General features: G+C 57.6%; 52 protein-coding genes and 1 pseudogene (2 of these 53 running past the window's edge). 28 read left to right on the top strand and 25 right to left on the bottom strand.

The genetic code is table 11. The annotated features are described in order from the left end of the window. On the bottom strand, nt 1–384 hold the 5' portion of the coding sequence (locus ACR2TX_RS12965) for a flagellar brake protein (protein ID WP_077731205.1). Its footprint begins 360 nt before the window's first position; only the first 384 of its 744 coding nucleotides appear in the window; its start codon is at nt 382–384; the stop codon falls past the left edge of the window. Between the two features lie 86 nt (nt 385–470). Next, nucleotides 471–1,952 (bottom strand): molybdenum cofactor guanylyltransferase MobA, encoded by a 1,482-nt coding sequence (gene mobA / locus ACR2TX_RS12960; protein WP_086135298.1) that lies wholly within the window; start codon nt 1,950–1,952, stop codon nt 471–473. A 45-nt stretch (nt 1,953–1,997) separates the two neighbouring features. Here mobA and ACR2TX_RS12955 point away from each other — a divergent pair, with 45 nt between their 5' ends. Next, a complete protein-coding gene (locus ACR2TX_RS12955; RefSeq protein ID WP_077731203.1) occupies nt 1,998–2,456 on the top strand; it encodes a DUF302 domain-containing protein in 459 nt (152 codons plus the stop codon). Nucleotides 2,457–2,534: 78 nt separating this feature from the next. Next, nucleotides 2,535–2,957 (top strand): hypothetical protein, encoded by a 423-nt coding sequence (locus tag ACR2TX_RS12950; protein WP_077731202.1) that lies wholly within the window; start codon nt 2,535–2,537, stop codon nt 2,955–2,957. A 116-nt stretch (nt 2,958–3,073) separates the two neighbouring features. On the opposite strand, the gene gloB is transcribed toward ACR2TX_RS12950, so the two are convergent. Together gloB and ACR2TX_RS12940 are read right to left on the bottom strand one after the other, a co-directional pair. Further along, on the bottom strand, nt 3,074–3,838 hold the full coding sequence (gene gloB / locus ACR2TX_RS12945) for a hydroxyacylglutathione hydrolase (protein ID WP_077731201.1): 765 nt from the start codon (nt 3,836–3,838) through the stop codon (nt 3,074–3,076). Between the two features lie 9 nt (nt 3,839–3,847). Continuing rightward, complete coding sequence (locus ACR2TX_RS12940) at nt 3,848–5,446, bottom strand: MutS-related protein (protein WP_077731200.1); 1,599 nt, start codon at nt 5,444–5,446, stop codon at nt 3,848–3,850. A 247-nt stretch (nt 5,447–5,693) separates the two neighbouring features. Between ACR2TX_RS12940 and ACR2TX_RS12935 the strand changes: the two genes are divergently transcribed. Further along, entirely contained in the window at nt 5,694–9,407 is a 3,714-nt protein-coding gene (locus tag ACR2TX_RS12935) for an FAD-dependent oxidoreductase (protein ID WP_434132343.1), read from the top strand. A 234-nt stretch (nt 9,408–9,641) separates the two neighbouring features. Continuing rightward, nucleotides 9,642–10,004 carry a hypothetical protein gene (locus tag ACR2TX_RS12930; protein WP_077731198.1) on the top strand — a complete coding sequence of 121 codons (363 nt, stop codon included), beginning with the start codon at nt 9,642–9,644 and terminating at the stop codon, nt 10,002–10,004. 84 nt (nt 10,005–10,088) lie between these two features. Here ACR2TX_RS12930 and icd read toward each other — a convergent pair whose 3' ends face one another. The 3 genes from icd to ACR2TX_RS12915 all read right to left on the bottom strand — a co-directional run bounded on the left by icd (nt 10,089) and on the right by ACR2TX_RS12915 (nt 13,804). Next, the gene (icd, locus tag ACR2TX_RS12925) at nt 10,089–11,333 is read right to left on the bottom strand and encodes an isocitrate dehydrogenase (NADP(+)) (RefSeq protein ID WP_077731197.1); all 1,245 of its coding nucleotides are present in this window, start codon (nt 11,331–11,333) and stop codon (nt 10,089–10,091) included. Between the two features lie 399 nt (nt 11,334–11,732). After that, a complete protein-coding gene (gene gshA / locus ACR2TX_RS12920) occupies nt 11,733–13,310 on the bottom strand; it encodes a glutamate--cysteine ligase (RefSeq protein ID WP_077731196.1) in 1,578 nt (525 codons plus the stop codon). A gap of 164 nt (nt 13,311–13,474) precedes the next feature. Then, on the bottom strand, nt 13,475–13,804 hold the full coding sequence (locus tag ACR2TX_RS12915) for a DUF2782 domain-containing protein (protein ID WP_077731195.1): 330 nt from the start codon (nt 13,802–13,804) through the stop codon (nt 13,475–13,477). 295 nt (nt 13,805–14,099) lie between these two features. Here ACR2TX_RS12915 and ACR2TX_RS12910 point away from each other — a divergent pair, with 295 nt between their 5' ends. From ACR2TX_RS12910 to pqqE, 7 genes are all read left to right on the top strand, one after another. Further along, a complete protein-coding gene (locus ACR2TX_RS12910) occupies nt 14,100–14,705 on the top strand; it encodes a TetR/AcrR family transcriptional regulator (protein ID WP_077731194.1) in 606 nt (201 codons plus the stop codon). Between the two features lie 135 nt (nt 14,706–14,840). After that, nucleotides 14,841–15,590: a HesA/MoeB/ThiF family protein gene (locus ACR2TX_RS12905; protein ID WP_077731193.1), complete on the top strand. Its 750-nt coding sequence runs from the start codon at nt 14,841–14,843 to the stop codon at nt 15,588–15,590. A gap of 148 nt (nt 15,591–15,738) precedes the next feature. Next, nucleotides 15,739–15,813 carry a pyrroloquinoline quinone precursor peptide PqqA gene (gene pqqA / locus ACR2TX_RS12900; protein WP_077731218.1) on the top strand — a complete coding sequence of 25 codons (75 nt, stop codon included), beginning with the start codon at nt 15,739–15,741 and terminating at the stop codon, nt 15,811–15,813. Nucleotides 15,814–15,914: 101 nt separating this feature from the next. After that, entirely contained in the window at nt 15,915–16,829 is a 915-nt protein-coding gene (gene pqqB / locus ACR2TX_RS12895; protein ID WP_077731192.1) for a pyrroloquinoline quinone biosynthesis protein PqqB, read from the top strand. 8 nt (nt 16,830–16,837) lie between these two features. Continuing rightward, on the top strand, nt 16,838–17,563 hold the full coding sequence (gene pqqC, locus ACR2TX_RS12890) for a pyrroloquinoline-quinone synthase PqqC (protein WP_077731191.1): 726 nt from the start codon (nt 16,838–16,840) through the stop codon (nt 17,561–17,563). A 4-nt stretch (nt 17,564–17,567) separates the two neighbouring features. Beyond that, nucleotides 17,568–17,849: a pyrroloquinoline quinone biosynthesis peptide chaperone PqqD gene (gene pqqD, locus ACR2TX_RS12885; protein ID WP_077731190.1), complete on the top strand. Its 282-nt coding sequence runs from the start codon at nt 17,568–17,570 to the stop codon at nt 17,847–17,849. Next, nucleotides 17,818–18,948, top strand: a complete 1,131-nt coding sequence (gene pqqE, locus ACR2TX_RS12880; protein WP_077731189.1) for a pyrroloquinoline quinone biosynthesis protein PqqE — start codon at nt 17,818–17,820, stop codon at nt 18,946–18,948. Before pqqD ends, pqqE begins: the two co-directional genes overlap by 32 nt. 70 nt (nt 18,949–19,018) lie before the next feature. Here the strand turns inward: pqqE and ACR2TX_RS12875 are convergent, their stop codons facing one another. The 5 genes from ACR2TX_RS12875 to ACR2TX_RS12855 all read right to left on the bottom strand — a co-directional run bounded on the left by ACR2TX_RS12875 (nt 19,019) and on the right by ACR2TX_RS12855 (nt 23,021). Beyond that, a complete protein-coding gene (locus ACR2TX_RS12875; RefSeq protein ID WP_077731188.1) occupies nt 19,019–19,378 on the bottom strand; it encodes a hypothetical protein in 360 nt (119 codons plus the stop codon). Nucleotides 19,379–19,519: 141 nt separating this feature from the next. After that, nucleotides 19,520–20,218 (bottom strand): hypothetical protein, encoded by a 699-nt coding sequence (locus ACR2TX_RS12870; protein ID WP_077731187.1) that lies wholly within the window; start codon nt 20,216–20,218, stop codon nt 19,520–19,522. Between the two features lie 129 nt (nt 20,219–20,347). After that, nucleotides 20,348–20,932 carry a UbiX family flavin prenyltransferase gene (locus tag ACR2TX_RS12865; protein ID WP_133716617.1) on the bottom strand — a complete coding sequence of 195 codons (585 nt, stop codon included), beginning with the start codon at nt 20,930–20,932 and terminating at the stop codon, nt 20,348–20,350. Next, the gene (gene pip, locus ACR2TX_RS12860; RefSeq protein ID WP_434132337.1) at nt 20,929–21,879 is read right to left on the bottom strand and encodes a prolyl aminopeptidase; all 951 of its coding nucleotides are present in this window, start codon (nt 21,877–21,879) and stop codon (nt 20,929–20,931) included. Before pip ends, ACR2TX_RS12865 begins: the two co-directional genes overlap by 4 nt. A 254-nt stretch (nt 21,880–22,133) precedes the next feature. Further along, a complete protein-coding gene (locus ACR2TX_RS12855) occupies nt 22,134–23,021 on the bottom strand; it encodes a hypothetical protein (protein ID WP_434132335.1) in 888 nt (295 codons plus the stop codon). A gap of 429 nt (nt 23,022–23,450) precedes the next feature. On the opposite strand from ACR2TX_RS12855, the gene ACR2TX_RS12850 reads away from it, so the two are divergent. From ACR2TX_RS12850 to dtd, 5 genes are all read left to right on the top strand, one after another. Continuing rightward, nucleotides 23,451–24,416 carry an HpcH/HpaI aldolase/citrate lyase family protein gene (locus tag ACR2TX_RS12850; RefSeq protein WP_434132332.1) on the top strand — a complete coding sequence of 322 codons (966 nt, stop codon included), beginning with the start codon at nt 23,451–23,453 and terminating at the stop codon, nt 24,414–24,416. Between the two features lie 105 nt (nt 24,417–24,521). After that, nucleotides 24,522–25,691, top strand: a complete 1,170-nt coding sequence (gene sucC / locus ACR2TX_RS12845; protein WP_077731182.1) for an ADP-forming succinate--CoA ligase subunit beta — start codon at nt 24,522–24,524, stop codon at nt 25,689–25,691. 6 nt (nt 25,692–25,697) lie between these two features. Continuing rightward, nucleotides 25,698–26,588, top strand: coding sequence for a succinate--CoA ligase subunit alpha (gene sucD / locus ACR2TX_RS12840; protein ID WP_077731181.1), 891 nt, complete (start codon nt 25,698–25,700; stop codon nt 26,586–26,588). Between the two features lie 138 nt (nt 26,589–26,726). After that, nucleotides 26,727–27,047 (top strand): rhodanese-like domain-containing protein, encoded by a 321-nt coding sequence (locus tag ACR2TX_RS12835; RefSeq protein WP_086135492.1) that lies wholly within the window; start codon nt 26,727–26,729, stop codon nt 27,045–27,047. 2 nt (nt 27,048–27,049) lie between these two features. Beyond that, on the top strand, nt 27,050–27,505 hold the full coding sequence (gene dtd / locus ACR2TX_RS12830) for a D-aminoacyl-tRNA deacylase (RefSeq protein ID WP_434111918.1): 456 nt from the start codon (nt 27,050–27,052) through the stop codon (nt 27,503–27,505). A gap of 194 nt (nt 27,506–27,699) precedes the next feature. Here dtd and ACR2TX_RS12825 read toward each other — a convergent pair whose 3' ends face one another. Genes ACR2TX_RS12825 through cysM form a run of 3 tightly spaced genes read right to left on the bottom strand, consistent with a single transcriptional unit; the run spans nt 27,700 to nt 30,438 of the window. Continuing rightward, nucleotides 27,700–28,203, bottom strand: a complete 504-nt coding sequence (locus tag ACR2TX_RS12825; RefSeq protein WP_434132330.1) for a L,D-transpeptidase family protein — start codon at nt 28,201–28,203, stop codon at nt 27,700–27,702. A gap of 7 nt (nt 28,204–28,210) precedes the next feature. Beyond that, nucleotides 28,211–29,545 (bottom strand): 23S rRNA (uracil(1939)-C(5))-methyltransferase RlmD, encoded by a 1,335-nt coding sequence (gene rlmD / locus ACR2TX_RS12820; RefSeq protein WP_156879566.1) that lies wholly within the window; start codon nt 29,543–29,545, stop codon nt 28,211–28,213. A gap of 2 nt (nt 29,546–29,547) precedes the next feature. Then, on the bottom strand, nt 29,548–30,438 hold the full coding sequence (gene cysM, locus ACR2TX_RS12815; protein ID WP_434132326.1) for a cysteine synthase CysM: 891 nt from the start codon (nt 30,436–30,438) through the stop codon (nt 29,548–29,550). A gap of 92 nt (nt 30,439–30,530) precedes the next feature. On the opposite strand from cysM, the gene yegQ reads away from it, so the two are divergent. From yegQ to ACR2TX_RS12790, 5 genes are all read left to right on the top strand, one after another. Then, nucleotides 30,531–31,877 (top strand): tRNA 5-hydroxyuridine modification protein YegQ, encoded by a 1,347-nt coding sequence (yegQ, locus tag ACR2TX_RS12810; RefSeq protein ID WP_086135282.1) that lies wholly within the window; start codon nt 30,531–30,533, stop codon nt 31,875–31,877. A 103-nt stretch (nt 31,878–31,980) separates the two neighbouring features. Further along, a complete protein-coding gene (gene rraA / locus ACR2TX_RS12805) occupies nt 31,981–32,466 on the top strand; it encodes a ribonuclease E activity regulator RraA (protein ID WP_077731177.1) in 486 nt (161 codons plus the stop codon). A gap of 2 nt (nt 32,467–32,468) precedes the next feature. Next, nucleotides 32,469–33,035 (top strand): cob(I)yrinic acid a,c-diamide adenosyltransferase, encoded by a 567-nt coding sequence (locus ACR2TX_RS12800; protein ID WP_077731176.1) that lies wholly within the window; start codon nt 32,469–32,471, stop codon nt 33,033–33,035. A gap of 61 nt (nt 33,036–33,096) precedes the next feature. Then, complete coding sequence (gene ispH / locus ACR2TX_RS12795; protein WP_077731175.1) at nt 33,097–34,035, top strand: 4-hydroxy-3-methylbut-2-enyl diphosphate reductase; 939 nt, start codon at nt 33,097–33,099, stop codon at nt 34,033–34,035. Nucleotides 34,036–34,370: 335 nt separating this feature from the next. Beyond that, the gene (locus ACR2TX_RS12790) at nt 34,371–36,272 is read left to right on the top strand and encodes a diguanylate cyclase (RefSeq protein WP_139841148.1); all 1,902 of its coding nucleotides are present in this window, start codon (nt 34,371–34,373) and stop codon (nt 36,270–36,272) included. A gap of 225 nt (nt 36,273–36,497) precedes the next feature. Here ACR2TX_RS12790 and ACR2TX_RS12785 read toward each other — a convergent pair whose 3' ends face one another. The 7 genes and pseudogenes from ACR2TX_RS12785 to ACR2TX_RS12755 all read right to left on the bottom strand — a co-directional run bounded on the left by ACR2TX_RS12785 (nt 36,498) and on the right by ACR2TX_RS12755 (nt 46,289). After that, nucleotides 36,498–37,772: a sensor histidine kinase gene (locus ACR2TX_RS12785; protein WP_077731173.1), complete on the bottom strand. Its 1,275-nt coding sequence runs from the start codon at nt 37,770–37,772 to the stop codon at nt 36,498–36,500. 8 nt (nt 37,773–37,780) lie between these two features. Next, nucleotides 37,781–38,209, bottom strand: coding sequence for a response regulator (locus ACR2TX_RS12780; protein WP_077731172.1), 429 nt, complete (start codon nt 38,207–38,209; stop codon nt 37,781–37,783). After that, a complete protein-coding gene (locus tag ACR2TX_RS12775; RefSeq protein WP_434132463.1) occupies nt 38,206–39,324 on the bottom strand; it encodes a sensor histidine kinase in 1,119 nt (372 codons plus the stop codon). The genes ACR2TX_RS12780 and ACR2TX_RS12775 overlap by 4 nt, the downstream gene beginning before the upstream one ends. A gap of 15 nt (nt 39,325–39,339) precedes the next feature. Continuing rightward, nucleotides 39,340–39,720 (bottom strand): annotated as a pseudogene (locus ACR2TX_RS12770) (PAS domain S-box protein); the annotation flags it as partial. 619 nt (nt 39,721–40,339) lie between these two features. After that, entirely contained in the window at nt 40,340–42,040 is a 1,701-nt protein-coding gene (gene cysI, locus ACR2TX_RS12765) for an assimilatory sulfite reductase (NADPH) hemoprotein subunit (protein ID WP_434132324.1), read from the bottom strand. A 7-nt stretch (nt 42,041–42,047) separates the two neighbouring features. Further along, nucleotides 42,048–43,889 (bottom strand): assimilatory sulfite reductase (NADPH) flavoprotein subunit, encoded by a 1,842-nt coding sequence (locus ACR2TX_RS12760; RefSeq protein ID WP_434132322.1) that lies wholly within the window; start codon nt 43,887–43,889, stop codon nt 42,048–42,050. A 318-nt stretch (nt 43,890–44,207) separates the two neighbouring features. Then, complete coding sequence (locus ACR2TX_RS12755) at nt 44,208–46,289, bottom strand: carbon starvation CstA family protein (RefSeq protein WP_077731168.1); 2,082 nt, start codon at nt 46,287–46,289, stop codon at nt 44,208–44,210. Nucleotides 46,290–46,589: 300 nt separating this feature from the next. On the opposite strand from ACR2TX_RS12755, the gene ACR2TX_RS12750 reads away from it, so the two are divergent. Beyond that, a complete protein-coding gene (locus ACR2TX_RS12750) occupies nt 46,590–48,206 on the top strand; it encodes a methyl-accepting chemotaxis protein (RefSeq protein WP_168175462.1) in 1,617 nt (538 codons plus the stop codon). A gap of 127 nt (nt 48,207–48,333) precedes the next feature. Continuing rightward, the gene (locus ACR2TX_RS12745) at nt 48,334–50,154 is read left to right on the top strand and encodes an EAL domain-containing protein (protein WP_077731166.1); all 1,821 of its coding nucleotides are present in this window, start codon (nt 48,334–48,336) and stop codon (nt 50,152–50,154) included. Nucleotides 50,155–50,176: 22 nt separating this feature from the next. On the opposite strand, the gene ACR2TX_RS12740 is transcribed toward ACR2TX_RS12745, so the two are convergent. Then, nucleotides 50,177–51,355 carry a pyridoxal phosphate-dependent aminotransferase gene (locus ACR2TX_RS12740; RefSeq protein ID WP_205780813.1) on the bottom strand — a complete coding sequence of 393 codons (1,179 nt, stop codon included), beginning with the start codon at nt 51,353–51,355 and terminating at the stop codon, nt 50,177–50,179. 125 nt (nt 51,356–51,480) lie between these two features. On the opposite strand from ACR2TX_RS12740, the gene ACR2TX_RS12735 reads away from it, so the two are divergent. Genes ACR2TX_RS12735 through sufT form a run of 5 tightly spaced genes read left to right on the top strand, consistent with a single transcriptional unit; the run spans nt 51,481 to nt 55,474 of the window. After that, nucleotides 51,481–52,806, top strand: a complete 1,326-nt coding sequence (locus ACR2TX_RS12735; protein ID WP_434132319.1) for a TRZ/ATZ family hydrolase — start codon at nt 51,481–51,483, stop codon at nt 52,804–52,806. Then, entirely contained in the window at nt 52,803–53,513 is a 711-nt protein-coding gene (gene ubiG, locus ACR2TX_RS12730) for a bifunctional 2-polyprenyl-6-hydroxyphenol methylase/3-demethylubiquinol 3-O-methyltransferase UbiG (protein WP_434132317.1), read from the top strand. Before ACR2TX_RS12735 ends, ubiG begins: the two co-directional genes overlap by 4 nt. Nucleotides 53,514–53,517: 4 nt before the next feature. Then, entirely contained in the window at nt 53,518–54,195 is a 678-nt protein-coding gene (locus tag ACR2TX_RS12725; RefSeq protein WP_077731163.1) for an HAD family hydrolase, read from the top strand. Next, nucleotides 54,192–54,914, top strand: a complete 723-nt coding sequence (locus ACR2TX_RS12720) for an SDR family NAD(P)-dependent oxidoreductase (RefSeq protein WP_077731162.1) — start codon at nt 54,192–54,194, stop codon at nt 54,912–54,914. Before ACR2TX_RS12725 ends, ACR2TX_RS12720 begins: the two co-directional genes overlap by 4 nt. A gap of 5 nt (nt 54,915–54,919) precedes the next feature. After that, nucleotides 54,920–55,474, top strand: coding sequence for a putative Fe-S cluster assembly protein SufT (gene sufT, locus ACR2TX_RS12715; protein WP_077731161.1), 555 nt, complete (start codon nt 54,920–54,922; stop codon nt 55,472–55,474). Nucleotides 55,475–55,732: 258 nt separating this feature from the next. Here sufT and ACR2TX_RS12710 read toward each other — a convergent pair whose 3' ends face one another. Together ACR2TX_RS12710 and ACR2TX_RS12705 are read right to left on the bottom strand one after the other, a co-directional pair. Beyond that, the gene (locus tag ACR2TX_RS12710; RefSeq protein ID WP_434132314.1) at nt 55,733–56,272 is read right to left on the bottom strand and encodes a DUF2058 domain-containing protein; all 540 of its coding nucleotides are present in this window, start codon (nt 56,270–56,272) and stop codon (nt 55,733–55,735) included. A 69-nt stretch (nt 56,273–56,341) separates the two neighbouring features. Next, nucleotides 56,342–57,410: the 3' portion of an MFS transporter gene (locus tag ACR2TX_RS12705; RefSeq protein WP_347257280.1), read on the bottom strand. The gene runs 92 nt beyond the window's last position; only the last 1,069 of its 1,161 coding nucleotides appear in the window; its start codon lies off the right edge, out of view; it ends in the stop codon at nt 56,342–56,344.

Raw genomic sequence — 57,410 nt, 5'->3', positions numbered from 1 at the left:
CGCCACCCGGTAGAACGTCCGCTGCTGCCGCCAGTACAAGGAATCCGGAATCGGGGCCGCAAGCACGGTTTGCCCGTTCAAGGTCGCCTCGGTAAGTTTGGTCAGGGCGAAGCGGCACTGGATGCCGTCGATTTGTCCGCGAAATGCGACTTGCTGCGCCGCCAGCAACTGCCGATTGACGCTGGCGTTCTCGCTCAAATCCATGACCACCAATCCTTTTTCCGCCATCACCTGCACGACCGTGGTCACGAAACTCAGGCCACTACCGTCCGGCAGAGTGCTTAAAAGACACTTCTTCGTCTGCATGAGCTTGAGCTTTTCGATGATTTCGCCCCGGCTTTTCAGAACGTATCCGCCTTGGCTTTCACTGGTATCGGCTGGCATAGGTCGCAATAGAACTAAGGATCACTTGACATTAAAGCTTAGCAGGGCAACGCACCGAAAAACGTGATCGGAATTGCCTGCGGTTGTTAATCATCCGTCGTTTCGGGCGAAGGCCGCTTCGGCAAAGGCACGTCGAAAACGATATTTTCGCCGCCATTGAGAACCAGGAAGTGCCGTCCCTTCGCGCGGGCGAGCATGGTCACGCCCGCCTGCCGCGCCAGCTCGAATCCCATGTGGGTGGCCCCCGAACGCGACAGCAGCACCGGGATCCCCATTTGCGTGACTTTGATCACCATTTCCGAGGTGAGGCGTCCGGTGGTATAGAAAATCTTGTCCCCGCCTTCCATGCCGGTGAGCCACATGTAGCCGGCGATCGCATCCACGGCATTATGGCGTCCGACATCTTCGACGAAGATCTCGATCTTGCCGTCTTTGCACAGCGCGCAGCCATGCACCGCCCCGGCCCGCTTGTATACCTCGTTGTAATCCCTGAGCGCATTGAAAACGCCGTAGATCTCCGATTGGCGGACGGTCACCTTGGGTACGCGAATTTCGCGGAGCTGGTCCATCAACCGGCCGAACACCGTGCCCTGACCGCACCCCGTGGTGACGGTACGGCTGCCCAGCCTTTCGAGAAAGGCGTGTTCGGTGAGCCGGGTAGTCACCGCGACCGCCTCGGTCTCCCAATCGACCTGCACCGATCGAATGTCGGCGATGTTCTCGATGAATCCCTGGTTGCGGAGATAACCGAGCGTCAGGAGTTCCGGATGGGTTCCGATCGTCATCAAGGTGACGATTTCGTACTTGTCCACATAGACGGTCAGAGCGCGTTCGCCCACCAGTTCCAATTCGCGGCGTTCACCGTACTCGTCGAGCGCGGTGGCGGCATAGCAGGAGGCGCGTCCCGCATTCGTCATTCGGATATCGTAAGGATTGGCCTGAAGATCGATCGGAGCCGCTGCCGTTGCATCCGCCGTTTCCATGCCCTCCAGCGCCGCCAACTCCCCCGGCGTGTTGACGTTGGCGAACAGCTCGGGATGATCGCTGAAATCGACCAAGGCCAGCCTGTGCTGCTCGAGCCAGAGGTCGATCTTCCGCTGACCGCCGGCCAGATAACGTTCCAGGCTGTCCGCCAGGCGGCGTTCAGCCAGCAGGAAAACCGGGTGCAAACGCTCGCCGTCGTGGGCGGCGCAAAGCTCGGCTCCGGTCTCCTGCATCACCCGGCACAGTCTTTCCAGAAGACGCCCCGTCACCAGCGGCGAATCGCATGGCACGGTTAGGACATAGGGCGTTTCCGCGGCACGCATGGCGCTGAGCAGCCCGGCCAGAGGCCCGTCGAAAGTGTCGGTCTGATCGGATATCACGGGATAACCGAAACGCGCGTATGCGTCCCGATTCCGGTTGGCGTTGATCAGAATGTGCGCGGCGACCGAATCCAGGGCTTCCAGAGCGTAGCTCGCCAGTGGTCTGCCTTTGAAGCGAATCAGCCCTTTGTCTTCGCCGCCCATCCGTCGTGCGCGTCCGCCGGCCAGAATCACGCCGGTTATTTTTGCCCTCTCTAAAATCATGGTGATAAGCTAAAAATCGAGTTTCGATATGTTTCTATTTAGTGTATGCGCTTATTTCTTGGTTCGATTGTCGCACTGCTGCTGATCATCCTGCCAGGGTGCTCCGCTCCGAAGAATCCCGAGCCGCTCTACTATCAAGCCGAGACTACCAAACCTTATCAGGACGTTCTGTCCGAGTTGGAGCTCGCGATCACCGAGCGGAATTTCCGCATCACCGGCCACAACAAGATCGGCAGCGTCATCCGGGAGCGCGAGAACATCAGCTTCCCCGATTACGACACCATTCAGTTCTGCAATCTCACGCTGGCCCGCGAGATGCTGGAAATTTCGCCGGAATCCGTCATCTACATGCCCTGCAATGTGGCCGTCCGTTCCGAGAACGGCAAAGTTATCGTGACCACGCATTTGCTGCCGACCCGTTCGCCTAACCCGAAAATGAACGAATTCGCTCGGCAAATGAACGAAAAGCTCAAACAAATCGTGGACTTTGCGGTCGAAAACTGAATTTCACAAATTGCGCCTTCCGCTTTCGCTGCACTATCATGTAGCGATTTTGAGACAGGCTTACGAGAACGATTGAGCATGAAAATACCCGCTTTTCCCTTGAATATCCGGTGGCCCGCAACGGCCGCCGTTCTGATCCTGGCAGCCGGCTGCACGTCCGCTCCGCCCTCCCCCGAAACAGAAGCAAAGGAAACCAACGATTTTCCCACGCTGGCCAGGGTCGAATATGTCCTGCAATGCATGCAGGAGCATGGCGGCCAGAATTACAACAATCTCTATCACTGCACGTGCAGCGTCGACAAGATCGCGAGCCGGATGAGCCACGATGAATTCGTCCAGGCGCAGACTTTCACCTACGGATTCAGCATGGCCGGCGAGCGCGGCGCGGAATTCCGCGATCCGCCGGAATCCGCGAAACTGCGCGAGAAGTACAAGGAAGCGAAGAAATACGCTCAGGAAGCTTGCTTTCCGGCGGGTGCGGATAAGGACGTGAAGAAATAAGGGGGACAACAAACTCCGTTTCGGTGGGTTACGCCCTTCGGCTTCGCTAACGCTACGCTCAGGGCTAACCCACCCTACCAAGTCGTAGGTCGGCAATCCTTTGCCGACAAGGACTCTTAAAACATATCCTTCCGCCGGCGCGTTTCCGCAAACACCTCCAAGGGGTCGGCGTTCATCATTCCCAAGTTGCTCCGGATTTCCTCGCTTTCGGGGCGGAGGAACGGATTGGTCGCCAATTCCTCTTTCAACGTCGAAGGAACCGTAGGCTTGTTCTGCCGCCGCAGATCATCGACTTGCGCCATCCGTTGCTGAAGCGCCACATTACCGGGCTCTACCGTCAAGGCGAATCGGCCGTTCGCCTGGGTGTATTCGTGGGCGCAGTAAACCCTGGTCTCGGGAGGCAAGGCGCGCAGCTTCGAGAGCGAGCGCCACATTTCTTCCAGCGTGCCTTCGAACAACCGTCCGCATCCCAGGGCGAACAGCGTATCACCGCAAAATAGCGCATCGGCCCCGGCGAACCAGAACGCGATGTGCGCACGCGTGTGTCCCGGAACATCGAGCACGCGAGCCTCGGAGCTTCCAACTTTCAAAACCGTCGTCTCGCCCACGGCTATATCGATACCTGGAATGCGCTTGAGGTCCCGCTCCGAACCCACTATCCGACAGCCCGTCCGGCGCTTCAGCGCCAGGTTGCCGCCCACGTGATCGCCGTGATGATGGGTGTTCAGGACATGAGTCAGCGTCCATCCGTAAGCGGCGAGCGCCTCCAAAACCGGATCGGCCTCGGCGGGATCGACCGCCGCCGTCTCGCCGGTTTGGCTGTCGTGGATCAGGTAAACGTAGTTGTCCTTGAGTACGGGGATTTGAAGGATTTCCAGCATAATGCGTCCTTATCTGCCACCGGATAAATACCGGGCGATATCCTCTTTCGAAAAACCGATCTTGCGAGCCACCCGATCCGCGTGGCTGACCCTCGAAATGCCTTCGACCACCCGGTAAGTCGGCTGCTCGTTCTTGAACTCGACCTGCCTCGCCAATCCGATTTCTTTCTGCTGATAAGCATCGACCAGTTCGTGGTTGTGGGTGATCAAAATGGTGTTGCTGCCTTTCTGATAGAACCCGTCCAGGATATTCATGGAAATCTCGATCTTTTCCTCGTGGGTCGTGCCTTCCGAGAGTTCGTCCATGATCACCAGGCTTTTCGGCGTCGTTGCGAGGAAAATGTCCTTGGTCCGCTTGAGTTCGGTGCCGAAGCGCCCTTCACCGTCGGCGAGGTGGCTGATTTCGGGGACCTGGTAAAAGATGCGGTCCGCGACGGTCAGTTCCGCTTCCTGAGCCGGCACATAGCATCCGATTTGCGCGAGCAACTGGCTCTGCGCCAGGGTTTTACAGAACGCCGTCTTGCCGCCGCTGTTCGGTCCGGTGATGAAGGTCAGCCGCGTGTTTTTCAGGCTGATGTCGTTGGGCACGTAGTCGGGATTGTCCTTGCTCAGCACCGGATTCCGCACGCCTTTGAGCACCAGCGAATGGCGCTCGGCCTCGACGATCTTGGGCAAGACCACGGAGTGGTGGAAGGATTCCTTGAGGCGGACGAAGCTCAAGAGCTCGTCCAGCTTGCCCAGCGAATCCAGCGTGTTTTGCACGTCCTCGGACCGTTTGAAGATGTCGCGGAGCGGATAGATGCAGCCATCGCGATCGAAACCGCCGACGATGGGGATGTAAACGAAGCTGATGGGAAGCAGGAACAGCCAAAATACCGGCGCGATCGAAACCGCCAGATCGAGCAGCAACGGCACGAATTCCAAAGTCAGCACCAGGAGGATGGCCGCGACCGCGAGCCCCACCGGCTTGAACAGTGACGGCCGAAAGCGGATCGCCGGGGTATACCAGGGTTTCTCCGCCTTGGAGCGGACATCTTTCTCGGTCCGGTACACCGGCCCCTTCATCAGGGCATAGGCGCGCGAATGGGCAAAGCGCCGCAAGTCGTCGATCAATAGGCCCAGGTACTCGCTGTTCGGCTTCGGAAACCGGTTTGCCGCCTCCACCAGATTGAGCATGAACCGAGTGCCTTTTTTATAGGTCTCATAACCGTAGCCCTCGATTTCCAGCTTGTGCGCGGGCGAACTCATGAGCCCCATGAACGTGCCGAATAATAAACCGTAAAAGTCATCTTCCAGCGACTTCGCCTGTTTGATCAGGGTTTCCAACGAGTCTCGAAGCGCCTTGTCGGATTCGATTTCCCGAACCGCGTCCTGCTTGGCCCGAATGAGGTCCGCCGACGCCAGCGGCTGGACCAGCGAGCGATAAAGGGTTGCCTGACCGGTGATCGTGGCGGCGTGATTGATGCTGTCGAACAGCTTATCGACTTCGATGGCCTGAAACGTCGAAACATCGATGACACCCTCTCCGGTTGCGCCCGGCGCGGCGGAACGAACGACCGGCGGTTCCTTGGAATCGGATTGCAGAAGAGTCTGGTATAGGGAATTCATGGAGCGAGGACCTGGCAATGATAGTTCGGCGCCTAACCTACACCTTAGCGGCGCCCGCTTCAACCTGGAAGGAAACGGGGGCGATACCTATGTTTCTTAATGACCCTGTAATGTCTCGAACAGTGCCCATGATCGACTCGACCATCGATTCAGCATAAAATTTCACACATTTTTCACGAAAATCCGTCCGTCTTCTGGCAACGCTGACGAAAAAGAAGTTTCATCAACCCACGCGATCTCGACAATCATGACCGATCACTCCGTTCGCTCCGATACGGGCCTAAGCGCCGCATCCGTTTTGACCCTAGGCATATCCGGCTTTAACTATGCTGATTTGTACGAACCGGAACGGCTCAAGGACTTGTCAGACGTCTTCGACGCAACGGTCCGCAACCACGATCCGGCCCTATTCGCCGAATTCGAGCGTTATCGCGCATGCCAAGGCGAAGGCATGCCGCCCGAAAAGATTTCGGATGTCCTGGTCAAAATGGCGCCCTATGTCGGTACTTTCGTGGCGCGGCTGTTCGGCGTATCGTCCGAACGGGACACGCAAATACAGGCGATCCGCGACGAGTTCGACAGCATCTTCCTGTACCGCAACGAGATCGTCGGGAAGGTCGCGGGACTGTTCAAGAATCAGGCGCTGGAAAGCTGGAATATCGCCGGTATCCAGGCGGACTTCGAGTCCTTGCTCCGAATCGCCGAACCCGTGTTGATCGAATCGGACCGGGAAAAAGCGGTTGCCGTCTTAGGCGCACGCTTGCACCGCTGGCATCAAGATGCGTCGGTGAGCGGAAGGGAAATCGCCGAATTGCGCCGTACTCTTGCCACCGATCCGGATACCGAGGCGCGCTTTGCCGGTCTGCTGGGCAAGAGCGACGAAGACCTGGTGAAGGCGCTGCTGGATCTGGTCCAACGCTGGACCTATGCAGCTACGCAAATTCCCGAGCTCAAAGCCCAAGTCCAAGGGTGGGCCAGCTTCAAGTTCCCGGCCAAGACCGATTTCAATCATCTGGTTCATCACGAGACGCGCTCGGCGGACGGCTACAGCGTATGGGCGGCCCCCGAGGAACACCACAGGAGGCGCGAAGGATTCGGCCTTACCGATCCACGTTTTCCCGAACGGCGCGTGTTGTACGAAGTCGACCACTGCATTTATTGCCACGACCGGGATACCGACTCGTGCTCCAAGGGCATGCGCAACAAGAAGGACGGCACGTACAAGACCAATCCGCTCGGCGTGACCATTACCGGCTGCCCGCTGGAGGAAAAAATTTCCGAGATGCACGTCGTCAAGCGGCAAGGCGACAACATCGGCGCGCTGGCCTTGATCACCGTCGACAACCCGCTCTGCCCCGGCACCGGCCACCGCATCTGCAACGACTGCATGAAGGGCTGCATCTATCAGAAAACCGAGCCTGTCAATATTCCGCAGATCGAGACCAACGTCCTCACCGACGTTTTGTTCATGCCGTGGGGCTTCGAGATTTACAGCCTCCTGACCCGCTGGAATCCGCTCAACGTCAAGCGGCCGTACGCCCTTCCCTACAACGGCAAGAACGTGCTGGTGGCCGGCATGGGGCCCGCCGGCTACACGCTGGCTCATTATTTGACCAACGAAGGCTTCGGCGTGGTCGGTATCGACGGCCTCAAGATCGAACCGCTGCCCAAAGACATCGTCGGAGACGAGACCCATCCGCCCCGCCCCATCCATGATTTCCGAGAGTTGTACGAGGATTTGGACAAACGCATCATGCTGGGCTTCGGCGGCGTGGCCGAATACGGCATCACGGTGCGCTGGGACAAGAACTTCCTGAAAGTCATTTATCTGACCCTGTTGCGGCGTCACAGCTTCCGCTGCTACGGCGGCGTGCGCTTCGGCGGCACTCTCACGATCAACGAAGCCTGGGATCTCGGTTTCGACCACATTGCCATCGCTTCGGGCGCCGGCAAACCCACGCTCATCGACATCAAGAACAATTTGATTCGCGGCATCCGCAAGGCGTCGGACTTCTTGATGGCGCTGCAATTGACCGGGGCCGCCAAGGAGTCGTCGCTGGCCAATCTGCAAGTGCGCCTCCCGGCCGGCGTGATCGGCGGCGGCTTGACCGCCATCGACACCGCCACCGAGCTTTTGGCCTACTATCCGGTGCAGGTCGAAAAGATCATGCAACGCTACGAAAAGCTGTGCGCCGCCTTCGGCGAGGAAACCGTACGCGCCCGCTACGACGAGGAAGAATTGCTGATCCTCGACGAGTTTTTGGGTCATGCCAAGGCCGTGCAGGCAGAACGCCAAAGGGCACAAGCCGCCGGGGAAAAGCCCGATTTCCTCCCCTTGCTGAATGCCTGGGGAGGCGTCACGCTGTTCTACCGCAAGGGCATGAAGGATTCACCCGCTTACCGGCAGAATCACGAGGAAATCAAGGAAGCCATGGACGAAGGCATTCTGCTGGCCGAGGGCATGAACCCGCTCGAGGCCCTGGAGGACAAATACGGACATCTCCGCGCCGTGCGCTTCGAAAAACTGGAGGAACAGGATGGCCGCTGGCAAAAAGCCGGCAACCTCGAAGTCCCGTTGCGCAGCCTGTTCGTCGCCGCGGGAACCTCGCCCAATACCATCTACGAATCCGAGCATCCGGATTCCTTCGAGATGGACCAGAAGTTCTATCAGCGCTACGAACCCAATTGGCTGAGCGAAATTCCGGAGCTGGAACCGGTCAAAGACACCGCCGTTCCCAAGATCGGCAAGCCTGCGCCGTTCACCTCGTACCGCCGCCACGGCAAGTTCATCACGTTCTACGGCGACAACCACCCGGTCTATGCCGGCAACGTGGTGAAAGCCATGGCCAGCGCCAAGGACGGATATCCTTACATCGTCAAACTGTACGAAAAGGAGCTCGCCGCGCTCGATCGAGCCCAGCAGCCCCAGCGCCTTGCGAATCTGCGAGAGTTCCAGCACAGGCTCGACGACATGCTGCTGGCGCGTATCGTAGAAATCAATCGGGTCACCCCGAACATCGTCGAAGTCATCGTAAGGGCTCCGCTGGCCGCGAAGCACTTCTGCCCGGGCCAGTTCTACCGCGTTCAAAACTTCGAAGCGCTCGCACCCGTCGTGGACGATACGGTGCTGGTCGCCGAAGGCCTGGCATTGACCGGCGCCTGGGTCGACAAGGAACAAGGCCTCATATCCCTGATCGCTCTGGAAATGGGTTCGTCGTCCAAGCTCTGCGCGATGTGGAAGCCCGGCGACCCCATCGTGGTGATGGGGGTCACCGGCGCCCCCACTGAAATTCACGCCGGGCAAACGGTCCTCCTCGCCGGCGGCGGCCTGGGCAATGCGGTGCTGTTCTCCATCGGCAAAGCGCTGCGCGCGGCGGGCAGCCATGTCATCTATTTCGCCGGCTATCGGAAGCGCGAAGACGTGTTCAAGATTCGGGAAATCGAAGCGGCCTCGGATGTGGTGGTCTGGTCGGTCGATAATCTCCCAGGAGCAGAGCCCATACCGCCGCTGCGCCCCCAGGACAAAACCTTCGTCGGCAACATCGTCGAAGCGATGCTGGCTTACGCGAAGGGCGAACTGGGTCCGACTCCGATCCACATGGACGACGTCGACCACATGATCGTCATCGGCTCCGACCGCATGATGGCGGCGGTCAAAGCAGCCCGTTACGGCGTCCTCCAGCCGTATCTCAAGGCTCATCACTCCGCCATTGGCTCGATCAACTCGCCGATGCAGTGCATGATGAAGGGCGTCTGCGCGCAGTGTCTGTGCAAGCATGTGGAACCGGACAGCGGCAAGGAGTATTTCGTGTACTCCTGCTACAACCAGGATCAAGACCTGGACCGGGTCGATTTTCCCAACTTGTACGCACGCCTGCGCCAGAACTCGGTACAGGAGAAACTGTCGACGATGTGGCTGGACTATCTACTTTCGAAAAACGGCGATCGACGGGTAGGCTGAAAAATTTCCAAAGACGAAAGCATGACAATATCCGGAAAGTCTTTTACCATTGACGCCCGTTGACTGCATGGACGGCTTTACGCCTTTCCTCGATCGACGCCATCGCAGGAGCTCGCGACCTGGAAGCTTCCGCGAAACGCGGTATGGCAATGGCGGCGTATGCATCAGCACTCAATAAGCAATCGTGACATTTGTTTGGTTATTCCAGGAATAGCCAGAGGAGAACGCAAGAGAATGAAAATGAACAAAACCTTAGTTCTGGGCGCTTTGTTGTTGACCGGCACGATGGGTAGCGCCATTGCCGCCGAAAACGCCGCTGGCGTAAAGGAATTCATGGTCAAGACCGTCCAGACCACCAAGGAAGCCCAGGCCGCTGCAACCGCTGGCGACAAGGACGGCTGCCTGTCTGCCATCAAGCAGACCAAGCAGAACTATAAGGAAATCACCGGCGACGCGGCTGGCAAGCCCTTGCAGGACGCCATGAAGAAGGTTCGGCAAGCCCAAGACCTTTGCGCAGCCGGAAACACGTCCGAAGCCGCACCGCTCTTGAGCGAAGCCGCCGCCGCCATGGAAAAGGTCAACGCCGGCATCAAATAAGATGCCTGCAACCTGTCTGTCTTGAGACAGGCTGGAAGTATAAAAGCAGGGCGGCAACCGCCCTGCTTTTTTTGTGCCCGGCACTCAACCCATCGCCGCTACTAAGGCTTCGGCGAACTCGCTGGTTTTCACCTCGCGTGCGCCTTCCATCTGCCGTGCAAAGTCGTAAGTGACGATCTTCTGGCCGACAACGGCACTATAAGCGTTTTCTACCGTTTTCGCGGCTTCGTGCCATCCCAGGTATTCAAGCAACATTACCCCGCTGAAGAGCAGTGAGCCGGGATTAGCTTTGTCCTGGCCGGCGTATTTGGGCGCGGAACCATGGGTTGCTTCGAATACGGCGATGAAATCGCCGATGTTGCCTCCCGGCGCAATACCAACACCTCCTACTTCCGCCGCGACCGCATCCGAAAGATAATCGCCGTTCAAGTTGAGCGTAGCGATGACGTCAAACTCTTCGGGACGAAGCAGCATCTGCTGGAACATGATATCGGCGATGCGGTCCTTGATGACGATCTTGCCATCCGGCTGTTTGCCGCCATGGAATCTGTTCAATTCCTCTTCGGTGATGGTCTGACCGGCGAACTCCGTACGAGCGAGTTCGTAACCCCAGTTCCGGAACGCGCCCTCGGTGAATTTCATGATATTGCCTTTGTGCATCAAGGCAACGCTCTTCCGCCCGTGATCGAGCGCATAGCGGATGGCTTTGCGGATCAGCCGCTTGCTTCCGAATTCGCTCACCGGTTTCACCCCGAGAGCACTGCCCTCATGGAAATCTGCCTTGAGCTCTTGTTTCAGAAAACGCTCGAGTTTAAAGGCTTCGGGCGATCCCGCCGGATATTCGACGCCTGCGTAAACATCCTCGGTGTTTTCCCGAAAGATGACCACATCCACCGCTTCGGGATGACGCAGGGGCGACGGCACTCCCGGAAAATGGCGTACCGGGCGAACGCATGCGTAAAGATCAAGGGTTTGTCGAAGGGACACGTTGATGGACCGCATTCCCCCACCCACAGGGGTCGTCAAAGGACCTTTGATGGATACGACCAAGTCCTTTAGCGCGTGCACCGCTTCGTCGGGAAAAGCGTTGCCGTAGAGTGCAGCGGCTTTTTCTCCGAGAAAGAGCTCGCACCAATGGATTTTGCGCGCCCCGCCGTATGCTTTGGCGACCGCTGCGTTCCAAACGCGGAGGGATGCGCGCGTAATATCCGGGCCGATGCCGTCGCCTTCGACGTAGCCGACGACGGGCTCGTCAGGAACACGAAGCTTGCCGTCCCGAACGCTGATTTTTTCGCCGCCGGCAGGAAGCCGAATGTGCTGGTAATCCATGGCGACCTCCATGAAATAGCGTAGAGAACTGAGATGCTGACCGACGCAGAAATCCGCGACGATCTAGCCCTTAGAAGCAGTCTTCAAACGTCACGAGCGACGTCAAGGAAAGGCGCGAAAGGGCGACCCGAAGCCGCCAGCAGGCCCGTGGAGGGAACAGCCGTTAGCCTGGCCCGCAGGGCGAACCGCAAGGATCGGGCGAGTCAAAACCGGAGTGTACCGAGGAGTACATGACCATTTCTCCGGGAGAGAAATGGGACGCACGATAGCGCGCCCGGTAGGGTGAAAAACAGAGATGTTTTTCATCAGCATCTTGAACCCTTGAACAACGCCGGCATGACGGCGCGCAGCAGTTTGAAGACAGCTTCTCAGGCGGAATAGGCTCCGATCTCGGGCCTATTATGCTTGGGCAAAATAGTGGTGTAAAAATTCGTCGAAAGAGAGTTTGTCGCCAGCTTCCATTTGCTGCTGTTCCTCGAGCGATTCGTCGGTCAGCCGGCGAAAGAATTCGGCTCGCTCGGCGGATAGGAAGCCATCACGGAACACCCTCGCATGCTCCTTCGATATCCGCAGCGCATATTCCTCGAACGATTCTCCACTCGCCCTCATTTCGGCCAGCATGCGGGCGGAAGGCGTCAGTTCGGGATCGAAAAACTTGGCGGCCTGTTCCTCCAGGCTTCGCGTGTAGGGTTTAGACACGTCTTCCGCATCGAGAATTTCTGCGATGCCGCGCATGGCCTCAAGTATTTCCGCCGCCCAGTCCTTCAACAAAACCTCTCGGCCTTTGCGCCGAAGCTTGAACCCGGGCGTACGGCCGCAACACGCGACCGCCATGCCGTTCTGGCTGACTTCTCTCTTCTCCGCGGAATCGAGTGGGGGACTTTGTTCCAAAAGGCAAAAAAGCAGAAAGATTTCCAGAAAGCGCAGCTGATCCAGGTTTGCCCCGGCAGGACTGAAGCACTCCAAGTCCAGCGATCTAAGCTCCAAATAACGCACTCCGCGCCGCTTTAGGGCAAGCGTAGGCTTTTCACCGGACTCGGCGATTTGTTTGGGACGGATGACGCTGTAATACTCGTTTTCGATCTGGAGAATGTTGCCGTTCAGCTGACGGTAATCTCCATTCACCTTCACGCCGATCTTCTCGTAAAGCGGATAAGGCGTCGCTATGGCCTTGCCGAGAGTCGCCACGTAGTCGTCGAGATTATTAAAAGAGATATCGAGCCCGGCCTGGCTGTCGTTCTTGTACCCGATATCGCTCATGCGCAGCGAAGTCGCATAGGGGCGAAAAAGCGTTCGGGCGTCGAACTCCGAAAATCTGGACGCAAGATGCTCTCGTCCGTTGAAAAACGACTTGGCGAATGCCGGAGAGGCGCCGAACAAATAGATTGTTAACCACCCGTAGCGATGAACGTTGCGCACCATGCCGAAATAGTTGCCTGCGATAAAGCTGGACAAGGAGTCCGCCCCGCCTTCCAACTCGCACAGGACCGGCCATAACGCTTCGTTGACCGAATAATTGAAATGAACGCCGGCAATGGCCTGCATCATCCGCCCGTAGCGATAGGCGAGTCCGCGCCGGTAAATGTGTTTCATCCGACCGATATTGGAGGTTCCGTATTCGGCAATGGGAATGCTTTCGTCACCGCTCACGCCGCAGGGCATGGAAGTCGCGAGTAAGATCTCGTCTCCCAGATTGCGGTATATGAAGGTATGCAGGTCTTTAAGAAACCGCAGCGCTTCCGCCGGGTCGGCATAGGGCGGCGTAATCAGCTCGATCAGCGCCTCGGAATAATCCGTGGTGACATAAGGATGAGTCAGCGCCGATCCTACTCCCATCGGATGCGGCGTATGCGCGATGACGCCGTCGGCCGCAAGCCGAAGGCTTTCCTTCTCCAGCCCTTTGAGGCCGTTCCTCAGCAGATGTTGTTGGCCGGTATGAATAAGCTGGTTAAGCCGGGAGTCTATGCTTTGGCTCAAGCGCGAATAATCCTTGGTGTTGTTCTTAAAGGCGGGATGACTCGTGAAATCGCGGAATGGAAATCCGGATTCGACGGACTACAAAACACCCGAATCCATTTTCATTCTATCAGAGAAGCGCGATCGGCCTGTACAGTAAACCGCTATCTCGGTTTAAAGGAGCCTCACCAACTGAACAGCACCCATTGCGGAATCCGCATGTCATCCTCCAAATCGCTGCGCCGTACGTCCATATTACCGTCGCCGTCGGTGTCGAGCAGATAATAGGCCGGACCGATCGCTGGCTTGATCTTTACCATGTAAAGCCGATTATTGATCCGGTATTCTTCGATAGTGTCCTTGCCCCGCCGGATAATCGTGACATCCGGCTCCAAGGGCTCACCGCTCTCGACCTGCGGCGGAATATCCGGCGGCTCGGGCACCGGAGCGAGTTCACCCTGCGCTTGGGCGGAGGCTGCGACAACCAAAAGACAAAGCGAAATAATCCGTAGCATGATGAATCCTGCTGAAAGGACTGGGTTTTGAGATTTGCCAATGATAGTACATATCGGATCGAGAAATCCGATTACATGGCCAGACGTCCTGCCGATAATCGAACGATCGAGAGCTCGGTTAATCCCATGGCTCAAGAAACTACCTGGCACATCACATGTTCGCGATGATAATCGTCAACTCTGCATACCGTTCCATCCGCACCGAGTTAGGCTGGGATGGAGTCAATCAGCTGTCCTCATCTAAGGGACCGACGCGGTTTGGCTAAATTCCCGGAATCGAGCAAGGATATTCGCCATGGCCAGACGAAGCGATCATAGCCGCGACGAAATTCGCGAAATGGCTTTAAAAGCAACGGAAGCCATCGTCGAGCGGGAAGGCGCGGCAGGTCTCAGCACACGCAAGATCGCGAACGAAATCGGCTATACCGCAGGCAGCCTCTATTTGATTTTCGAGAACCTGGACGACTTGATTTTCCGGGTGAACGCCCGGACCTTGGCCGAATTAGCTCTCGAACTCGACCAAGCTACGGCTGAGAAAAACGATACCGAAGCTGTACTGGTGGAACTGGGCCGCATTTATCTCCGCTTCGCCGCGTCACACAGGGGACGCTGGGACCTGATTTTCGGACGCGGATCGCCCACGGCAACCGCTTCGCCCGGCTGGTACCGCAACCATGTTCTCGCCCTGTTCGATCGGGTCGAAAAATGTCTCGCCCGACTCGGTCCGGCCCGAAATCCGACGGAAGTCGCACTGGCCGCTCGAGCGCTTTGGGGAGGCGTGCACGGCGTCTGCACCTTGGCGCTTACCGATAAGCTGGACATCGCCGGTCTTCCCGATGCCGAGAAACTGACGACTTCGCTGATCCGAAACTTTTTATCCGGCTGGATGCGGCAAAATTAGTTCACGGACTCTAGAACGCTGATCGGCAAGCCCCCCCCGATCGCAAGACTAATTCGTTTTATCCTCGCCCCATGCGGCGAAGGATTTTTGCCGGTAAACTGGTTTACTTTTCCGAATAGTCTCTACCGCCGAACGATGAACGACAATCAACTTTTGCGTTATAGCCGACAGATACTGCTGCCTCAGATCGATGTCGAGGGCCAGGAAAAGCTGCTGGATTCCAGGGCATTGATTATCGGTCTCGGCGGTCTCGGCTCGCCCGCCGCCATGTATTTGGCCGCCGCCGGGGTCGGCAGCCTGGCGCTGAACGACTACGATGTCGTGGAAATATCCAACCTTCAGCGCCAGATCGCGCACGGCACGGAGAACATCGGAGAACCTAAGGCGGTTTCGGCGCGTAAAGCCCTCGAACGGCTAAACCCCGATGTGAGAGTCACCGAACTCACGTCCCGTTTGGAGGGGGCACAATTGGAGCAGGAAATCGCTCGGGCCGACGTGGTGCTGGATTGCTCGGATAACTTCACCACCCGTTTCGCCGTCAACGCCGCTTGCGTAAGAACACGAACGCCGCTGGTTTCCGGAGCGGTGATCCGCTTCGAGGGACAACTGGCCGTATTCACTCCGGGCGTCGGAAACAACCCCTGTTACAACTGCTTGTACGCCGATCACGGCGAACTTGCGGAAAGCTGCGTGCAAACCGGCGTGCTTGCCCCTCTGCCCGGAATCATCGGCAGCCTCCAGGCCCTGGAGGCCATCAAGCTCCTCACGGGCGTCGGCGAACCCTTGGTGGGACGACTTTTATTGCTCGATGCGCTGAGCATGGAGTGGAATCAAATGATCTTGAAAAGAAATCCCAGATGCCCGACTTGCGCTGGATCGGCTTGAGCAATCCAGCGGGCTTCTACTGATTTCCCTTCGAGAAATAGGAATAACTCCCGTTGCTTTCCAAAAATCGGATACGTATACTTTGCCGCGAGCTTTATAAGCCATTCCAAACTAAAGCAATAAATCACTTTTTTGGAGGTAATCCGAAATGAGATGGGAAAAACCGAGCTACAAAGACCTGCGCTTTGGCTTCGAAGTCACGATGTACATCTACAACCGCTAATTCGCCGGTTGAATCCCTGAACGGGGCTCCGCAGCAATGTAGAGCCCCGTTTTTTCATTTAAAGGGCTCATCGGAAGCTCTTTTGCTTAGCAAAGATCGAAATGAAAGTCCGAGTGTTGGGCGCCGGCGCGGGCGGCGGTTTCCCGCAGTGGAACTGTAACTGTCACAACTGCTCCAGGCTTCGCCAAGGCCAAGTCAAGGCCAAATCGCGCACTCAGTCGTCGATTGCCGTCAGCAGCGACAACGAGAATTGGGTGCTTTTCAATGCGTCGCCCGACATCCGCACTCAACTGGAAGCCTTTCAGGCCGTCCATCCAAGGCACGGCATCCGTGACAGCGGTATCAAGGCCATCGTCCTGATCGACAGCCAAATCGATCACACCACGGGACTGTTGATGCTGCGCGAGTCCACTCGACCTTTGGACATTTATTGCAGCGAGATGGTGAAACAGGACCTGTCGACGGGATTCCCTGTATTTAAGATGCTGGAGCACTACTGTGGAGTCAACCACCATAGCACGCCTCTGGACGGCAGCGGCTTCGCGATTCCCGGGATTCACGACCTGAAGTTCTACACCCATTCGCTGAAAAGCAAGGCACCGCCCTATTCGCCTCATCGGCACGATCCGCACGAAGGCGACAATATCGGGGTCATCATCGAGCAGATATCTTCGGGCAAGAAACTTTATTACGCGCCGGGACTCGGAGAAATAGAACCTCACGTGTTCGCGGCCATGCAGCAGGCTGACTGCATGTTGGTCGACGGCACGTTCTGGCAGGAGGATGAGATGGGCCGTGCCGGAATTTGCGATAAGCTTGCCCGCGACATGGGACATCTACCCCAATCAGGTTCGGACGGCATGATCGAAGTGCTGAAAAATGCACCCAAAGCACGGAAGATTTTGATTCACATCAATAATACCAACCCGATCTTGGACGAAGATTCGCCGGAGCGAAAAACCCTTACCGGAGCGGGCATCGAAGTTGCCTGCGACAGCATGGAAATCGACCTGTGAGAAACACCATGAGCGAACCGACACCTTGGACCCGAGAAGAATTCGAAGCCAAATTGCGCGAGAAAGAGGCGTATTATCATATTAACCATCCCTACCATGTGCTCATGGCTGACGGCAAGCTCAGCAAAGAGCAAATTCAAGGGTGGGTTGCGAATCGCTTCTATTACCAAATCAAGATCCCGGTCAAAGACTCCGCCATTCTGGCGAATTGCCCCGATCGCGAAACCCGACGCCAGTGGATTCAGCGGATACACGATCACGACGGCTGGGGCGACGATGCCGGCGGCATCGAAGCCTGGACGCGACTCGGTATTGCTGTAGGCATCCCCCGAGACGAACTCTGGTCGCTAAAGCACGTATTGCCCGGCGTCCGCTTTGCCGTGGACGCTTATGTCAATTTCGCCCGCCAGGCATCCTGGCAGGAAGCGGCCTGTTCGTCGCTGACCGAGCTGTTCGCGCCGACCATTCACAAGCAGCGCTTGTCCGGCTGGCCCGACCTGTATCCGTGGATCGACCAGGATGGACTCGCCTATTTCCGGAAACGGGTGAGTCAGGCCAGCCGCGATGTGGAACACGGCCTCGCCATCACACTGGACTATTTCAAGACTCGCGAGCAACAGGAGCGCGCCCTGGAAATCCTCCAGCTCAAGCTGGACATTCTGTGGAGCATGCTTGACGCGATGTACTTGGCCTATATCGAAAACAAGCCGCCCTACTTCAATATCAAGCCTTGAAACCATGGCCTTAGACGCCCAAAGCCTCTTTGCCTTCTCGCCCCTGCATCGACTGCAATGGGAAGAAGCCCAACAGCGTTACGTGATCCTTTATCCCGAGGGCCTGGTCGAGTTAAACCTGCCCGCCGCCGAAATCCTCAAGCTGTGCGACGGCACACGCGATTTGGACGGAATCGTTTCCGAACTTGAGACGAAATTCGAAACCACCGGTCTAAGGGACGACATTTCCGAACTCCTGCAATCTGCCTTGGATAATGGTTGGATCAGACAAATTCCCCGTCAGTAGTCCGCGCTGGCTATTAGCCGAACTGACCTACACCTGCCCGCTACAGTGCCCGTATTGTTCCAATCCCGTCGACTTCGCGAGACATAAGGACGAACTCGACACCGAAGACTGGCTGAGAGTATTTTCCGAAGCCCGCGAAATGGGCGCGGTGCAACTCGGCTTGTCGGGTGGCGAACCGCTGGTGCGCCAGGACTTGCCTATCCTGGTCAGACACGCCCGAGAGCTGGGCTATTACGTCAACCTGATTACCTCCGGCTATAAGCTCAACGAGGACAGGATCGCCGAGCTGAAGAATGCCGGACTGGATCACATTCAGGTCAGCATTCAGGCACCCGAAAAGACGCTGAACAACTATCTGGCCGGCACCGAATCGTTCGAGCAAAAGAAAGAGGTGGCCCGACTGGTCAAGAAGCACGGCTACCCCATGGTTCTGTGCGTCGTGATCCACCGCCAGAACATCCACCTGATGCGCGAAATTCTCGAAATGGCCGTCGAACTGGAAGCCGATTATCTTGAACTGGCCAATACCCAGTATTACGGCTGGGCGCATCTCAATCGCGATCAGCTGCTGCCGACCCGCGAGCAGTTCCAGGAAGCCGAGGCCATTGCCCAGGACTATAAGGAAAAGCTCAAGGGAAAGATGAAGATTTACTACGTGGTGCCGGACTACTACGAAGATCGGCCGAAGGCCTGCATGAACGGCTGGGGGACGACGTTTCTGACCATCGCTCCGGACGGTCTTGCCCTCCCCTGCCACGAAGCCCGGTCGCTGCCGGGACTCGACTGCCCCAACGTACGCGATATGAGCGTACACGATATTTGGCTACACTCCGATGCCTTCAACAAATTTCGCGGATACGATTGGATGAAGGAGCCTTGCCGGTCTTGCCCGGAAAAGACCAAGGACTTCGGCGGCTGTCGCTGCCAGGCCTATCTTTTCACCGGCGATATGACCGCCGCCGACCCGGTGTGCGGCAAATCTCCCCATAGGCATGCCGTATTCGAAGCGATCGCCAGTGCGCGCTCGGCAGCTGAAACCGGCGAAACGAAACCGATGGTGTTCCGCAACACCAAGAACTCTAAGTCTTTTAGCGGCTAAGTCTGATTACTCTCAAACGGGCGGACCGCCACGCTCGTTCGAATCCGAGCACATAAACCGTCCGGAAGCATTATCGGCTTTCCGCCGCCAACTGGCGATGATATTCGGCCAAACGACGGCTTTCTTGGGCTGCCATTTCCAGATCCCGGATCATGGCTTCGGCACGCGCTTTCAAATCCAGAATCTGCTTGCCGTACTTGTGTGGATTAGCCTGATACTGGATCAGCATCTCGCGCTCTTCATCCGCATCGGCCTGCATCGTCTGCGCGATTTCATCATAGTGATTCGCGAGCCGTTCGTGCGCTTCCCGTGTGTCCGCCGTCTGCACGGCATACGCCCAATTGGGCGGACGTGGCCCTTCCTGCGTCGCGCATCCCCCTAGCACGACCAGCAGCGCGGGAACAATGACCTGGACAATCCTTATCCTCATAACACCTCCTTCCGGTCAAGATCGTTAATCCATCAAGACTCCGATAGCAGACCAGTACCGGCAATACCTATCCGTGCAGAATCGCCTTGCGGATACGTTGAAACCACTTTTCACGGCCGTCTCGACGTTTTTGCCGATTCGTCAGGATACCTCGTAGAGGCGATTCATTTCCGGGATTTTCAGCACCCCGCCCGATCCGAAATCCCGGTGATCGAACCTGGCCGAATCCTCCGCCGACCGTCGCGCCGCCAGAAGGGCTTCCAGAGTACCGAACCATATGAGGTAATAGCCGAACAATTCCAGGCTTTCCTCGATGATTTGCTTATATCCGGTCTTAAAATCGCTTCCCATGACCAGTTTCAGCAGCTCGGCGTGACCTACCAACTGGGCCAGCACCGCCACGGCCAGAAATCCTGACCAAAGAAAACCGAAAGGCGCCGAGTGAATCAAAGTACAAATCTGTTCCGGTAAGACTTTTCGGTTATGCCAGCCAATCATTAGCAACACGAAAAGCGAAATGCCTGCCGGCAATTGCCTATCCCACCAATAGTCCCACTCACGTATCGAAGCGATCACGACGAACATTCCGAGCATCAGAAACAAAGGCCGACGGTGCTTCAAGCGCCAAGCACCGAAAAAATAGAGAGACATGGTCGCCATGATCAGGCCATATTGCAGCCACTCGACAAAATACCCTTCGCTGAAAACGTTTTCCGCATTGGCTCGGCTCGACCTCGCCAGGTAATCGTAAGTAACGAAAATTGCGAGGAAATAAAAAATCAACCTTATCGAGCCGAATACGATAGCAGTTCTATTTTTATGATCGATTTTTTCCGCCATTGGTTGCATACCCCTTCAAATGCCTCATCCATCAACCCGCGGCAATGGAGGAACCGATTGGAATCTCGTTTAGTCGTTCATTTTTATTTCCTTCCCTGAACATGCTAGCCGTAGGCGTGCGGTCACACACTATGATTTGCCCAGACCTTCCCACGGCTCATACAGAGCATCGGTTTCGATCTCGAACAACCCGAGAATCCGTCCCACTGTCTCGTCGATAAGCGCCGCCAACGTTTTCGCCCTGCCGTAAAACGCCGGCAACGGGGGGAAGATGATGCCCCCCATTTCCGTAACGGCGGCCATGTTGCGGATGTGCGCCAAATTCAACGGCGTTTCGCGCGGCACCACGACCAATCGACGACGCTCCTTAAGTGTTACATCGGCCGCGCGCGAGATCAGGTTGTCGGAAAATCCGTGCGCCACTGCCGCCAATGTTTTCATCGAGCACGGCGCGATAATCATGCCGTGGGTCTTGAACGCACCACTCGCGATGCTGGCTCCGACATCGTTGACATCGTGAACGACATCGGCAAACGCGCACACCTCGGCGCGCTTCATGCCCAATTCATGATGGATATTGAGCACACCCGCCGAGGAAACGATCAGGTGCGTTTCCCATCCCCCGATGTCGCGCAGCACCTGAAGCAGGCGCAAGCCGTATACGGCACCGGTCGCGCCGGTCATTGCAATGATCAGGCGTTTATTTCCGTTCATGACCCGAACCGCTCGGCCATTTCATCCGCGGCCGTAACCAAGGCATCGATCATTTCATCGCCGGCAGCGATATGGCCGGCATTCGGCAAAACGCGCAGCTCGGAGTTCGGCAGGCGCTTGTAAAGACTGAACGACGATTCGACGGGGCAAACCAAATCCCGACGGCCATGGATCAAAATTACCGGCAAATGACGAATCCTGTCACATTGCTCCAAAATCGCATTCTCTGGGATGAAATATCTGTTCACGGCATAATGGAGTTCGATCCGAGCTTGGTTGACCGCCTCGGACGATACATGCTCGTTCAACTCCGATGAGTCGAACTCGTTGCCGACAATGACCTGGCCGCTCCACAGCGCCCATGCGCGGGCGGCACGCCGCTGGGCCAATTCATCATCGCCGGTCAGGCATGAATACAAGTAAGACAAAGAATGAGGCCGCTCAGGCTCCGGGATATTTTCCATAAATCGTTCCCACGCCTCCGGATAAACTCGGTCCGCGCCCGAACCGACGAACCATTCGATATCGCGCTGGCGGGCCAGAAACGCCGCCCTAAGCACCAGTCCGGCGATCCTGGACGAATGGCGCTGCGCATAAACGAGCGCCAGGGTCGCGCCCCAGGAGCCCCCGAAAACCGACCAGCGATCGATTCGAAGCGCATGGCGGATATACTCCAAATCACGGATCAAGTCGGACGTAGTGTTGCCGTGGAGCTCTCCATGGGGAAGCGAACGCCCAGCGCCTCGCTGATCTATAAGAATAATCCGGTACTTGTTGGGATTGAAAAAAGAGCGGTGATAAGCCCTGCAGCCGGAACCCGGTCCACCGTGCAAGAACACGACGGGCATTCCGGAGGGATTCCCGCATTCTTCCACATAGATCTGATGCTTATTCCGTTTGAATTGATGGGCTGCGTAGGGTTCGATTTCGGGGTAGAGAATTCTCATGACAGGCTCAGGTCGGGCAGGAATTTGGACCTGGCGTAACGGAATAATGAACCAGCGGAGAACCTAACTGCCAATCCGGAACGCGGACAAAACCGCCATCGATTGATGGCAGCATTTCAGAGCAATATTCATATCGTGTTTCGATGCGGACGATGTCGAAAAATTCTACACCTGCATCGGACAATCGGACGTATTTTCTCGGCAAGAAAAAAGGGGGATTCTCATCCCCCTTTTCTTTTCGGCTTGAAAGGCTCTTAGAAGCCGAAACCGAGATAAGCGCCGGCGGTAAGGCCGTCGGTGTCTACGCCCTTGAGCACACCACTGTCGCTTTTGATGTCCAAGTCATCGCCAGTGAAGTGATAACGGAAATCAAGACCCGCCCACAGGTCGCCCCAGATCTTGTATTCGGCACCGGCGCCCAGCATCAGGCCGGGATTGAGCACGGTTACGCCGCTGGACGGCGGACTGATGACGTGGATGCCCAGACCGAACGGAATGATCCACGGCCTGAAGTTGCCCATATTGTTGAACTTGATTTTCGGCGCGGCCGTCAGAGTGAACTGGGTGATCTTGTTTTCGATACGGCCTAAATTACCGAGATCGGTCTGTGCTATGGCAACTAGAGTGTTCGTACCGGTGCCGAAGTTCTTGTATTCGAACATGACCTCGCCGTCTAGCGAGGCGATATCGGTCAGACCCCAGAAATCGTCGGTCAACTGATGGTCGAAACCGGCGCCGACGTACCAGCCATCATTATCGTTCGGCTCCGTATTAACTAGCAGCGTTTCCGGAGAGCTGGTCTTATAGCCACGACCATGCTCCATTTTGGCATAACCGCCGCGGAAGAAGAGCAGGTCATGATGCTCTTTCTCATGCTCCTCGGCTTCGGCAAGTTGCTGTTCGACCTTCTGCTGCTGCGCGTCCATCCGTTCCGCATTGACCTTGGCATCGGAACGCGCCTTCGCCAATTCCGAACGCAACGCGCGCATCTCGTCTTCCATCATCTGCAAACGTCTTTCGATATCGGCCTGAGCAGACGTACCTTTGTAGTGGCTCTCCGCCATAGCCTGCTGCGGCGCCAAGCCGGCCACCGCGACAGCGGCAGTAACCATTGCTGCCATACCAGTCGATTTCTTGATCATTCTTATTCCCCCTCGTGCGAGTTGAACCTAAATCCGTTGCATGCCAGCAACAAAAAGTTGCATGTCGGCACGATCCTAACAAAAAAATCTCCATACAACAATTAGTCTATTTCATTATTTTTGCTAATTGTGGCTATTTGGACCGTTGCTTTTCTTGGGCTAGCCGAAACATACAGCCTTGCGGTTATAATGGCGAGTTAGGCTGCAACAGACAGTTTGTGGGGCCACGGCTCAGGCTATCGCCGCGTGATATCGCTGAGCACGAGGACGACCGCCTGGATATCAAGCGAATGCCTGGCCCTCCCTTGCTCCTTGCCCGCGGCGAATCAATCCATAAGAATTTAAGACATTGCCTGTATTAATCGGGATATGACGGATATTCGCCCGGATGCAACATTCACTGGTCCAAAATAAATACAGAGACACGACATGGCCGTAAAAAATCGATTACACCGTAGCGAGTTGGCTGTTCCGGGCAGCAACAAGCGTATGTTGGAAAAAGCGCCCGAATCCGGCGCCGACGTAGTCTTTCTCGACATGGAAGATGCAGTCGCTCCGGACGATAAAGAGCAGGCGCGGGCCAACATCATCGAGGCCTTGAACACCTATGACTGGTCGAAATGCGCCGTTTCCATCCGAATCAACGGACTCGACACCCATTACGCCTACCGCGATCTCGTAGAAGTGGCCGAAGCCTGCGGCGACAAACTCGACACCATTCTGATCCCCAAAGTGGGCAGCGCCGCCGACGTGTATTTCGTCGCCACCATGCTGTCCCAAATCGAGGCTTATAAAGGCTTCAAGCCCATCAACATCCACGTATTGATCGAAACCGCAATGGGCATGGCGAACGTGGAAGAGATTGCGAAAAGCTGCCCCGAGCGCATGGAAGCCATGGTGTTCGGCGTGGCCGACTACGCCGCCTCCGTGCGCGCCCGCACCACGCAGATCGGCGGAGCCAATCCCGAGTATGGCATGCTCACCGATCCCGACGAAAACGGCCAGCGTTATTTCCATTGGGGCGATCAGTGGCATTTCGGCATTTCCCGCATGGTCGCTGCCTGCCGCGCCTACGGGCTGCGGCCCATCGACGGTCCGTTCGGCGATTTCGGCGACCCTGAAGGCTACAAGGTCGCCGCGCGCCGTGCCGCCGCTCTCGGTTGCGAAGGCAAGTGGGCCATTCACCCGTCCCAGATCGCCCTGGCGAACGAAGTCTTTACCCCTACCGAAAAGGAAGTGAATCGCGCCCGCCGCATCTTGGTCGAAATGGAAAAGGCGGCGAAGGAAGGCAAGGGCGCCGTGTCCCTGGACGGCCGCCTGATCGATGCTGCTTCGATCCGCATGGCCGAAAATGTGGTCAGACAGATCGAACAAATAGAGGCCCGCCAGTCGTAGGGGATTTCCGTCGGTCGGGTTACCGAATCGTAACCCGACATTCCTATCGTCGGGTTACGGTCTGCCGGCCCAGCCTGACCTACATTGAAGAGAGGAAAGCAATCAGTGAACATCCATGAATATCAAGCGAAGGAACTGCTGAAATCATACGGTGTGCCGGTTCCGGTGGGCGGCGTCGCCTACTCCGACCAGCAGGCGGCTCAGGTGGCCGAGGAAATCGGCGGCAATAAGTGGGTCGTCAAAGCACAGATTCATGCCGGCGGCCGCGGCAAGGCGGGCGGGGTGAAGGTCGTCGACTCCATCGCCGAGGTGCAAAAAACCGCCGATGCCATGATCGGCACCCACCTGGTCACCCATCAGACCGGCCCCGAAGGCTCCATCGTCCAGCGTGTCTGGATCGAGCAAGCCAGCGACATCAAAAAGGAATTCTACCTAGGCTTCGTGATCGACCGCGGCTCTCAGCGCATCACCATCATCGCATCCAGCGAAGGCGGCATGGAAATCGAAGAGGTCGCCAAAGCGACCCCCGAAAAGATCGTCAAGGAAGTCATCGACCCCGCAATCGGCCTTCTGGACTTTCAGTGCCGTAAAGTCGCCACCGCCATCGGCCTCAAGGGCAAGCTGATGCCGCAAGCCGTCAAGCTGATGAAATCCATCTACCGCTGCATGCGCGACAAGGACGCCCTGCAGGCCGAAATCAATCCCCTAGCCATCGTCGGGAACGGTGACGACAAACTGATGGTGCTCGACGCCAAGTTCAGCTTCGACGACAACGCCCTCTATCGCCAGAAAGCCGTCACGGAAATGCGCGACCTGGCCGAGGAAGACCCGAAAGAGGTCGAAGCCTCCGGTCACGGCCTCAACTACATCGCGCTCGACGGCAACATCGGCTGCATCGTTAATGGTGCCGGTCTCGCCATGGCTTCTTTGGACGCCATCACCCTGCACGGCGGACGTCCGGCCAATTTCCTCGATGTCGGCGGCGGCGCCTCTCCCGAAAAAGTCACCAACGCTTGCCGTATCGTGCTGGAAGATCCTAACGTCAAGTGTATCCTGGTGAACATTTTCGCCGGCATCAACCGCTGCGACTGGATCGCCAAAGGTTTGATCCAAGCCTGCAACAGCCTCCAGATCAAGGTTCCGCTGATCGTGCGCCTGGCCGGCACCAATGTGGAAGAAGGCCGCAAGATCCTGGCGGAATCCGGCCTCTCCTTCATTACCGCCGAAAATCTGGACGACGCAGCGGCCAAAGCGGTCAAAACGGTGAGAGGGTAAGCATCAATGAGCGTATTCGTTAACAAAAACTCCAAGGTCATCTTCCAAGGCTTCACCGGCGAACACGCCACCTTCCATGCCGAAGACGCAATGAAAATCGGCACCAATGTCGTCGGCGGCGTTACGCCCGGCAAGGGCGGCACCACTCATTTGGGTCTACCGGTATTCGACACCGTGGCGGAAGCCGTGGCCGCCACCGGCGCCGATGTTTCCGCCGTATTCGTGCCCCCGCCGTTCAGCGCCGACGCCTTGATGGAAGCCGTCGATGCAGGAATCAAAGTAGCGGTGACCATCGCCGACGGCGTTCCGGTGCACGACATGATCCGACTCCAGCGCTACCGCACCGGCAAGAATACGATCATCGTCGGCCCCAACACTCCCGGCATCATCACGCCGAGCGAATGCAAGGTGGGCATCATGCCCTCGCACATCTACAAAAAGGGCAACATCGGCATCGTCTCCCGCTCGGGAACGCTCAACTACGAAGCCACCGAGCAAATGGCAGCCCTGGGACTCGGCATCACCACGTCGGTGGGCATCGGCGGCGACCCCATCAACGGCACTGACTTCATGACCGTGCTGCGCGCCTTCGAAGCCGATCCCGAAACCGAAATTGTGGTCATGATCGGCGAGATTGGCGGCCCCCAGGAAGTGGCGGCAGCTCGTTGGGCGAAGGAAAATATGAAAAAGCCCGTCGTCGGCTTCGTAGCCGGCATCGCCGCCCCCACCGGCCGGCGCATGGGGCATGCCGGCGCCATCATTTCCAACGAAGACGACACGGCCAGCGCCAAAATGGACGCCATGGAAGCCTTAGGGCTGTATGTCTCGCGAAACCCGGCCCACATCGGCCAAACCGTGCTGAGGGCGATGAAGGAAAATGGCATCGCCGTTAAATAATCGGATCGTGACCTAGTGCAGGTCGGGAATCCTTTCCCGACATAGCGGGTCGGCAAGGGATTGCCGACCTACGAGACATAGGGTGCGGCGAGGTAAGAACCGCACCGATTCGCTTTTTTCATACGTATGGAAATCATGATGCGCGATATCTCGCCCTTGGAACTTAGAAGCTATCTCGAGACCGCCAACCCCAAACCTCTCCTGCTCGACGTGCGCGAACCACAGGAATACGCCCACTGCCATATCGAAAGCAGCATACACATTCCCATGAACGATATTCCCTACCGGCTCGCCGAACTCGATCCGGCGCAGGAAATTGTCGTCATCTGCCATCACGGCATGCGCAGCCGCATGGTGGGCGATTATCTGGAGCGCCAAGGATTCAGCGATATCGCCAACCTACGGGGCGGCATCGACGCCTGGGCTAGGGAGGTCGCACCCGATATGCCGCGGTATTGATCGTGATCGCCGTCATTCAGCGGGTGACACGGGCCGAAGTGACCGTGGCCGGCGAAAGCGTCGGAAAAATAGACCGGGGGATACTCGCTTTGATCGCCGTCGAACGGGGCGATACGGAAGCTCAAGCGGACCGTCTGGCCGAGCGGATTCTGGGTTACCGGATTTTCGGAGATGCCGAGGACAAGATGAATCTCAACGTGACGGACGTGAGCGGCGGGGTCTTGCTGGTCTCCCAGTTCACTCTGGCAGCCGATACCCGAAAGGGGATGCGCCCGAGCTTCACTCCCGCCGCCGATCCTGAGACCGGAAAACGTCTGTTCGACTATTTCGTGGAAAAGGTGCGGGCCCGGCACTCGCCCGTAGAAACCGGACGGTTCGGCGCCAATATGCAGATCGAACTCGTCAATGACGGACCGGTAACTTTCACTCTAAACGTACCACCGGCCGCAGCCGAGTGATGGCCGCTTTGTAGCTTCGTAGGGTGGGTTAGACGCGCATACCCGTCGTGCCGTCAACCTGCTCCAAGCTTGACGCGCGTCGTAACCCACCGGAGCGGCATCGATGCCCCATTTCGGTGGGTTACGGTGCGCTTCCAACTCAGCGGCAAATGGAAAAGTGCTCCTCATGCGCACCTAACCCACCCCTCTACCTTCTACGGTTCAATCAACACCCGCATTCCCACTTCCACCCGCTCGAATAAATCGGCCACGTCCGAACTCTTCATGCGGATGCAACCGTGGGAGGCCGGGGTTCCGTTGACGCCTTCGTCGGGGCTGCCGTGGACATAGATGTAACGCCAGGTGGTGTCGACTGCCCCGTAGCGGTTGAAGCCGGGTTCCAGACCGCCGAGCCAGAGGATGCGGGTCAAAATCCAGTCCCTTTCCGGAAATCGGGCGGCGAGAACCGCATCGTAAATCTCCCCGGTCGGCCGGCGTCCGATGAATACGGTATCGAGGGGCAAACCCGTTCCGATCTTGGCCCGGATGCGATGCCAGCCGCGCGGGGTGCAGCCGCTGCCCATGCGTTCGCCGGGACCGTTCTTGGCGGTGGAAACGGGCCAGGTGCGGATCACCTCGCCGTTCTCGACAAGATCGAGCTCCTGGCGGGGAATACTGACCCGAAGGTAGAACGGCGGTTCAGGCCGGTCGTCGCCCACGGTGCCTCTACGCCTTCTCGAAGAGCGCGATGGATTCCACGTGTGCCGTCTGCGGAAACATATCCATAACGCCCGCGCGAATCAGACGGTAGCCGTGCTGGTGAACCAGGATGCCGGCATCCCTCGCCAACGTGGAGGGATTGCACGAAACGTAGACGATACGGCGCGCCCCCCAGCGCGGCACATAGGACAAAACCTCTTCGGCACCCGCTCGGGAGGGATCGAGCAATATCTTGTCGTAACGCCGAGTCGCCCATTCGGCATCGTTCAGGGCTTGGCTCAGATCGGCGACATGAAACTCGACATTGCCGAGACCATTGGCTTCCGCATTCTGGCGGGCGCGTTTCACCGATTCGGAACTGCCTTCGACACCGACGACCCGGCTCGCACGCTTGGCGATCGGCAAGGTGAAGTTGCCGATTCCGCAAAAAAGGTCGAGCACCGATTCGCCGGGCGCCGGATCGAGCACTGCCATCACGCGATCGACCATCTTGCGGTTGATGTCGATGTTGACCTGGGTGAACTCGGTGGGCTTGAACCGGAACTCAATGCCCTGATTCAGCAGCGAATAGCTCAGCATCGGCGGATGCTCCGGATAAAGCGGGACGATCGAATCGGGACCCTGCCGCTGTACATAAACGTCGAACTCGAAGCGCGCGCCGAACGCCTTCAGCCGTTCCAAATCGTCCGTGGAAGCATCCTCGAGGATGCGAAACACCAGCGCGGTACGCTCATCACCCACGGCGACCTCGATCTGCGGAAGCCTATCCTTGATACTCAGCGAACCGATCAATTCCGACAGTTCTCGGAGGCGCTCGCCGACCTTTGGATGCAGCACGGGGCAGGATTCCAAATCGGCGATGAAGGGGCTGGAGCGTTCGCGAAATCCGACCAGCACCCGCCCTTTCTTCGGCACGTATTTCACGCCGAGACGGGCCTTGTGGCGATAACCCCAGTGGGGGCCGGTCAACGGCGGCCACAGCGGCACCTCGTCGATTTTGCCGATGCGCCGGAACTGATCCGCCAAAAGCTTTTGCTTTTCTTCGATCTGCGCCGCGTCGGTCAGATGTTGAAAGCTACAACCGCCGCAGACGCCAAAGCTCGGACAACGGGGTTGAACCCGTCCCGGTGCCGGCGTTATGACCTCCTCGACCTTGCCTTCGGCATAATCGCGGCGAACGGACGTATAGACGAAGGTCACGTCCTCGCCCGGCAGCGCGCCGTCGATGAAAACGGCCTTGCCTTCGACGCGGGCGACGCCCCGTCCGTCATGAGCGAAGGAATCGATGTGCGCCCGGAAAGCTTCCTGGGGAAGGTTTTTTTTGCGTGCTCGTGCGGCCATGGTCAGTCCGGAAATACGCCGGTGGACAAATAGCGGTCGCCGCGATCGCAGATGATAACGACGATCACCGCGTTTTCGACTTCTTTAGACAGGCGCAGGGCCGCCGACACCGCGCCGCCGGACGAGATGCCGGCAAAAATGCCTTCGCGCGCCGCCAGTTGGCGAGTCGTTTCCTCCGCATCTTCTTGCGTTACGTCCATGATGCGATCGACTCGGCTGAAATCGCAGATTTTCGGCAGGTATTCCTTGGGCCAGCGGCGTATGCCGGGAATCTTGGCCTGGTCCTTGGGCTGAACGCCGATGATCTGCACCGCCGGATTTTTCTCTTTCAAAAACGTCGACGTACCCATAATGGTGCCGGTGGTTCCCATCGAGCTGACGAAGTGGGTCACCGTGCCCTGCGTGTCGCGCCAAATCTCCGGGCCGGTACCTTCGTAGTGAGCGCGCGGATTATCCGGATTGGAGAACTGATCGAGGATTCGACCTTCACCCTTTCGCTCCATGTCCCGGGCCAGATCGATGGCCGCTTCCATGCTGCCTTCGGCGGGAGTCAAGATGATTTCGGCGCCGAACGCTTTCATCACGGCGCGCCGTTCCGCGCTCATGTTTTCCGGCATGATCAGAGTCATCCGATAACCTTTGATGGCCGCCGCCATCGCCAGGGCAATGCCGGTGTTGCCGCTGGTCGCTTCGATCAGCCGATCGCCCGGCTTGATCTCGCCGCGTTCTTCGGCACGCTTGATCATGCTGATCGCCGGCCGGTCCTTCACCGATCCCGCGGGATTATCGCCTTCCAGCTTAGCCAGGATGATGTTGCTAGTCTCGCCCGGAAGACGTTGCAATCTGGCCAGTGGCGTATTTCCGACAAAGGATTCTATGGTGGGGAAAATCATGGCCGTTCTCGAGAGGTTGATATTCCTGAGCGATACGCTCAACTATGGGATAATAGGAAAAGTTCAAATTTTACCATTTCACGTTTTGTGCCATGCAAAAAGTCGAATTGCTGTCTCCGGCAGGCACCCTCAAAAACATGCGCTATGCCTTCGCTTACGGCGCCGATGCGGTCTACGCCGGCCTGCCGCGCTACAGCCTGCGGGTTCGGAACAACGATTTCCTGGAAAGGAATCTCGCAATGGGCATATCCGAGGCTCATGAACAGGGCAAATCCTTCTATCTCGCGACCAACGTCCTCCCGCACAACGCCAAGGTGAAAACCTTCATCAAGGATTTGACGCCGATCGTCGCCATGGGGCCGGATGCCCTCATCATGGCCGATCCCGGCTTGATCATGCTGGCCCGGGAGGCATGGCCGGACATGCCTATCCATCTCTCGGTCCAGGCCAATACGCTCAACTACGCGGCGGTGCGCTTCTGGAAATCGGTCGGGATCGAGCGGATCATTCTGTCGCGCGAGCTTTCTCTGGATGAAATCGGAGAAATCCGGCAACAGTGCCCGGACATGGAGCTCGAAGTGTTCGTGCACGGCGCCCTATGTATTGCCTACTCGGGACGCTGCCTGCTGTCCGGTTATTTCAATCACCGCGACCCGAACCAGGGCACCTGCACCAACGCCTGCCGCTGGAAGTACGATTTGGCGCCGGCGGAAGAAAACGCCGAAGGCGATTACATTCCCGGACAACTCCGCCTGTCGTTGTCCGACCTCAATCAAAATCTCTCGGCTTGCGGCGATCAGGCCCGCCATCCCTTGGCCGACCAGGTCTATTTTCTCGAAGAAGAAACGCGGCCGGGCGAACTCATGCCGGTCATGGAGGACGAGCACGGCACCTATATTCTGAACTCGAAGGACCTGCGCGCCGTGGAGCACGTGCAGCGCCTGGTGGCGTTGGGCGTCGACAGCTTCAAGATCGAAGGGCGCACCAAATCCTACTATTACGTGGCGCGCACCGCGCAGGTCTACCGGCAAGCGATCGACGACGCCCTGGCCGGGCGGAAATTCGATCCCACGCTGCTGGGCGTGCTGGAAAACCTGGCACAGCGCGGCTATACCGACGGCTTTTACGTGCGCCACCACACCCAAGACTATCAAAACTACATCCGCGGCCATTCGGAAAGCCACCGCCAGCAATTCGTGGGGGAAATCGCCGATTTCGACGAGAACTCCGGACTCGCGGCCGTCTTGGTGAAAAACAAATTTGCCGTGGGCGACCGGCTCGAACTGATTCTGCCGCAGGGCAACCGCGACATCGTGTTGCAGCACATGGAAGACGAACGCGGCAACCCCATGCAGGAAGCACCGGGCGGCGGCTATAACGTCAGGATACCGGTGCCGGTCGGCGATTGCCGTAACGGATTGATCGCCCGGTATCTGTAAGCTTCCTGTAAGCTTCGGAAAGGCGGCCTCCTCGAATGGTCCACCCGCAAAGCTCGGTCGGGTATCATAACGCCTCCTGAATCTTACAGTGCGGAGACTGCTTATGACGTTTACCACCCCCGATCTTTGCGATCGATACTCCGGCACTCATCATTTGCAGATCGCCGAACCGATGTTTCGCCCTTTCGGCGGCAAGAGCGCCTTCAGCGGTCGCGTCACGACGCTCAAGATCTTCGAGGATAATATCCTGCTTCGAGCGGTGCTCGAAGAGAAGGTCGAGGACCGGGTTCTCGTCGTCGACGGAGGCGGTTCCCACCGCTGCGCGTTGCTTGGGAGCAATCTAGCCAGGCTCGCCTGCGACAACGGCTGGCAGGGCATCATCGTCTACGGCTGTATCCGGGACTCGGTGGAAGTCAACCGGCTACCCATCGGCATCCGGGCGCTGCATACCCATCCTTTGAAAAGCCACAAAAAAGGCGGCGGTGATCGGGACATCCTCGTCACTTTTGCCGGCATCAATTTCAGGACCGGTTATTACGTCTACGCCGACGAAGACGGCATCGTCGTGACCGAGGATCAGTTGGCCTGACCATGGGACACCGACTCACCAAGATCTACACGCGGACCGGCGACAAGGGCACTACCGGGCTCGGCGACGGAACCCGCGTCGGCAAGGATGCCCCGCGCGTCGAGGCCTATGGCGCGCTCGACGAACTCAACAGTCATATCGGATTGGTCCTAGCTTATACCGCACCGCCCAAGGTGGCGGACTGCCTGACCGAAGTTCAACAAGTTCTATTCGACCTCGGCGGAGACTTGTGCATTCCCGGACGCCGCTCCATCGACCAAAGTCATATCGACTGGCTGGAACAGTGGTTGGATCATTTCAATAACCAACTGCCTTGGTTGCAGAATTTCATATTGCCCGGCGGAAATCCGCCCGCGGCACATTGCCATGTCGCCCGTGCCGTCTGCCGCCGGGCCGAACGGGTGCTGGTTTCGCTGGGAAAAGCAGAGCCTGTAGATACGTTTGCCCTCGCCTATCTCAACCGTCTATCGGACTTCTTGTTCGTGGTCGCGCGTATCTTGGCTCGGCAGGGCGACGGAACGGAAACGCTGTGGCAGCCTCGTCGTCCCGCTCCGCAGCCGCCACATTGATTCGGCTTGCCTAAAATGTAAGAATCTCCCACCCTCTTAGTCAGAAATTACCCACACGCCTATGGAAATCATACTCGCCAATCCCCGCGGTTTTTGCGCTGGCGTCGACCGCGCCATCGAAATCGTCGAACGCGCCATCGAGGTTTTCGGAGCTCCGATTTACGTACGGCACGAAGTGGTCCATAACCGCTATGTCGTCGACGGCTTGCGCGATCGGGGAGCGGTATTCGTGGAAGAGCTTTCGGAAGTTCCGGAAAACTCCACCGTGATTTTCAGCGCACATGGAGTTTCCAAGGCCATTCAGGAGGAAGCTCAGGAACGCGGTCTCCAGGTGTTCGACGCCACCTGTCCCTTGGTCACCAAAGTGCATATCGAAGTACATCAACACGCGAACGAAGGGCGGGAAATCATATTCATCGGCCACGCCGGACACCCCGAAGTGGAAGGCACCATGGGACAGTACGTCAATCCGAACGGCGGGATTTATCTCGTGGAATCGCCGGAAGATGTCGACACGCTTCAAGTCACGAATCCGGACAATCTGGCCTATGTTACCCAAACCACCCTCTCCATTGACGACACTCAAGCCGTCGTGGATACCTTGAAAAAGCGCTTCCCGAATATCATCGGCCCAAGAAAAGACGATATCTGCTACGCCACGCAAAACCGCCAGGATGCGGTGAAGAAGCTCGCCACCCATTGCGACGTCATTCTAGTGGTCGGCTCCCCGAATAGCTCCAATTCCAACAGGCTGAGAGAAATCGCCGAGAAGCTCGGGCGTGCGGCCTACTTGATCGATGATGCCGATCAGCTTCAACGAAATTGGATAGACGGCGCTCAGAAAATCGGCGTTACAGCCGGCGCTTCGGCTCCTGAAATTCTCGTAACCAAAGTCATCTCCAAGCTTAAGGAATGGGGCGGACGGACGGTAATGGAGACCCGAGGCATCGAGGAAAAAGTCGTATTTTCTCTGCCCAAAGATCTTCGGCGCACGGCCTAAGAATCGTTATCCGCCGGTAAATCGCGTCGCAAGACCGGCGGATAAAACTCCTTTAGCACCTTCTGATCCGCGGCGGACCAGAAGGTGCACCTCCTCTCCCCGCGTCCCGCCTGACTCGTACCTCACTCTAACAATCGAGTTGGCACCGCCTCAGCAATCTATTCACTGCAATTCAACACTGGGAAGCTAGACTTACTTCTAGAGTGCCTCCATCTTGGTGTAGAGTCGCTCATTCGACCGGATTCCGGTCGAGACCGTTGAGACTACAGGAAGTCGGAACCGAAAATGCTCTTTTTGGAGCTTTTCAAGCATGCGGAATCGGGATTGAGCGCCAGATGTTAAGAGCCCAGGAAAATCGTTTCGAAGAACTGAAGACCACAGGGAAGCTGCCTTCCCCTTTCGGCGTCGCACTCGAAATCATGCGCCTGACCCACAAGAAAGACGCAACCGCACAGGAAATCGCCCAACTCGTGCAAATCGATCCGGCCTTGACGGGCAGAGTGATCCAATTTGCGAACTCGGCACACATCGGTGCACGTCGGCCGGTTGTAGCGGTCGTCGATGCCATTGGGCTTTTGGGCACGAATACCGTACGTCAGTTCGCGCTTAGCCTTTCAGTAATCCAAGGGAATCTGAGAGGGGCCTGCGGATCATTCGATTACCGGGTTTTCTGGTCCGATTCTTTAGCCCGGGCCCTATCCATCCAAGCCATAGCGACACGTGATCGTACTTTCGCTCCGGAAGAAGCGTTTACTTGCGCTCTTTTGTCCGAGATCGGCCAACTGGCATTGGCCAGCGTGTACCCGGATGAATACGCTCAGTGCCTAGCCGCATGCAGGCCCGGAGATGACGATGGGTTAATCGAGTCGGAACAGGAACGATTTTCCATAGACCATCGCCAAATCACGCTCGGTTTATTGAAAGAGTGGGGCTTCCCTGCCGTTATGCTCGAAGCGTTAGCGCTTAGTAATACCGACGCGGGGCCATTGACATCAGAGAGCACCAGAGCCGAGCGCTTTGCGGCGCAATTGCGGCTGGCGACTTTGCTCGGCCGCTGTTGCGATGTGGATGCGGACGCTAGAAACGCGCTGCTCCCGCAAATCATCGCCATGGCACAGACACTCGGCCTGGACGAATCCGATTTGGAGGAGCTTTGGGATCAAGTCACTCAACAGTGGCAGATAACGAGCCGTTTCCTGAGCATTCCGGTCGGCGAACTGCCGCTGATAAAACCGCCCGACACCGATCAAATCGGCATCGATCCAAAACCGGCTGGCCTCAAAATTCTCTTGCTGGATAGCGGTTACGAGCGCATATCCGATCTTGAAAAGCTATTAGACGCCGATGGCCACGAAGTGCTCACGACGAGCAACGCCGATGAAGGCATACAGATCACTGTCACGGAAAAGCCGCAGCTTATTATTGCAGCCTCCGACAAATGCCCCATCGACAGCATACAGTTCTGCAAAGCGCTTCGAGCCTCCGAGCTCGGGCGTCAAATCTATTTGATCGTTCTGACCTCCGCGCCGGACAACGAGTTCTTGGTGCAAGCTTTCGACGCGGGAGCCGACGATTTCATCGTAACCCCGGTCCACGACAGGGTGCTTATCGCTCGAGTGCGCGGCGGACAACGCATCATACAACTGCAGGAAGAAATGGCCCGCGAGCAGCAGGAAATCAGCCGATATGCCCGCGAACTGGCGATCGCAAAGCGAAAAATGGAAGTCATGGCGATGACGGACTCATTGACCAAGGTTCCTAATCGCCGCTACGCATTCGCCAGGCTCGACGAAGAATGGTCTGTTTGGCGCCGCACAGGCAGGCCCTTAACCATCATGCTCCTGGACCTGGACCATTTTAAGCAGATCAACGATATCTTCGGGCATCAAGCCGGCGACCAAGTATTGGTACACACAGCCAAAATCATACGCTCCATGCTGCGCTCCACCGATGTCGTGTGTCGATTGGGCGGGGAAGAATTTATCGTAATAGCGCCGAACACCGATGTAGCCGTTGCGAAAACCTTAAGCGAAAGGCTGCGAGGCGATGTCGAAAAGCATCAGATTCAGACGGTAAAGTTGACCAGACTGGTGACGATAAGTATCGGTGTCGCGGTTTCGACGGACCAGACGGTCAATGAGAACGACTTGCTTCACCGCGCGGATCAGGCCCTCTATCGCGCGAAGCACGCCGGACGCAACGCCGTTCGGTTCTACTCGCCGCAGCGAGCCGCTTAGAGATGTCGTAGCAAATCAGGAATTCATTTTCGTAGGGTAGGTTAGGCGCACATCAGCACTGACCAACCGCCGATCACTGCGCTTCGCGTGCGCCGTAACCCACCGAACGACCTAACTCACTCTACATAATGTTCACTCGAATGCCGAACGGAATTAGACTCGGCTTCAAAGAGGGTGAACGGAGGATAATACTTGCACCAGCCTGTCTGGCGCTTCCGCGAGCGATCAGCGAGAAGTACCGGCAATCTTTAATCGACGGACTCGTTTGGAATACTTCGAAAACGGTTTGAGCGCCTTGCGATCTGATGGCATGGAAAAATGATGATCGAACCTCGTTTCACGTGTCTTCCCGGGTTCGTTTGTATCTCCAGCCCCCTGCGGCGGCGGAATTTCTTCAGATGAATTCGTATCCACCAAGGGCAACCGCACCACGAATTCGCTACCCGCGCCAGTGCCGGCACTGTAGGCTTCCACTTCTCCGCCATGCATCTCTACCAATCGCTTGACCAGGCTTAAACCGATGCCAAGACCGCCTTGTGCCCGATCAAGGGAACGCGGCTCCTGGGTAAACAAGTCGAAGATGTGCGGGAGACTCGAAGGCGATATGCCCATCCCGTTATCCTGCACCCGTATCACCGCCTTTTGCTCCTCCGCCTCGACCAGCAACTGGATAACACCGCCCTCGTCCGTATATTTCGCCGCATTATCCAAAAGATTGGAAAATACCTGCGTCAATCGAGCGAAATCGGCTTCCACCCAAAGCGGCGCGGACGGTAATTGTATGCACAACTCATGCTGACTGGCCTCGATAAGCGGACGACTTGCTTCGACGGCTTGCAGAACAGGCGTCGTGAGCTCCAGGACTTGAGGCTTGAGCGTTACCTTGCCACAGGTGAGGCGCGACATGTCCAGCAGATCGTCGACCAAGCGCGTAAGCTGGCTCAACTGGCGATCGATGATGCCCTGCGCCCAATCCACGTGAAACGGCGTAACATTCGGTTGTTTCAAGACTTCGACCGCATTGCGGATGGGCGCGAGCGGATTGCGCAACTCGTGGGACAGCATGGCGAGAAATTCGTCCTTGCGGCGGTCGGCCTCTTTCAGCGCCTCCTCGATTCGCTTGCGTTCTATGGCATAACGAATGGACCGGATGAGCAGGTTACCCTGAAACTGCCCCTTAATGACAAAATCCTGAGCCCCTTCCTGGATCAGGCGAAATCCGACAGCCTCATTGTCCAGACCGGTGAAGACGACGATGGGAACCGAACCCGCCATATCGCGGATCTTCAACAGCGTATCGACGCCCTCGGCATCGGGTAGATTGAGATCCAAAAGGATCACATCGAACCGCTGCCGCCTTAGGATTTCCTTCGCTTCGCTGAGCCGAGCCGCCCGTTCCAAATCGAAACACACCATGCCGACCTGGCCTAACGCATCTTCGACCAGGAAGGCATCGCTCGGGCTGTCCTCCACCAGGAGAACGTGGTAGTGCTGCTGCATAGGCTAAACTACCGGGTAGGAAGGCTCACCACCGTAAACCAGAAACTCTCGATGGCCTGAACCACTTTAACAAAACTGTCGAAATGGACCGGCTTGGTGATGTAGCAGTTGGCATGCAATCCGTACGCCCGAAGAATGTCCTCCTCCGCCTTGGATACCGTCATCACCACTACCGGAATCATTTTTAGATTCGCATCGCTCTTGATTTCGGCGAGAACCTCGCGGCCGTCCTTCTTCGGCAGATTAAGATCGAGAAGAATTAGGTCCGGACGTGGCGCATCAGCGTATTTACCCTCCCGCCGGAGAAACGAGGTGGCTTCCACGCCGTCCTCCACGATAAACAGCTCGGTGAGCAGCTTTGCGGATTCGAGCGCTTCTTGGGTGAGAAGCACATCGGTGGGGCTATCTTCAACCAGCAGGATATTGACGGGTCTCATCGGATCGCTCTGAGCTTGGTAGGAAAAGTAAAAAAGAAGGTCGTACCGCGGCCGGGCTCGGATTCCACCCAAATCCGCCCGCCATGTCGCTCCACGACTCTCTTACAAATCGCGAGTCCGATCCCGGTGCCGGGATAGTCGTTCCGCGCGTGCAATCGCTGAAAAATCCTGAATATCCGTTCGAAATAAGGGGATTCTATACCGATGCCATTGTCGGCGACCGCAAATACCCACTCGTTGTTTTGTTTTTTTACGCCGATATGAATCTGTGGTGTTCGGTCACCGCGGAATTTGACGGCGTTGCTGATCAAATTCTGAAACAGTTGGATGAGTTGGCCGGAATCCGCGGAAATCGTGGGCAGGTGGTCATGGGTTATCTTGGCTCCGCTTTCGCTGATGGGGACTTCGAGATTGGCCAAGACTGTGTTTAAGATCGCTTGACAGTCCGTCGGTTCAAAAGGTTGATCCCGTGAGCCGATACGCGAATATGCCAATAGATCATTGATGAGGTTTTGCATGCGTGCGGCGCCGTCCACCGCATGCGAAATCACCTCATCCGCCCGCACGTCCAGCTTTCCCTGGTATCGCCGCCGAATGATTTCCACGCAACCCGCCACTGCCCGTAACGGCTCCTGTAGATCATGGGAAGCCACATAAGCGAATTCCTGCAATTCGGCATTGGAGCGCGCCAGCTCCTGCGCTTGCGCGGCAAGTTGCTCCTCCGCCGTCTTGCGTTCGGTCACATCGAGCATGATACCGATCATGCGGACGGGACGACCGTACCGACCGTACAAGACTTGGCCTCGATCGTTGACCCACCGAATGCTGCCGTCGGTGTGCAAGACGCGATATTCCAGATTGAACGCATCCTGCTTCCTTTGCGTCATAAACCGTTTGATCACCGAATCCACAGCCTCTTTTACGACGGCTCGATCATCGGGATGCACTCTTTCGAGCCAATTCTTGGCGGACGCCTCGCACTCTCCCGGCTTGAGCCCAAGCAGATGATAAGAGCCATCCGACCACATCACTTTGTCCTGAAGTATGTCCCAGTCCCAGGTTCCCGCCCTTGCAGCGCTCAAAGCCAAATTCAAACGCGCTTCGCTTTGCCGCACAATCTCTTCGGCCTGCTTGCGCTGAGTGATGTCGGCTATGGCTGCCAACACATAGTTTTTCTTATCGACATGTATCGGATTCAGAGCGATTTCGACGGGAATTTCCTCGCCGTTCTTGCACAAACCGTAAAGGTCCCGCCCCATGCCCATGGGTTTTCGCTCGGGATCCTTGTTAAAGCTTTGGCGATATGCCTCGTGCCCGATTCTAAACCGCTCGGGAATGAAAACGTCGATCGAGCATCCAAGCAATTCGTCTCTTGAATAACCGAACAACTGCTCCAAATACGCATTGACTAAAACGATCCTGCCGTCATGGTCGACCAGCACCAGCGCATATGGCGCACTCTCTGTAATCATACGGAAGAAGGATTCTGGTCTGTTGCCTGCTTCATCCATGAGGAGAAACGAGAAGTGAGAATTTAAAGCGTCACAGATTGCGGGACTTATGTTGCCCCAAGCCCGGTCGAAAGCGCATCGACCATCAATAACAAGTGACCTGTTAGGGAATCAAATTTTTGCCCAAAGGTCAACCAGATGTTACGAATGATAGAAAACAAATTTGCATGCGTTTCTGATCATTATGCGCTGACAATTTATTTTCATTCGCGTTCCGGGAACGCATGGAAAATCTCGAGCCAGCGCTCTTTCAATTCGGGTGTAAAGGCAATCGAGTCGTCCCTGTACGTGCATTTAATTCCAAATCGCTTTCAATTAGGAATTAATTTTTGTAGGGTGGGTTAGGCGCACATCAGCACTGATCGACCGCCAATCACTGCGCTTCGCGTGCGCCGTAACCCACCGAGCGACCTCGGACCGGTGGGTTACGCTGCGCTAACCCACCCTACGATTAACGTGCATTCGAATGCCGAATGGAATAACACCGAATGTTGTTAACGCGGAATGAAAATGGTTTAGCGGGGCTGTTGCCCCGGCGTGGTCATAGTTGCAGGATTGTGGGCGCGATTGTGCACGCCGGTTGAAGATTGCAATGATGGCAGCAGCGGAATTCAGCCGTCTAGGTCCGCTGAAATTCGCGTCCTGCCTTGACTTCGAGTACATAGCCCGCCCGGATAACGAAATCGCCGAAAGACTCTCCCGTCCGGCGCTCGCGCGCATAGTGCGCGATGATAGGACCCAGTGCATCCACAATTTCGTCTTCCGAAAGCCCTTCCCGGTACAGGGAGTTCAAGCGGCTGCCGTCGGAGCCCGCCCCCAGATAAAGGTTGTACTTTCCCAAACTCTTGCCGACCAGTCCGATTTCGCCGAGATACGGACGCGCGCAGCCGTTGGGACAGCCGGTGACCCGGAGAGTAATGGCGTCTCTTTCCAATCCGGCCTTTTTCAGCAGCGGCTCGAGCCGCGCGAGAAGCGCCGGCAACCAGCGTTCGCTCTCGGCCATGGCCAATCCACAGGTGGGCAAGGCCACGCACGACAAGGCTTGCCGCCGCAAGCCGCTCCAGCGCTCGGCGTCCGGAATTCGATACCGGTCGAGCAAGGCTTCGATCTTAGGTCTAGCGGATTCGCCGATCTTGGCGATAATCAGATTCTGGTTGGCGGTCAAGCGGAAGTCGCCCTCATGGAACTCGGCGATTTCGCGCAGACCCGTCAGCCAGGCGGCCTCGGGCGTATCTCTCAGACGCCCGCTGAGGATGCCGAGCGTCAGGTGCCACTGCCCCCGGTCGTCCCGCACCCAGCCGAAGCGGTCGCCGGTGCTTTCGAAACGAAACGGCCGCGCCGGTTCGAGCCGCCAGCCGAGCCGAGTTTCCAATTCGGCCTTGAACCATTCCGTGCCTCGGTCGTCCAGGGTGTACTTCAGCCGGGCATGTTTGCGGTTACTCCGGTCGCCGAAGTCGCGTTGCACCTTGAGTACGTTTTCGGCGACTTCGATGAGACGATCGGGCCGGCAAAAACCGATGCCTTCGGCGAGACGCGGGTAAGTCAAAGGCTCGTTATGGCTCATGCCCATGCCGCCGCCCACAGCGACATTGAAACCGAGCAACTCTCCGCGTTCGGCGATGGCAATGAATCCCAAGTCCTGGGCAAAGACATCGATATCGTTGTGGGGAGGCAACGTAATGCCGATCTTGAACTTCCGCGGCAGATAATGCTTGCCGTACAAGGGCTCTTCCTCGGCCGGCGTCCCGGCGACGCGCTCGCCGTCCAGCCAGATTTCGTGGTAGGCCCGCATCTTCGGGAGCAGGTGCGCGCCAAGGCGTTTGCTCCAGTCGTAAAGTTCTTCGTGCAGCGGGGAAAGATAGGGGTTGTTGTGGCAAACCACGTTGCGGTTAACATCCCCGCAGGCAGCGATGGTATCCAGCAAAGCGTGATTGATGCCGGCGATAGTCGCCTTGAGGTGCCGTTTCAAGACGCCATGAAACTGGAAGGTCTGGCGGGTCGTGATGCGCAGCGAACCGTAGCCGTAACGGCGCGCCAGTTCGTCCAGTTGCAGCCATTGCCGAGGCGTGCAGACGCCGCCCGGCATCCGCACCCGGACCATGAAGCCGTAGGCCGGCTCCAGCTTCTGCCGCTGGCGCTCGTTGCGGAGATCCCGGTCGTCCTGCTGATAGGTGCCGTGGAACTTGAGCAGCTTGGCGTCTTCCGGGGATACGGCGCCGGTCGCCCGATCGGCCAGGCTTTCCTCGATTGTTCCCCGCAAATAGAGGCTGCGCGCCTTGAGGTCTTCGTCTTCGCTGGCTTGCATGCGTTCTTCCATCATCGCCTCCTCAATACACGTCACGCTGGTAGCGCTTCGAGGACTGCAAGTTCCGGACATATTGCTCGGCCCGTTCACGGTCGATGCCCCCTTCTTTTGCCACGACGGCGATCAAAGCCTCGTGAACGTCGGGGGCCATACGCTTAGCGTCGCCGCAGACATAAAAATACGCCCCTTCTTCCAGCCACGCATACAGTTGACGGCTTTGTTCGAACATCCTGTGCTGCACATAGACCTTATTGTCGTCATCACGCGAAAACGCCACATCGATCCGGCTCAAGAGACCGTTCTTCCGATGAGCTAACCACTCCCGCTGATACAGAAAATCGGTGTGGAAATTTCGGTCGCCGAAAAACAGCCAGCTCTTGCCCCTGGCCCCCGCGATCTCGCGCTCCGCCAGAAAGGCGCGAAAAGGCGCCACGCCCGTTCCCGGTCCGACCATGATGATCGGAGCGCCAGGGTCCTCGGGCAGCCGGAAATTGGTGTTGCTATCGACGTATACCGGCACCTGCCTCTCCTCCGCCACCCGATCGGCGAGAAATGTGGACGCGACGCCATGACGGTCCATCCCGTGACTCTCGTAGCGCACGACGCCGACGGTGAGATGCACTTCGTCGGGATTGGCGTTAAGGCTCGATGCGATGGAATAAAGCCGGGGCGGAAGTTTACGCAGCATGGCGACGAACCGATCGGCGCTGATGCCGGGCACCGGATACCGCCGCACCACATCGATGATTTCCCGACCGCCGAGAAAGTCCCGAAAACGCGACCGGTTTTCGTCCTTGAGCAATTCGGCCAATTCGGCGGAACCGGACAGCTCTGCATACTTCTCCAAAAACGGACGGGTAAGCGTCGTAATTTCAAAATGATGCAGAAGCGCATCTTCCAACGTGGTTTCGACGCCGTCGGAGCCGGAAACGGCTGCGCTTGGATCGAGCCCGATGCTCTCCATAAGATCGGCCGCCCGCTCCGGCCGGTTCGAGGGAACCACGCCCAGAGCATCGCCCGGCTCGTAGCGCAATCCGGAGCCCTCGATGGAAAGTTCGATATGCCGCACGTCCTTGGTGGAGCCTCGTCCCGTCAATCGGACGTTTTCCAGCAGGGTAGCCGGGAACGGCTGTTTCTTAGAGTACGCGGATACCTGATCCGACGCGGCCGGGGTCGATACCTCCACCCGCGGCTCCCGAGATCGGGCCAAGGCCGCCAGTACGCCCTCCATCCAGCCTTCCGCCGTTTCCTCGTAATCGACGTCGCAATCCGCACGGGGATGAAGGCGGGTCGCGCCCAAGTCTTCCAACCGGCTGTCGAAATCGCGCCCGGTTTTGCAGAAATATTCGTAGCTGGTATCGCCAAGGGCCAGGACGGAAAACCGCAAACCCTCCAGCTTGGGTGCTTTCTTCCCGTGCAGGAACTCATAAAACGGGCGGGCATTGTCCGGCGGCTCGCCCTCGCCGTGGGTGCTCGCGATCACGAGGAGGCAACGGTCGCGTCTGAGTTGGGCGCTCTGGTAGCTGCCCATGTCCTCCAGCCGCGCCGCGATGCCGCTTTGCTGCAATCGAGCATGCAGCGCTTTGGCGATCTTTTCGGCGTTTCCGGTTTGCGAGCCGAAAAGCACGGTTACCCCCGCGGACGCCTCCGAAGATCGAAGCGGAGGTGATGGAATGCGTTTCTGCTCGGCATCGCCGAATCCCGCCAGATAACCGCTGGCCCAAACTCTCTGCTCGTGGGAAAGCCCTTCTGCCAAGCGTCTCAAGATATCCCATTGTTGTGGGTTCAAGGGGCCGCTGAGTGTGCTCACTGAATAGTCTCTTGAAGAAGTTGCTGCCGAACTGGCGATTAGACCGGTCCACATGGCCTGCTACGCCACGATCATGGACCTAAAGCCGGCGGCCTTGCCGCATCGCGGTCGGATTCGAATCGCCACTAAACGCCATGCCACAGGAAACCTGAGGATCCAACGCCCTACAAGACAAACGAAAGCCAGTGACCCGCACGGACGCACTGGCTTTCGGCCACCCTGTCGGCATGGCTTGAATACATTGGGAAAAAATATATCAAAAATGCATGAATAACGATAAAGAATATTAATTCATTTCATTAAACCATTTCGGAATAAAAAGATGCCGCAGAACCCGGGGGTGCGCTCTAATCCTTCCCGGCAGACCGAGTATCAATCCCTCACCCAATCCTCGATCAGCCGGCTCGGTATGTGAGGCGATTCGCTGAGCGGCGGATGGGGTTTCCGGGCCAGAATCAGCCCGCACACCCGCAAGGTGTCACCGGCCAGGATCCAGGAAACGGCCAGGAACAGCGCAGTCAACCCGGCGTCGAGATAATCGTTGAAGATGAGCTGTGACGCCTTGGCGGCTTGATCCTCGGGCAGCAGCCCCGCCGCCAGCTTGTCGCTTAAATCCCGTGCATGCGCCAGAAACCCGATGCGAAGCTCCGGGCTGAACAGCTTTTCCCATGCCGCCGAAGTGGTGATGATCAGAAGCCACGCGAGCGGCACGCCGGTTACCCAAGCGAAACGAAGCTTCCCCGTTTTGACCAGGATGGTGGTGGCCACGCAGAGAGCAATTCCCGCCAGCATCTGGTTGGCGATACCGAACAAAGGCCACAGGCTGTTGATACCGCCCAAGGGATCTATGGTGCCGATGTAGAGGAGATACCCCCAGCCGGCCACCACTAATCCGGACGTCAGAATCACGCCGGGATACCAGGAGGTCCGCCCAAGCGCGGGCATCCAGTTACCCAACACGTCCTGTAGCATGAAGCGGGCAACGCGGGTACCGGCATCCAGGGTGGTCAAAATGAACAGCGCTTCGAACATGATGGCGAAGTGATACCAGAGCGAGAGCAAGCCCTGCCCGAAAGCGCTGGCAAAAAGAGATGCCATACCCACCGCCAGCGATGGCGCTCCGCCGGTGCGGGCGAACAGGGTAGATTCGCCCATTTGCTGAGCCAGCGCATACATCTGCCCGACGGTTACCGGAAATCCCCAGGCGGAAATCTTCGCTACCGCTTCCGCCGCATCTTTGCCCACCACGCCCGCGGGGCTGTTGATGGCGAAATAAACACCCGGATCAAGGACGGTCGCCGCCACCATGGCCATGATGGCTACGAACGACTCCATCATCATCGCGCCGTAGCCGATGAATCGGGCGTCGGCTTCATTGGCCAAAAGCTTGGGCGTAGTCCCCGACGAAATCAGGGAATGGAAGCCGGAGATGGCGCCGCAGGCGATGGTGATAAAGACGAACGGAAACAGCTTGCCGCCGAAAATGGGTCCGCTGCCGTCGACGAACCGGGTCAGGGCCGGCATCTTCACTTCAGGGTGAAGGATGACGATGGCCACCGCCAAGGCTGCTATCGTTCCCAGTTTCATGAATGTGGACAGGTAATCGCGCGGAGCCAGAAGCAGCCATACCGGCAGCACGGCCGCTGCAAAGCCGTAAGCGATAACCATGAGCGCCAACTGCGGTCCCTCGTAGTCGAACCAGCCACGGAGGCCCGCCACCTCGTCGATGGCGCCGCCGCCCCAAACCACCAGCAGCAGCAGGCTAACGCCAAGCACCGTCGCTTCGATCACTCGTCCCGGCCTGAGATGCCGCATGTAGATACCGACCACCATGGCGATGGGAATGGTTGCCGCCACCGTGGATGTAGCCCAGGGACTGTGTTTCATGGCATTCACCACCACCAGGCCCAGCACCGCGATAAGGATGATCATGATGCACATGACGCCCAGCAACGCCGCGTTACCGCCGATGGGACCGAGCTCGTCGCGCGCCATCTGGCCTAAGGAGCGCCCGTCGCGCCGGATCGAACAGAACAGGATCACGAAGTCCTGCACGCAGCCGCCGATGACGGCTCCGATCAGTATCCACAAGGTGCCGGGCAGATAGCCGAACTGCGCCGCGAGGGTCGGACCGATCAAAGGTCCTGGGCCGGCGATGGCGGCAAAATGATGGCCGAATACGACCCAGCGATTGGTCGGCACGAAATCGCGCCCGTCGTTGAAACGCTCAGCCGGCGTCGCCCGCGTGCCGTCCAGACCCAGAACCTTGGCCGCAACGAAGGCGCTGTAGAAACGGTAGCCCAGAGCGTAGACGCAAACCGCCGCGGTCACGAACCAAAGGCTGTTGACGCTCTCCCCCCGATTCAAGGCGATCCCGCCGAACGCCGCCGCTCCGATCAGAGCCACCAAGAACCAAATCGCCAATTTTTGAATACTCGAACCCTGTTCTCTCATTTCTTGCGCTCTTTTCCGAAATAGCCGAGGCAAACGTCGTCAAAATGCGCCATAGGATAAAGCCAAATCCAGCCAAAGCGTGAATTTCAAATATGCCTGTTCCTGAAAGCTTTCCACTATGTTCGAGTCCGGCGCTCATTTTCTAGCGGTCATACAACCCATCGGCACCTGACAAAATTTGCAATCAACATGATCAGAACGCTGTGCTCGGCCTTGTCCTCAAAACTGTCATATTTCTGTGACATCTTCGTCACAAAATTCTTAGCTCTAGCAACACTGTTTCAAGCAGACGTCTCACTCATGACTTTCAAACAAAAAATTTTTCTCTCTGCCGTAATTGGCTTTTCCTGTGTCGGTCTGATTACCGGGCTCGCCTGCTGGGGGCTGTTTGCGCAGTCCGAAAGCGTCACCAAGTTGCACTTGAAAGTTCAAGCGCTGAAAAGCAGCGCCGAAGCGGATCGGTTGCATCACGGCTTGTTCGGCGCAGTCAGCCGCGCGTTGTTGCTGCACCCGGACGCTGCTTCGGAAGAACGTGAGGAAATTCGAGGCGTGTTGCGGGACACCAGCGAACGACTGCGGCAATCCATCTCATCGCTCAGCACCTACAATCTTCCCGAAGCGGCATTGCACGAACTGGACGCGGTCAAGCCGCTGATCGAGATCTACGAGTTCGACGCCAATGTACTGGTTTCGAGGGCCTTGTCGGACGGAGAAACGTCCCGTGATCTTCCTCCCGATTTCCTGGGCACGTTCCGGGACATCGAGACCAAGCTCTCGTCCTTGTCCAGCATGATCGAAAATACCGCCGACGAGGCCAGTGCCGAAGCCGACCGTTCCAAGGAAAAAACGCTGGCGATGCTACTCTCCTTCGGACTCGTGACCTTGACCTTATCAATGCTTTCCTGTGTTTACCTGTACCAAGGTGTTTATCTTCCCCTACGGACGGTCGCCGACCATTTCTCGACCATCAGCCAAGGTACCAGCGACTTGACGATTCGCCTGAACGATCAAGGCCGCAACGAAGTCGCGTCGATTGCCGGCAGCTTCAACCGCTTCGCCGCCAAGCTCCAGGACACCTTGCATCAGCTGCTGGCCTGCAGCGAAAGGATCAACCAGGAATCAAAACACTTGCTGAACGTCAGCGATTCCGCAAGTCAGGGCGTCCAGCAGCAGCAAAACGGAATACACCAACTGGTTGCGGCCGTGGAGCAGATGACGGTCGCGATTCAAGACGTTGCCCGTACGGCACATGCCACAGCCGAAGCGGTTCAGGCGACTAATCGGGAAACGCAGAACGCCAAACGGATCGTAGACAAGGCAACGGAAGCTATCGACGTCTTGGCGATCGATATGGGCAAAGCCACCGAGGTCGTCGGCATTCTGGAAAAGCAGACCGAACGCATCGGCGCTGTCTTGGATGTGATACGCAATATCGCCGATCAAACCAACTTGCTGGCCTTGAACGCCGCCATCGAGGCCGCGCGGGCCGGCGAATCGGGACGCGGCTTCGCGGTCGTCGCCGAAGAAGTCCGCAGTCTGGCGAGCAAGACCCAGCAATCGACCGCCGAGATTCAAGCCACTATCGAACAGCTTCAAGCGGAAGCGAAATCCGCGGTCCAAGCTATGGAAGACGGCCGCAATCAAATGAAAGCGACCATAACCGAGGCCGGCAAAGCGGGCGAAGCCCTTGCGCGCATCACCCAGATGATCGGCCAGCTCACCGACATGAACACGCAAGTCGCAAGCGCCGCCGAGCAGCAAACGGCGGTCGTGGGCGACATCAATCGCAACATCGTTGCCATCGGACGCATCTGCAATTCGACCGCGGAGGGCGCGACCCGGTCCGCCCAGGCCGCCCGCGATTTGTCGCTGACCGCCGATTCGATGAACCGCGTGACGGCGTTGTTCAAGGTCTAAAACTTCCGACGGATGCTCAGCTTCGGAGTCGCCACCCAGAATGCTCCAAAGTTGTAAGCCTTTGGCAGCTTCTCGGGGCAACTGAGATCCGAAGCCATCTTGCATCCATCTTCAGCGAGACAATCCCATGCGTCCAATGCATCCCTTTCCGGCAGTACACAAATATTTGGAGCAGAAATTTCCGGACATGGACGTCTCTGAGGTCATTCACCAAGGGACGGTGGCGCGCCTCTTGAAATACGTACCTCCTCTTTCGCGGAATACCGGCTGCCTTGATGTTTTGAGCTTGTTCATCAAGGATCAGGAGCTTTATTCGGCTGCCATAACGGACGAAAACCTCGTGCCGATCGGCATCGTCGATCGCCATTCCCTGGTCGAAATCTTTATTCAGCCCTTTGCACGCGACCTGAACTACAAGAAAACGATCGACGAGTTCATGGACCCCAGCCCCATCGTCGTCGAAGCGCATACTGGCATCGACGATCTGGCCAGCATCATCGTCGACGCTGGAATGCGGCACATGGTTAACGGCTATATCGTTACCAAAAACGGCATCTATGCCGGCATGGGCACCGGACACGACCTGCTCGACGAGATTACTCGAAGAAAACAGGCTCACCTCTATTATCTCGCCCACTTCGATCAACTCACCGGACTTCCGAATCGCTTGCTCTTCGAAGATCGACTGCAACGGGCATGTCTCAATGCGCAAAGACACGGCAGCAAGGTTGCGCTGCTCTTCATCGATCTGGACCGGTTCAAATTCATCAATGACACCTTCGGACACGCCAGCGGAGACTTGCTGTTAAAGGGCGTGGCCGAACGGCTCGTTGCCTGCGTCAGAAAAAGCGACACAGTGGCCCGGCTGAGCGGCGACGAATTCACCGTCATCCTCGAGAACCTTCACAACGCCTCCGATGCCGTCTTGGTGGCCGAATCGATAACGGCTGCCTTGGCCAGGCCTTTTTCCGTATTGACCAATGACTTGCATATCACTTCTAGCATCGGCGTCTCGCTTTTCCCCGACCATGATCTAACTACCGACGGATTGATGCGCAAGTCGGATGCCGCCATGTATAAGGCGAAGGAAAACTACGGAGGACAGTGCCTTGTTTATGACGAGCACATGGAGAACGGGGTGCTGGAACGGTTGACCATCGAAAAAGGGCTACGTACGGCACTCGACGACAAGGAATTCAGACTCCATTACCAGCCTCAATGCAATGCAGTCACGGGCGAAGTCTTGGGGGTGGAAGTCCTCCTCCGCTGGCATCACCCGCGGTTAGGGCTGGTCTCCCCAGCCAAATTCATCCCGATTGCCGAGGAAACCGGACTCATTGTCCCCATCGGCGAATGGGTACTGCGTGAAGCGTGCCGACAGCATATGGCCTGGCAAGGCGAGGGACTGCCCCCAATCCGCATAGCGGTTAACATTTCGGCCGTGCAGTTCCGCCAGAGGGATTTTCATGGCCTGGTGAAAGGCATCATCGAGGAGAGCGGCATCAAGCCCGAATACCTCGAACTTGAACTTACCGAAGGCGTGGTCATGGGCGATGCGCCAACTACGATCGATTCTCTGGCCCAACTCAGGCAGTTGGGAGTGAGGCTTGCCATCGACGATTTCGGTACGGGGTATTCGAGTCTTAGTTACTTGCGGGAGTTTCCTCTGGATCGACTCAAGATCGACCAGTCGTTCATCCGCAATATCGACAAGGTTCCGGCGAACCTTGCCATCGTGCGCGCCATCGTGGCGCTCGGAAAAAATCTGGGGCTGGAAATCATCGCCGAAGGCATCGAAACCAACTCAGAGTTGGCCTTGGTTGCGGCGAACGATTGTGCCGAGGTGCAGGGTTACCACATTTCCAAACCCGTGCCGCCCGATCATTTCGCCGCATGGTTCCTAAGCCGCCCCGATTGCCGAATGAACTTCGAATCCGGCATCGTCTAGCCCAGATGCTGCTCACCCAGACTCACGCATCGACAACGGCGCGCAATCCCCCCACGAGCCGCCGAGTTCCCTCGGCGGCCGTCTCGGGCTCCAGAGCACCGTAGGCAACCCGCAGATAACAGCCCGTTTCCAGCCCGAAAGCCTTGCCCGGAATGACGGCCACCTTGTGCTCACGGATCAGGCGTTCCGCGACCATCATTGAGTCGAGCTCGGTATCGAGCTTTAGCAGAAGATAGAAAGCGCCCTGGGCTTCCGGAACCCGGCAGATATCGGCCAGATTCCGCAGTCCGTCCAAAACGATCTCGCGAACCCGGCCGATGGTCTCCAGTTTCTCGCGGCAATAGCCGGAACCTGTCTCGAGCGCTCCGACCGCTGCGTGCTGCGAAATCGAGGGCGCGCAGATGAGATTGGTGTCCTGGGCTTTCAGCACCGCCTCGTACAAATGCTCCGGAATCACCATGTAACCAATGCGCCAGCTCGCGAAACCGTAAGCCTTGGAAAGCGAGAACAGCGATATGGTGTGCGGCTCGGAATTTTGCACGGAGGCCGGCGAAAAATGCTTCGCGCCGTAGGTGAAATATTCGTAAGCCTCGTCGCTGATATGGTATATCCCGTGTTCTCGGCAAATCGCGTTGACCGCCCGCAAGGCGTCTTCCGAATAAACCGCTCCGCTGGGATTGTTCGGCGAGATGGTGACGATTGCCCGGGTCCGATCGTTAACGGCGGCCCGGATGAGATCGGTCCGAAGTTGATAGTTCTCGTCCGTCGGCACGAACACCGGCGTGCAGTTGAGCATCCGGATCGCCATTTCCTGGTTGAAATAGTACGGAAGCGGCAGGATGATTTCGTCGCCCGGATCGGCGATGGCGAACAGAGCATTGAGAAAACCCATGTTTCCGCCGGCCGTTACTACGATGCGTCGCTCTGCGCCAACGCGGATACCGTTCTCTGCCGCCAGTTTTCGCTCGATCAACTCGAGCAGCCGAGACATGCCCTGGACGGGGCCGTACTTCTGATTTTCCGGTTTCGCGAAGAAACCGCGGATCGCTTCGTGGGCAGCCGCTGGCGGACCGTAGAACACCACGCCCTGCCCCAGCGAAATCGTTCCGGGATGGCTTCGGATCAACTCGGCAATTACCGGAATGATGGGGGCTTGCACGGCGCTCATGCGCCGGCTGACCTTCGGTCGATGCTTCGTCATGTCACACTGCCAAAAACGCGAATTGTAAGGCGCTTTCCCGCATCGGTTAAAATGCCTCTCGCTCGGCGCAGGATGCACAAGCCGGACGCCCCATGATAAAGTTTAGTGAAACACTAGGTTATCGAATGCAAATCGACACTCTGCTAAAGGCGCGCTGGATCATCCCGGTGGAGCCCGATCGTATTGTTCTGGAACATCATGCTCTCGCCATAGACGGCGGGCGGATCGTGGACATCCTGCCGATTTCCGAGGCCGAACTTAAATACCAAGCCGCGTCGGTGGAGTCGTTCGATCGTCATGCTCTGATCCCGGGCTTCGTCAACGCCCATACCCATGCCGCCATGACCTTGTTGCGCGGCGTGGCCGACGACCGTCCGCTGATGGAATGGCTGCTCGACCATATTTGGCCCTTGGAACAGAAATGGGTCGGCGAGAACTTCGTGCGCGACGGCACCGATCTGGCGATGGCGGAAATGATTCGCGGGGGCGTCACCTGCTTCAACGACATGTATTTTTTTCCCGAGGTTACTGCCCGCCAGGCGGCACGTTGCGGCATGCGCGCCGTGGTCGGCCTGATCCTTATCGATTTTCCGAGCGCATGGGCGAGCGGCCCCGACGAGTATTTATCCAAGGGACTGGCGCTGTACGACGAACTTCGCCACAACCCTTTGATCACCACGGCGTTCGCGCCGCATGCGCCCTATTCCGTTTCGGACGAGCCCTTGCTGAAGGTTCGCACCCTCGCTGCGGAACTCGACCGTCCGATCCACATGCATCTGCACGAAACTCGGGACGAAATCGATCAGGGCCGCCAGCGTTACGGCATGCGCCCCATGAAGCGGCTTCAACAATTGGATCTTTTGGGTCCGTCCTTCGTTGCGGTACATATGACCCAGCTCACGGATGAAGAAATCGGCCAGTTCGCCGAATCCGGCGGCAGCGTCGTGCACTGTCCCGAATCGAATCTGAAGCTCGCCAGCGGCTTTTGTCCCGTCGCGAAGCTCATCAAGGCGGGTATCAACGTCGCCATCGGCACGGACGGCGCGGCCAGCAACAACGATCTCGACCTGATGGGTGAAATGCGTGCCGCGGCCTTGCTCGCCAAGGCGGTATCGGGAGATGCCGCCGCGGTTCCGGCCCATACCGCATTGCGGATGGCGACGCTCAACGGGGCCAAGGCCTTGGGACTCGAGGCGGAGATCGGTTCGCTGGAAATCGGAAAGTCTGCCGATATCACGGCTATCCATCTCGACGAACTCGAAACCCAACCCTTGTACGACCCGATTTCGAATGTCGTCTATGCGGCCGGACGCCATCAGATCACTGACGTCTGGGTGGCGGGACGCCAGCTTCTGAAAAACCGCGAGCTCACGACTCTGAACACCGAAGAACTTTTCCAGAAAGCCGCCGCCTGGCGGGAGAAATTAATCAGCGTACAGGAACGGCCATGACGAGCACCGAAAACGTCCACGAACACGAAATCCACAAATTCGGCGTGCTGGCCGATCGCTGGTGGGACCTCGACGGGGAATTCAAGACCTTGCATGCGGTCAACCCTTTGCGCATTCAGTTCATTCGCTCCTTCGTGGAACTCGAAGGCAAGCGTGTCGTCGATGTCGGCTGCGGCGGTGGAATACTGAGCGAGGGACTGGCGCGGGCCGGCGCCGAAGTAGTCGGTATCGACCTAGCCGAAGAGCTTTTGGACGTCGCGAAATCCCATGCGGACGAATCGGGGATCGGCGTGGATTATCGACGGGTCAGCGCCGAGGCGCTTGCCGAGGCGGAATCCGACAGCTTCGACATCGTGACCTGCATGGAAATGCTGGAACACGTGCCGGACCCCGCTTCGGTAGTCAGAGCCTGCGCCAAACTGGTCAAGCCGGGCGGCCGAGTCTTTTTCTCGACGCTGAACCGGAAGCTCAAAGCCTATCTCCTCGCGATCGTCGGTGCAGAATACCTCTTGAACATGATTCCCAAGGGAACCCACGACTACGCGACCTTCATCAAACCGTCCGAGCTCAGCCGATGGGCACGGGAAGCGGGACTCGAGCTTCTCGGCATGGAGGGCATCGCCTACAACCCGATCACCGGGCAGTTCACCCTGAGCCGCGATTTGGATGTCAATTACCTGGCGGCATTCGCCAGACCCGAGGAATAAACGCATGGCAGCAAACCCGACGGTTTCCGCCGTGCTGTTCGATCTGGACGGAACTCTGCTCGACACCGCGCCCGATCTGGTCTTTGCCGCCAACGCCGCACTCGCCGAGGCCGATATTCCGCCGCGTTCCGTGGACGAACTCAAGCCCTGCATCTCGGGCGGCGCCACCGTCATGCTGCGCTGCGCGTTCAACGGGGATTACGAGCCGGCGCTCTTCGGCCGAGTGCTGCAACGGATGCTGGAGCTTTACCACGCCCATGTCGCCGACCGCACCCGCTTCTTCGACGGTACCGAATCCGTGCTCGGCGAGCTCGAACGGCGCGGCATTCCCTGGGGCATCGTCACCAACAAGATGAGCAGGTTCACCGATCCCTTGCTGAAAAAACTAAATCTGGCCGACCGTGCCGGATGCGTCATCAGTGGCGACACCACCGCCGAAAAAAAGCCGCATCCCCTTCCCCTTCTGGAAGCCAGCCGGCGTTTGAATCACCCCCCGGAAGAGTGCGTCTACATCGGCGATGCTCCCGGCGACGTGGAAGCCGGCCGCCGAGCCGGCATGACGACCCTCACGGCGCTGTACGGTTATATCGCGGCGGAGCATGCGCCTCATGACTGGGGCGCCGACGGCCTGCTTGCGACACCTCGGGATCTGCTGCCCTGGCTGGACGGAGCGCTGTCATGAGCGGCTCGATGCTTGCTGACCGCGTCATTCTCGTTACCGGTGCCGGCGGCGGGCTCGGCTCGGCGGTTTCGAAGACTTGCGCCGCCGAGGGCGCGACGGTCATCCTGCTCGGAAAGACCATACCGAAGCTGGAGAAGGTCTACGACGCCATCGTAGCTGCCGGAGGACCGCAACCGGCGATTTATCCACTCGATTTGGCCGGCGCTACCGAGGACGATTACCGCGATCTCGCAGCCTCGGTCGAGCGGGAATTCGGCGCGCTGCACGGACTGGTGCATTGCGCTGCCGAGCTCGGCGCACTCGGACCGGTAAGCGATATCAGCGGCGGATTGTGGCAACGTCTGCTTCACGTCAACCTGACCGCGCCGTTCCTGCTGACCCGGGAACTCCTGCCATTGATAGCGAAATCTCCCGATTCGGGCATCGTATTCATCACCGACTCGGTGGCCCGAACCGGAAAAGCCTATTGGGGTGCTTACGGGGTAGCCAAGATCGGCCTGGAAGGCTTCGGGCGAATCCTTTCGGACGAGCTGGAAAGCCGCAAGGTTCGCGTTCACCTGTATTCGCCGGGTCCCATGCAGTCCCCGCTTCGCCGGCGCGCCTATCCGGCCGAGAACCCGGCGGGGCTGCCTTTGCCGGACATCCATGCGGAGCAAATCGCCCGCCTGCTGAGTCCAAACGAAACACCTTCAAACGCTTATCTGATTAACAACGCATAACACTTATGTACGGTTACGGTCGCGAAAGCATCGTCCTTCAGCGGGATGTCAACGTCGTCCAGATCCCCGACGGCACCCCCGGTTCACTGCCGAAAGGCCACGTAGTAAGTCTGTATCAATCTTTGGGCGGCAACTTCACCGTGGTCACCGAAATGGGCCAGATGGTGCGCATCGCCGGAAACGACGCCGATGCCCTCGGGAAAGAACCGCCGATCATGGGCAATCTCGTGAGCGGCACGGATCCCGAATCCGTCGAAAAAAACGTTTGGGAAGTGCTGAGGACCATTTTCGACCCGGAAATACCGGTCAACATCGTCGACTTGGGGCTGGTCTACCACTGCAAGGTGACTCCCGTCGAAGAGGGCAAGAACGATGTCGACATCATCATGACCCTGACCGCACCCGGCTGCGGCATGGGCCCTGTCCTGCAATACGACGCCGAAGCGGCGGTAAGAAATCTCCCGGGCGTGAACAGGGTGAACGTCGAAGTGGTCTTCGATCCGCCCTGGTCGCGCGACATGATGTCCGAGGTGGCGAAACTTCAGCTGGGAATGATCTAGAGCATTTTCCGGTTTGGTACGGTCCCCCAGGCTGCCCGTAAGTCGGCCATCCTTTGCCAACAAAACCTCTGGCCGATCTGTAAACGTCGGGAAAGGATTCCCGACCTACTCGGCCGCCCAGGCGCATCGTTGTAGGTCGGCAATCCCTTGCCGACAACCCGCTGTGTTGAGAACCGACGTCCTGGCGCTCCCGGAGCGTCCGTTTGCGATTGGGGTGGGATTCCCGACCTACAACTGATCACACGTCGCCAGACGCGCCTACCACATCAAATCGTCGGGGATCTTGTAATCGGCATATTCGTCGTCGGCATCTTGCGCTTGATCGGGCTGATTGAGCAGAACGATTCGGGTTTCATCCCGCTGCTTGATTTTTTCGGCCACCGGCAGCGGGACGATCTCATACCGAGACTCCAGGCTGGCTATTGCAAGCCTGCCCGCCACCAGACTTTGATGGACCGCCTTGGACACATAGATGGTCTTGACCTTGTTGTCGTGCGCGAACCGGTAGGCGATCTCGTCCTCCCCCGGCGAAACGCGGTTCGCCCCGATCAGCTGCTTGATTTGCGCGGCAAGCGCTTTTCTTTCCGCTTCTTTGGCTTTTTCCAGATTGAGCTGGCGGTCACGCTCGACTTTTGCCGCCATAGCGTCCTGAGCCGCGCGCTTGCTCTCGTCCTTTGCGGCAGCATTTCCGTGGCGATTCTGCTTTTCCTGTTTTCGTACTTCCTTGCTGGCCTGTTTGGCTTGCTTGTCGTTGACCAAGCCCGCCTTTAGAAGCTGATCTCTCAGGGAGTTACTCATGCCCATGGCTCCTGTTTCGTCTCATATTCAATGCCACACCCACATCTTTCAATACCGACGGCAGAACGGTCAATCCACATCCCGTTTCCCAACGGACGGCCAGGCGACCAGTAAGGCCAATAAGCTGGAGCCCGCCGCCGCCGTATAAACCCAGTGAGGCCCCCACGCCGTCCAGAAGTATCCGCTGTATAGACTACCCAGCGCGCCGCCCAAACCGAAACTGAGGGCACTGTAAAGGGCTTGTCCTTTGCCGTGATGCGGACCGCGGAAATGGCGATGCACCAGATGGATGGCGGCCACGTGGGCCGAGCCGAAACTCGCCGCGTGAAGCAGTTGGCCGGAGAAAATCGCCGCAAGGCTATCGACACCCCAGGCAATCAATAGCCAGCGCACAACGCTCAGGGCGAGGCTCGCCAGAAAGATCCGGCGCAGGCTGTAGCGCGCCAGTAAACGGTGCAAGAACGCGAACAGCACGATTTCCGCCAGGACGCCGAGTGCCCATAACTGACCGGTCTCGCCGCTGCTGAAGCCGTGATCCCGAAGATATACCGAGAAAAAGACGTAGTAAGGACCGTGTGCGAGTTGTTGCAGCATACACGCCAGGAAAAAAGCAATGACGTCGCCACGCTTCAAGATATTCGACAAAGAGCTCGGTTCCGGGCCATGAATTTCCTTCGGACCTCTCGGCACAGCCAGGCTGACCAGCCACAGCCCGCCGAACAGCAGCACGATCAACTGCGGTAGACAACCGATCGAAAGGACGCGCTCCAAAGCCTTGCCGATCGACACGACCGCCGCGATGAAGCCAATCGAGCCCCATACCCGCACCCAACTGTAGCGATACGTATCATGGCGCAGGTGATTGAGCGTGACGGTTTCGAAAAGCGGCAGCATGGCATTCCAGAAGAAACTGAATACCAGCATGACCAGGGCGAATCCTGCGAATCCTTGCAGTCTTAAAACCAGGCTGAAAGCGACTAGGGTGAAAAATCCGGCGAGCCGGACGACGGACAGGGTCCGCCCCGTTCGATCCGCCAGCCACCCCCAAAGATTCGGCGCGACGACTCGGGTCGCGGCGGTAATGGCGATCAACTGGCCGATCTCGGCCGCAGAGAATCCCGTGTCCTGGAGATAAAGC

Source organism: Methylocaldum sp. GT1BB (assembly GCF_051027545.1).
Taxonomy (GTDB): Bacteria; Pseudomonadota; Gammaproteobacteria; order Methylococcales; family Methylococcaceae; genus Methylocaldum.
Note: the sequence above shows the minus strand (reverse complement) of the source record. Positions and strands in the feature narration are given on the sequence as shown.

What these genes read in the sequence shown, in the direction of transcription:
- mobA (WP_086135298.1), bottom strand. Translation starts at nt 1,952, where the DNA reads ATGATTTTAGAGAGGGCAAAAATAACCGGCGTGATTCTGGCCGGCGGA.
- ACR2TX_RS12955 (WP_077731203.1), top strand. Translation starts at nt 1,998, where the DNA reads ATGCGCTTATTTCTTGGTTCGATTGTCGCACTGCTGCTGATCATCCTG.
- ACR2TX_RS12950 (WP_077731202.1), top strand. Translation starts at nt 2,535, where the DNA reads ATGAAAATACCCGCTTTTCCCTTGAATATCCGGTGGCCCGCAACGGCC.
- gloB (WP_077731201.1), bottom strand. Translation starts at nt 3,838, where the DNA reads ATGCTGGAAATCCTTCAAATCCCCGTACTCAAGGACAACTACGTTTAC.
- ACR2TX_RS12940 (WP_077731200.1), bottom strand. Translation starts at nt 5,446, where the DNA reads ATGAATTCCCTATACCAGACTCTTCTGCAATCCGATTCCAAGGAACCG.
- ACR2TX_RS12935 (WP_434132343.1), top strand. Translation starts at nt 5,694, where the DNA reads ATGACCGATCACTCCGTTCGCTCCGATACGGGCCTAAGCGCCGCATCC.
- ACR2TX_RS12930 (WP_077731198.1), top strand. Translation starts at nt 9,642, where the DNA reads ATGAAAATGAACAAAACCTTAGTTCTGGGCGCTTTGTTGTTGACCGGC.
- icd (WP_077731197.1), bottom strand. Translation starts at nt 11,333, where the DNA reads ATGGATTACCAGCACATTCGGCTTCCTGCCGGCGGCGAAAAAATCAGC.
- ACR2TX_RS12915 (WP_077731195.1), bottom strand. Translation starts at nt 13,804, where the DNA reads ATGCTACGGATTATTTCGCTTTGTCTTTTGGTTGTCGCAGCCTCCGCC.
- ACR2TX_RS12910 (WP_077731194.1), top strand. Translation starts at nt 14,100, where the DNA reads ATGGCCAGACGAAGCGATCATAGCCGCGACGAAATTCGCGAAATGGCT.
- ACR2TX_RS12905 (WP_077731193.1), top strand. Translation starts at nt 14,841, where the DNA reads ATGAACGACAATCAACTTTTGCGTTATAGCCGACAGATACTGCTGCCT.
- pqqB (WP_077731192.1), top strand. Translation starts at nt 15,915, where the DNA reads ATGAAAGTCCGAGTGTTGGGCGCCGGCGCGGGCGGCGGTTTCCCGCAG.
- pqqC (WP_077731191.1), top strand. Translation starts at nt 16,838, where the DNA reads ATGAGCGAACCGACACCTTGGACCCGAGAAGAATTCGAAGCCAAATTG.
- pqqD (WP_077731190.1), top strand. Translation starts at nt 17,568, where the DNA reads ATGGCCTTAGACGCCCAAAGCCTCTTTGCCTTCTCGCCCCTGCATCGA.
- pqqE (WP_077731189.1), top strand. Translation starts at nt 17,818, where the DNA reads ATGGTTGGATCAGACAAATTCCCCGTCAGTAGTCCGCGCTGGCTATTA.
- ACR2TX_RS12875 (WP_077731188.1), bottom strand. Translation starts at nt 19,378, where the DNA reads ATGAGGATAAGGATTGTCCAGGTCATTGTTCCCGCGCTGCTGGTCGTG.
- ACR2TX_RS12870 (WP_077731187.1), bottom strand. Translation starts at nt 20,218, where the DNA reads ATGGCGGAAAAAATCGATCATAAAAATAGAACTGCTATCGTATTCGGC.
- ACR2TX_RS12865 (WP_133716617.1), bottom strand. Translation starts at nt 20,932, where the DNA reads ATGAACGGAAATAAACGCCTGATCATTGCAATGACCGGCGCGACCGGT.
- pip (WP_434132337.1), bottom strand. Translation starts at nt 21,879, where the DNA reads ATGAGAATTCTCTACCCCGAAATCGAACCCTACGCAGCCCATCAATTC.
- ACR2TX_RS12855 (WP_434132335.1), bottom strand. Translation starts at nt 23,021, where the DNA reads ATGATCAAGAAATCGACTGGTATGGCAGCAATGGTTACTGCCGCTGTC.
- ACR2TX_RS12850 (WP_434132332.1), top strand. Translation starts at nt 23,451, where the DNA reads ATGGCCGTAAAAAATCGATTACACCGTAGCGAGTTGGCTGTTCCGGGC.
- sucD (WP_077731181.1), top strand. Translation starts at nt 25,698, where the DNA reads ATGAGCGTATTCGTTAACAAAAACTCCAAGGTCATCTTCCAAGGCTTC.
- ACR2TX_RS12835 (WP_086135492.1), top strand. Translation starts at nt 26,727, where the DNA reads ATGCGCGATATCTCGCCCTTGGAACTTAGAAGCTATCTCGAGACCGCC.
- rlmD (WP_156879566.1), bottom strand. Translation starts at nt 29,545, where the DNA reads ATGGCCGCACGAGCACGCAAAAAAAACCTTCCCCAGGAAGCTTTCCGG.
- cysM (WP_434132326.1), bottom strand. Translation starts at nt 30,438, where the DNA reads ATGATTTTCCCCACCATAGAATCCTTTGTCGGAAATACGCCACTGGCC.
- yegQ (WP_086135282.1), top strand. Translation starts at nt 30,531, where the DNA reads ATGCAAAAAGTCGAATTGCTGTCTCCGGCAGGCACCCTCAAAAACATG.
- rraA (WP_077731177.1), top strand. Translation starts at nt 31,981, where the DNA reads ATGACGTTTACCACCCCCGATCTTTGCGATCGATACTCCGGCACTCAT.
- ACR2TX_RS12800 (WP_077731176.1), top strand. Translation starts at nt 32,469, where the DNA reads ATGGGACACCGACTCACCAAGATCTACACGCGGACCGGCGACAAGGGC.
- ispH (WP_077731175.1), top strand. Translation starts at nt 33,097, where the DNA reads ATGGAAATCATACTCGCCAATCCCCGCGGTTTTTGCGCTGGCGTCGAC.
- ACR2TX_RS12790 (WP_139841148.1), top strand. Translation starts at nt 34,371, where the DNA reads ATGTTAAGAGCCCAGGAAAATCGTTTCGAAGAACTGAAGACCACAGGG.
- ACR2TX_RS12785 (WP_077731173.1), bottom strand. Translation starts at nt 37,772, where the DNA reads ATGCAGCAGCACTACCACGTTCTCCTGGTGGAGGACAGCCCGAGCGAT.
- ACR2TX_RS12780 (WP_077731172.1), bottom strand. Translation starts at nt 38,209, where the DNA reads ATGAGACCCGTCAATATCCTGCTGGTTGAAGATAGCCCCACCGATGTG.
- cysI (WP_434132324.1), bottom strand. Translation starts at nt 42,040, where the DNA reads ATGATGGAAGAACGCATGCAAGCCAGCGAAGACGAAGACCTCAAGGCG.
- ACR2TX_RS12760 (WP_434132322.1), bottom strand. Translation starts at nt 43,889, where the DNA reads ATGTGGACCGGTCTAATCGCCAGTTCGGCAGCAACTTCTTCAAGAGAC.
- ACR2TX_RS12755 (WP_077731168.1), bottom strand. Translation starts at nt 46,289, where the DNA reads ATGAGAGAACAGGGTTCGAGTATTCAAAAATTGGCGATTTGGTTCTTG.
- ACR2TX_RS12750 (WP_168175462.1), top strand. Translation starts at nt 46,590, where the DNA reads ATGACTTTCAAACAAAAAATTTTTCTCTCTGCCGTAATTGGCTTTTCC.
- ACR2TX_RS12745 (WP_077731166.1), top strand. Translation starts at nt 48,334, where the DNA reads ATGCGTCCAATGCATCCCTTTCCGGCAGTACACAAATATTTGGAGCAG.
- ACR2TX_RS12740 (WP_205780813.1), bottom strand. Translation starts at nt 51,355, where the DNA reads ATGACGAAGCATCGACCGAAGGTCAGCCGGCGCATGAGCGCCGTGCAA.
- ACR2TX_RS12735 (WP_434132319.1), top strand. Translation starts at nt 51,481, where the DNA reads ATGCAAATCGACACTCTGCTAAAGGCGCGCTGGATCATCCCGGTGGAG.
- ubiG (WP_434132317.1), top strand. Translation starts at nt 52,803, where the DNA reads ATGACGAGCACCGAAAACGTCCACGAACACGAAATCCACAAATTCGGC.
- ACR2TX_RS12725 (WP_077731163.1), top strand. Translation starts at nt 53,518, where the DNA reads ATGGCAGCAAACCCGACGGTTTCCGCCGTGCTGTTCGATCTGGACGGA.
- ACR2TX_RS12720 (WP_077731162.1), top strand. Translation starts at nt 54,192, where the DNA reads ATGAGCGGCTCGATGCTTGCTGACCGCGTCATTCTCGTTACCGGTGCC.
- sufT (WP_077731161.1), top strand. Translation starts at nt 54,920, where the DNA reads ATGTACGGTTACGGTCGCGAAAGCATCGTCCTTCAGCGGGATGTCAAC.
- ACR2TX_RS12710 (WP_434132314.1), bottom strand. Translation starts at nt 56,272, where the DNA reads ATGAGTAACTCCCTGAGAGATCAGCTTCTAAAGGCGGGCTTGGTCAAC.